Raw genomic sequence first — 56,166 nt, forward strand, 5'->3', positions numbered from 1 at the left:
GAACGTGATGTCGGCCGCATCGGATGTTTCCGGTGCACTGGTCAGGCGGTCTTCAAACCCCCCGAAATACGCTCGTCTGTGCCCGGAACATCCGATTGAACTTAAACAATGTTCAAGAGGATGTAGTCATGACTTTTTCGTCATTTCGATTGATGCAATATCACCAAAAAATTGATCGCGAACTGCGCGCCGAAATTTCACGGCGTTGGCCAGACGTGTTTCGGATCCAGAAACTGAAACGGTTGAAGCTAGCGATCAAGGATCGGTTGGCGCGCCACGCGCAAACCTCTTTTGGCCGTCGTCTACGCCTTAAAAGGACTTAATATTTGAAAGCTGACGCCGCGCGCATGTAAATCTGCGCGGCGTCGGCACGTACAATATAGGAAATGATTTCATGGAATTTTTGATGATGGACTGGCTGGGCACACCGGTTTGGTTCTGGATGGCCTTTATCGGCATCGTAATCACGCTCACCGCGTTTGACCTTGGCATTTTGCACAAGGAAGACAAAGAAATGGGCATCGCCGAAAGCCTGAAGCTCTCGGCCTTTTACATCACTATTGCGATGCTGTTCGGCCTTTGGGTCTGGTTCCAAAAGGGGGCAGACATGGGCATGAAATACTACACCGGCTTTTTCATCGAAAAGGCGCTGTCGATTGACAATGTCTTTGTCATCAGCCTGATTTTCACCTTCTTCGCGATTCCACGGAAATACCAATACCGCGCATTGCTATGGGGCATTATCGCCGTCATCGTCTTGCGTGGCCTGATGATTGCCGCTGGCGCTGCCATTGTGCAGGAATATTATTGGACGTTGTATATCTTCGCGGCTTTCCTGATTGGCACCGGCATCAAGATGCTGTTCTCTGGTGATGAGGAAATGGACGTCGCCAAGAACCCGGTGGTCAAGTTTATTTCACGGCATATGCGCGTGACCAAAGAGCTTCATGACGAGAAGTTCTTTGTGAAGGTACAAGATGACAAAACCGGAAAGATGGTGCGCGCTGCGACGCCATTGTTCCTTGCGCTTGTCGTCATCAACCTCGCTGACCTTGTGTTCGCAGTGGACTCGGTACCGGCGATCTTTGCCATCACCACCGACACGTTCATCGTCTACACGTCAAACATCATGGCGATTTTGGGCCTGCGTGCCTTGTATTTCGCACTCGCCGCGATGGTCCATCGTTTCCATTATCTTAAGTATGCGCTGGCATTGGTTCTGGTCTTCATCGGTTCGAAGATCTTCGTTTCAGACTTTGTGATGGACGGCGACAAGTTTCCGCCCGTCCTAAGTCTGGGCGTCACCTTTGGGCTGATTTTAGGAGGTATATTCTTTTCGCTCTGGAAAACGCGCGGACAGGATCAATCCCATCACACGCTTTAGTGTTTACTTTAACGACCAACAGGAGAAAACTGAGATGAATAAATTTATGTTAAGTGCTGTTGCAGTTGCATCGGTAATCGCCATTCCGGCTCAAGCTAAAACCGCAACATCCATGCAGTGCGCGGTCGTCAACCAGGCGCAAGTCGAATCGCTGTTCAGCGATTTCAACAATGCTTGGGCATCCAAAAATCCGGACACGGTCACCAGCTTATTCACAAAGGACGCAGTCCTGCTGGCGACGGTTTCCAACACGCCACGCACCGACCATGCGAGTATTCGTGACTATTTCGTCGGCTTCCTAAAACCCAGCCCAGTGGGAACCATCAACAGCAGCACGGTCAAGATCGGTTGCAACATGGCAGCACGGCTCGGCACATGGACGGTAACCGTAACAGACCCTTCAACGGGTGCGAAAACGGACATCAAGGCCCGTTATTCGTTCATCTATCGTATTGAAGATGGAAAGTGGAAAATCGACCATCTGCACTCGTCGATGATGCCTGAAAAAGCTGGCTAACGCCGGTCCTTTGTCGGCGCATTAAAGTCGGACGGTTTGTTGGCAATCCATGCCACGAACCGTCCGATTTCTTCATGCGCCAACAACGCATCAACGGTTGCAAAACGCTTTTCGAGATCGCTGTTGGTGAAATTGGCATGAATGGTCCGATGGCAAATCGGATGCACCGGCTGCCGTTCTTTGCCACCCCGGCTTTTGGGCACGGGATGATGCCATTCGGTGACCGCACCCATCGGGCGCGAACACAGCCAGCAGGTTACTTCGGGCGCAATGGACTCTTCGTCAGAGTCATAAAAATCGCGATTTTTTCGCGCCATTGTCGCCGCTCCGTAACCTGCCAGATATCCGAAATCAGTTCTTGCCTGTTCCAAGCAAATCCAACGCGGCGGCTGTCATCGCCTCAATGCCCAAGCGGACCGATGGTTCGGGATCGATCTTGAACAAGGGCGAATGGTGACCGGCCACGGCTGGTCCGCCATTTTTCGCCGCAGCAATCCATTCGGGCTTTGTCCCGCCGACCGCGAAATAATATCCCGGGATGCCAAATTGTTGATCGACGAAGAATGCGAAATCCTCCGCGCCCATATTCGTCTGGCGGAATGGCACAACAACCTCGCTACCCAATGCGGTTGCAATTGCGCCATTCAAGCGGCGGGCAAGCGCAGCGTCATTGACGGTGACGGGCGTGCTTTCGCTTACCTTTACGATCGGCAATTTATCCGCAGGCAAGCCGTTGGCCGCGCCAATACCCTTTGCCACACGTTCGATGGAGGCAATCAGCTGATCGCGAACCGCTTGGCTGTTGGCACGCACGGTCACCTGTAAATCGGCATATTCCGAAATGATGTTATGCTTGGTGCCAGCGTGGAATGCGCCAACGGTAATCACGCCAGCGTCCAAGGGGCCTTTTTCGCGGCTGATGACCGATTGCAGACCCACGACGATCTGCGACGCGATGTAGACGGGGTCACGGCCAAGATGCGGCGCAGCGCCGTGCGTGGCGATACCGGGAACGCGGATGTCGACGCTGTCAGCGGACGAATATTGGATGCCTTCCGATGCGGCGATTTTACCGGTTTCCAATTCTGCTGCTACGTGGAATGCAAGCGCATAATCGGGCTTGGGGAAACGGGTATATAGACCATCCTGCACCATGGCCTTGGCACCGCCAACGCGCTCTTCAGCGGGTTGGACGATGAACAGGATTGTGCCTTTCCACCGGTCTTTCATGCGCGCCATTTGCCGCGCCGTGCCGACCAAAGAGGTAATGTGCACATCATGACCACAGGCATGCATGACCGGCATTTCAAGGCCATCCACACCGACCTGCCTGACGGTGGAGCTATTGGCGAGGCCCGAACGTTCCTGCACGGGCAATCCGTCCATGTCCGCACGGACCAGCACAACGGGACCATCGCCATTTTTCAGCATGCCGACAACGCCGGTTCCGCCAACCTTTTCCGTCACGATCATGCCAGGCACGGCGCGCAGTTCCTGTGCCATACGGGCGGCAGTCTTATATTCGCGGAACGACAGTTCAGGATTGCGGTGGAAATGATCCCACAGGCTGGCGAGCGACTTATCATAGTCTGCTTTGACGGCATCCGCATAATCCGGGCGGGCCGCAGCTGGCGTGGCGATCAGTGCACTTGTCAAAAGCGCGCCCAATAAAGTTTTTTTCATCATAAACACTGTCCCCCATTGTATCTGTTATGCGGCGGCTCAAATTTTCACTGCCGGGTGAGGCCGCCTTGGTTTGAATGCTACGCTATCACGGGCACCGGTCAAAGCAATGCCCAACGGGTGAAAATTCATCGACCATCGTCACGTAGCGGTAAAATCCCTTGCCTTCTGCGGGGTTAATCCAAAACCCGGCACGTAGCGAATATGCCTCACCGACATGGCCAAACCATCGATTGCCCGCATTGTCCTCCAACCAATGCACGCCAAGGCCATATGCCGTGAAATAGCCTTTGTCGTCATCGCCATTTGAGCCATTGAAGGTCCATACTGGCACGGTCATTTCGGCGAAGCTTTTTTTCGACAATAATGGCGCGCCCTGCCGCAAAAGCAATTGGCCCACTTTGACAAGATCGCGCGCGGAAATACGCAGGCCGCCTTGCGGGCTGAATGCCGAACCATTGCGGCCAAGCACGTATAGCGCATCAACATCACAGCTACCGTTCGTTGCCGGATACACCGCGCAAGGGTCAGGCCCCTTCATGGCGGCATCCCGCGCCAAATCGCCATTTGGGCGCAACAAAGTGACCGCTTGCGCGCGCCGTCCGTCGCTGCACCCCGCGCCCCAATTGTAGCAGGCATCAAGCCCAAGCGGCGCCAGCACCAGCCGCGCCATCAACCGGTCAAACCGTTCGCCCGTGGCGCTTTCCAGCACCGCCGCAATCACGGGCGAATTGATATTGGCATAGGAAAAATATCGTCCCGGTGGATGGGCCGCATCCCACGCTTTTGGGTTGGCAATAACGTCGGACAACTTGCCATCCAGTGGCACGATATAATCGACAGAATCGCGCAGCCCGCTTTGGTGGGACAGCAAGGCCCGCATGGTCACCGGCGCATCGGGGAAGGCCGGATTGCGTACCGGCCAGCCGAGATAAAGACCGACATCACGGTCAAGATCGAGCACACCCTGCTCCGCCAGCCGCATCGCCCCAATGGCCACCACCAGTTTCGAAATGGAAGCGACGCGGGCAGGAACATCCAGCGTTACGGGACGGCCAGCAACACCCGCATCGCCGTGCGCAACCGCGTGCGTGATGCCGTCAACGGTAAAATCAACCCGGACCTCCGCCGCCCCAGGAAGCGCATGTTGAGCCGAGGCAGGCATTGTTGCACAGCCCCCAAGCGCCGCCATACTCAAAGACAAACCGGCGATGAGGGGCGCGATCCGCGTCCTATTCCAAGACAGCCGCATCCTCTGCATCATGCCGCCGGACAGGGGCCTGTATATGTGCCGGTTGCTTTGCCCTGCATCTTCACCTTGCCAATCATCGGCAGACGGACATCGAACTTGCTGTCATAATTGAATGCGGTTTCGCCCATGACGCCCGCCAGCTCGATATCGACGCTGCCCATGCCTTCCATTCCGCATGACAGTTTCATCCGGATATTTTGGCCCGAGACGTCAAATGCCTTATACACGCATTTCTCCGCGCCATTGCCGCCAAAGAAATCCGCCGCTGGTTTTTTGGCTTCTGCTTCAGTCAGGCAGCTGCGGCTCGACGCGCTTTTTGCAACCTCATCCATGATCTGCTGCTTTTCCGCTTTGCCCAGCGTCGGCACGTCAATGTCGGTGAAGACAAACTTGGTTTCCCACTGCCCGGCCTTCATCGGGATAAAGGCATCATAACCCATTTCGGCAGCGCGCTCTTTACTGTCCGTTTCAGCGCCTTTGTCCGAACAGGCTGTAATCGCCAACGCCGCAACGCCCAATAAAAGGAACTTGTGCATGGGTTGTCTTTCTCGCTCGGTTGTCATGTCCGTCTTGTGTCCCTGACTTATCAAAAAGGCAACAGGCGATCAAAAGGGTTCGGAACGTTCCGTGGCGCACGTGATACCTTAGCGGACGTTTTTCACATAAAGCCGCCGCACACTCTTGCCCTTGCACCGGCAAAAGCACATAAAGCGAACATGGCTGAATTGATTATCCGCCGTGGGCTGGAAGAACCGGACACGGTTGGCAGCTTCACCCCGCACAGGCCGGAACGCCCGTCAAAGCTTGAAGGGGGTCGCCCTTTCAAAATCGTTTCCGATTATGAACCAGCGGGCGACCAGCCAACCGCAATCAAAGAATTGGTGAGCACGGCGCTGACGGGCGAAAAGAATCAGGTCCTTTTGGGCGTCACGGGTTCCGGTAAAACCTTTACCGTCGCCAAAGTCATTGAGGCGTTGCAACGGCCCGCACTGATCCTTGCACCCAACAAGATTTTGGCCGCGCAGCTGTATGGCGAGTTTAAAAGCTTCTTCCCCAACAATGCGGTCGAATATTTCGTCAGCTATTATGACTATTACCAACCCGAAGCCTATGTCCCGCGCAGCGACACCTATATTGAGAAGGAATCGAGCGTAAACGAGGCCATTGACCGTATGCGCCATTCGGCGACGCGGTCGTTACTTGAGCGTGATGATGTTATCATCGTTGCCTCTGTGTCGTGTATTTACGGCATCGGTTCGGTGGAAACCTATTCGGCGATGATATTCGACCTGAAAGCAGGCGAAAGCGTTGATCAGCGCGAATTGATCCGCAAGCTCGTCGCGTTGCAGTATAAACGCAACGACACCGGCTTTGCCCGCGGCAATTTCCGCGTGCGGGGCGACAATCTGGAAATCTTCCCGTCGCATTATGAAGACATGGCATGGCGCGTCAGTTTCTTTGGCGACGAGATTGAGGAAATCGCCGAGTTTGATCCGCTGACGGGCACGACAGGCGCCAAGCTGAAAAGTGTGCGCGTGTACGCGAACAGCCATTATGTGACGCCCGGCCCAACGATGAAGCAAGCGAGCGAGGCCATTCGGTTCGAACTTACGGAGCGGCTGAAAGAACTGGTGTCCGAAGGCAAATTGCTGGAAGCGCAGCGGCTTGAGGAGCGGACGAACTTCGATCTGGAAATGATTGCGGCGACCGGCAGTTGCGCAGGCATCGAAAATTACTCGCGCTTTTTGACGGGCCGCCTGCCGGGTGAACCGCCCCCCACTTTGTTTGAATATCTGCCCGAAAATGCACTGCTGTTTGTTGACGAAAGCCACCAGACCGTGCCGCAAATCGGCGCGATGGCCAAGGGTGACCATAGGCGCAAGCTGACGCTCGCCGAATATGGTTTCCGCCTGCCCTCCTGCATTGACAACCGGCCGCTGCGTTTCAACGAATGGGACATTATGCGCCCGCAAACGGTGTGCGTTTCTGCAACACCGGGCGGTTGGGAGATGGAACAATCGGGCGGCGTGTTTGCCGAACAGGTTATCCGGCCGACGGGGCTCATCGACCCGCCGGTCGAGATTAAACCCGTTGAGGATCAGGTGCAGGATTGCATCAATGAATGCCGCAAGACAGCAGAGGCTGGGTTCCGGACATTGGTCACCACGCTGACCAAGCGCATGGCCGAAGACCTGACCGAGTTCATGCATGAAGCAGGCTTGCGCGTGCGCTATATGCATAGCGATGTTGAGACGTTGGAACGCATCGAGCTGATCCGTGACTTACGGCGCGGCGTGTATGACGTGCTTGTCGGCATCAACTTGCTGCGCGAGGGTCTGGATATTCCGGAGTGCGGCCTCGTCGCAATCTTGGATGCGGATAAGGAAGGTTTCCTGCGTAGCGAAACGTCGCTCATTCAAACCATTGGCCGCGCTGCACGTAACGTCGAAGGCCGCGTGATCCTATATGCCGACCGAATGACGGGAAGCATGGAGCGTGCAATTCGCGAAACCGACCGCCGCCGCGAAAAACAACATGCCTATAATATCGAACATGGCATCACGCCGGCCACCATCAAGCGCGACATCCACGATATTGTTGCCGATACCGCCAGCCGCGATTCGGTGCTGGTCGAAATTGACGCTGACGGCGCCAATAACCTCGTCGGCCATAATCTGCGCGCCTATATCGACGAGCTTGAAAAGAAGATGCGCGCCGCCGCTGCGGATCTTGAGTTTGAGGAAGCTGGACGTCTGCGCGATGAAATTCGCTCATTAGAAGCAACCGAGCTTGGCCTGCCGCACCAGCAACATGTCGCCGCCCCGCGCGGCCGATCGACGGAAGGTCAGCCCGGCACACGCAAGATGCGGTACGGAAAGACGCAACGGAAATTCGGCAAATAAGCCTTAGCTTTTAGGCAGCTTTGCCATCAGCGTTTTCAGTTGAAGAGCCGGATGAGCGCCGAAATTCCCGCAAGGCCAAGGATGCCGGCGACAAAACTGCGCCACAGACTGGGCGGTACTTTGCCGAAGGATTTTGCGCCCAGCCAATTGCCCGCCAACACAGACGGAAACAGCAACAGCGACAGCCACAATAAGCGTCCGTTTGCCAAGCCCAAGGCAAAGGCCGAAATCGTGCCCGCAATGGCCGTGGCGAAGAAAACCAACATCATAGATGCGCGTGCTTCCTTGGGCGGAATTGGCTGACGCAGGTAAAAGGGTACGACAGGCGGGCCGGGCATCGCGGCAAAGCCGGTCAGGATGCCCGATGCAATCCCGGTCGCTGCGGTCTCTTTTGGTCCCGGGCGCAGTTCGCCGCGTTGTGGAAGCAAGACAAGCGCGAATGCACCAATGGCAATTGCGGCAATCATCAACCGTGCAACGTCAGGCGTTGTGACCTTCAGCAACAATATACCAACCGGTGTTGCAAGCATGGCAAAGGCGGCAATCATCAACGCGCTCTGCCGATGCGCGTCGGCAAATATGACCTTTATCCCAACCGGTCCAATCAGCACCTGCAGCAATATGGCAATGACGACCGCTTGGCCCGGGGTGACGATCATCCCGAACAACGGCACCAGAATGATCGCCATGCCAAAACCCGTCAGCCCACGGATATACGCAGCGCCAAAGGTCATTGCAGACAACAGCAGCAATTGCGCGGTGGCGAGGCCTGTCAGGTCGTGAATGTTCAGTGCCCCATGGCCGCATGGTCAGCGGCGGTGAGCGGCTTTTCCGCCTTCACGCCTTTTTTATCGAGCCACGCCTGCATCTCTTTGATTTCGGCTTCCTGCGCCGCAATCACCTTTTCGGCGAGTGCGCGGACTTCGGGATCCTTGCCATGTTCCAACGCAACTTTGGCCATTTCGACCGCGCCGAGATGATGGGGAATCATGCCCTGCATAAACGCAACGTCCGCATCTTCGGGGATATTGCCCATGCCGGCATGCATTTTGTCATTGGCCGCAGCATAGCCCTTTTGCGCGGCGTTGTAGCTTGCGGTGGCGTCGGCTTGCGCTTCAGTTGTTGTGGCAGCATCATCTGCGGCCGGTTTTTGGCATGCCGACAACAGCAACACAACTGCGAGCGTTAAAGGAAGCGTCTTCATCACAATCTCCTTATCTAACCGAAATTTGGTTTAACGAATATCGGGCGGGGTCGCTTCATGCGACAGCATCGCAATGGCTTCATCTAGCGTCATGATACGCTGACCATCGGAACCAAGGCTGCGGATGGCGACCTTGCCTTCTTCTGCCTCACGCATGCCAACGACGAGGAGATGCGGCACCTTCGCGACGCTGTGTTCGCGCACCTTATAATTGATCTTCTCGTTCCGCGTGTCGGACTCAACCCGAATGCCAGCCGCTTTCAGCTTGGCCGTAACATCATGCGCATAGCCGTCTGCTTCCGACGTAATCGTCGCCACGACGGCTTGCACAGGCGCCAACCAGACAGGGAAGCGACCGGCATAATGCTCAATCAATATGCCAATGAAACGTTCATAGCTGCCAAAGATCGCGCGGTGCAACATGACGGGACGGTGGCGTGCGCCATCTTCACCGACATAGCTTGCGTCGAGACGTTCGGGCAGGACGCGGTCGGACTGGATCGTTCCAACCTGCCATGTGCGGCCAATTGCGTCGGTCAAATGCCACTCAAGCTTTGGCGCGTAGAATGCGCCTTCGCCGGGCAATTCTTCCCACCCAAATTCCGGCGTCGCAAGGCCAGCGCGCACGACGGCATCACGCAGTTCATTTTCCGCCTTGTCCCAATCCGCATCCGATCCGAACCGTTGGTCAGGACGCAGCGCGAGCTTGATCGAATAAGTGAAACCAAATTCTTTGTAGACGCGGTCGGCAAGCGCACAAAATGCCTGCACTTCTTCGACAATCTGGTCTTCGCGGCAGAAGATATGCGCGTCATCTTGCGTGAACTGACGCACCCGCATCAGGCCATGCAATGCACCATGCGGTTCATTACGGTGGCAACAGCCGTTTTCGTATATGCGCAGCGGCAGGTCGCGATAGGATTTGATACCCTGACGGAAAATCAGAACGTGCGCCGGGCAGTTCATGGGCTTCAACGCCATCCAGTCGGCCTCGCCCGAAATCACGGGACCCTCATCATCGACATTCGGCACTTCGTCCGGGATCACGAACATGTTGGCGCGATATTTGCCCCAATGCCCCGATTGCTCCCATTGCCGCGCGTCCATGACCTGCGGGGTTTTGACTTCCTTATAGCCAGCGCCATCGATCGCGCGGCGCATATAGGCTTCGAGCTCGCGCCAGATCAGATAGCCATTGGGATGCCAGAAGACTGAGCCATGTGCCTCTTGCTGTAAATGGAACAGGTCCATGTCCTGCCCTAGACGGCGATGGTCGCGCTTTGCGGCTTCCTCAAGACGAAGCAGATGGGCGTCCAGCTGCTTTTTGTTCAACCAGCCGGTGCCGTAAATGCGGCTAAGCTGTGGGTTGTTCTGGTCACCGCGCCAATAGGCACCGGCAACGCGCGTCAGCTTAAACGCGGCAGGATCCAGCTTACCCGTCGACGCCAAATGCGGGCCGCGGCACATGTCCATCCAGTCATTGCCCGACCAATAAACCGATAGCTCTTCGCCTTCGGGCAGTTCAGCCGCCCATTCCGCCTTGAAGCTTTCGCCTGCATTCTGCCATGTCGCAATCAACGCATCACGCGCCATGACTTCGCGGCGCAGCGGCTTATCGGCAGCGATGATGGCACGCATCTTTTCTTCAATCGCGGGCAGGTCGTCCATCGTGAATGGGCCGCGCGAGGCAGGCGCCATCACGTCATAATAAAATCCGTCATCGGTCGACGGGCCAAATGTGATTTGCGTTCCGGGAAACAGGCCCTGCACCGCTTCGGCAAGAATATGCGCAAAGTCATGGCGGGCAAGTTCAAGCGCGTCGGCCTCATCGCGACTGGTCACCAGCGCGAGCTGCGCATCGGCTTCCAACGGGCGTGTGATATCACGCAATTCGCCATCCACCCGCGCGGCGATCGCGGCCTTCGCAAGGCCGGGGCCAATGGCGGCGGCAATATCCGCCGGGGTAGTGCCGCGCGCGACTTCACGGGCAGTGCCATCGGGAAGGGTAATGCGGATCATCTCGGACATGGATTTACTTGCTTTCAACTTCGGTTTGGAACCGCCCCTTTGCCAGTCCAAACGCGAAGTCGCAACCCTGCAGCTTTGCCCTTATGCGCTACACCCTTTTCATGCCGTGCAGCACCCAATTGCATCCTAGCCCGCAGTCTTCTCGGCGCGATAGGGCACGAAATCGCCAAGGCTACAAATGCCGCCGGTCATGCCGCTGGTACGGTCCACCAAGCGGAGAATATCGCCGCGACATTTCTGGCTGCCAAATTGTTCGGAGACGACGATATCACTGTCGCGCGCAAGGCCCGGACAAGGTGACCGCAAAACATTCTTGTACACAAGACGGCCTGACACGCGGTAGAGCACGATATTGTCGCTGACGCGGATCATATTATCGGCATTGAAATCACTGATGCAGGTTAACGGTTTCCCCGCGACCTTGCCGCCAATTTCCTTCATTAAGACAGCAGACTGTTTCTCGGTCAGTGGCGCAGGCGTGCGGTCCACTTGTCCGCATGCCGCAACAACCGTCAAAGGCAAAATAAGACCGGCCAGTTTGAGGACATGCATCACTCTATCTCCTGAATTCACAAGGCCGCATGATAGCCGCTGCGTGATGAACGGCAGATTATCATAAAATCGCCGCCATGTGGCGTTTTTCGCCCGACGTGACGTCAACGATCCTATGGCCAAGGTCGCCATCGGGCGCGCCATCCAGCACCGCCATGGCACGGGCGCCATTTTCCATTTCGAGAATGAGCGTGGCCGGACCAAAACCGTCCTTGCCCGCTGACCGAACAAAGCTGAGTACACGGCCTTTGCCGTGCGGGGCGTCATCCAGCGCGATCTGTTTCGGCACATAGCCCTTTGCCGCCGCACCCGACCAAGCAATTTCGGGCTGTGATGCGGTGTAAATGCCGACGGCCTGTTTTGACATCACGCCGCCATTTGCAGTGACCAAAGCGGGCTTTGATCCATCGTGGCGCAGGGCATCGACCATCGCGGCGATATTATACATGCTATAGCCATTGCCGGGCCCACCGAAAAAGCTGAGGCCACCGGTCAGCGTATAATCGCCAAGCGCACGCCCGGCGTCATTCATGGTGTCAACGGCGGCGAATACCGCGCACGGGAAGCAACTGTAAATGTCGACGGGTCCAAGGTCACTGGCCGCAATTCCGGCCTGCCCAAGTGCCGCCGGAATGGCAAAATCAAGCGCCGCCGACCGGTGAATGACACCGCGCTCTGCCAATGGTGGTTCAGCGGCTTCGGCCGCGCCGGCCAACCAGACCCATTTGTCTTGCGGCACACCCAGATCGCGTGCCTTACCTGCACTTGTCAGGATAATCGCGCCGCCCAGATCGACCGCATCCTGCGCCACATGCCAGCGACGGTAAATATCCGTGAGCGGGTAATTGGCATTGTCGTCGCTCAGCATCGCTTCGGGCGTGCGATAGCCGGGGAATTGCGCGTGGGTCCGCGCTTGGGCTTTTGCTGAAAAGGCCGACCACAACGCCGCCAATTCCTGCGCATACGCATCATCGCTTAATCCCAGCTCCATCCGCCGGGCGTTCTCAATCAGACTATACGCCAGCTGCATGGAAATGATGCCATGGCGGATTTCAGTTCGGCTCAAAATCGGGAAGGAGGAAAGGCGATTGTCGAACGGTGTGTCCGAAGGCAAGCGCCAGTCCAAAGTCACACCCGCCTTACGCGCGCGCTTTGCGGTCCCGGTCGCTTCTGCGGCCACGAGCACCGCGACCGCACAGGTCCCGCGGCGGATATCACCCGCCAGTTCGTTCAGCATCGCCTGCGGGCTTTGGCCACCAACATCGGCGTAAATCAACCGCGCCGCGCTGATGCCGCCGGCTGCTCCAAAGGCTTCGGGCGTATTGTCGGGCGACCCGGTGCCTAGGCTGACGCCGCTGTCCTCGAATGTGCGGATCGCGGCAATAGTGTCAATCGCTGCCGCAACCGACGGAGACTGGCCCGTATCGGCCAGTGCAACCTTGATAGCTGCGCCAGCCAATTCGCGCGGGCTTGGCCATTCGCCGGAAACTGTCTTTCGGCTGGCTTCGCCCACGCCAATAATGACCGGCGCGCTTGCATCAAAATTGCTCATCATTCACTCCCGATTATCTCTTAACTGCACGCTTAAATATGCTAGCAGTTGATGCAAGTTTAAAGGCACGGGCAAAGGAGAGCGCACATGGCGAAATGGCCGAAATTGACGTGGGACAAAGAACCAACCGGTCCGTTGAAGGGGATTAAGGTTGTCGACATGGCCACGGTTGTTCTTGGGCCTTATGCCACCGTGCAATTGGCCGACCTTGGCGCGGAGGTCATTAAAATCGAAAATAGCGAGGGCAACACACCGGGCGACCTGATGCGCCATGGCGGTGATTCGCCCAGCAAGCAGCATGGCCCGATCTTCACAGCGCTCAACCGCAACAAAAAAGCCATCAACCTCAATATCAAAAAACCGGAAGATAAAGCCGTCCTCGAAGCGTTGCTGGAGGAGGCCGATGTCTTCATCCATAATGTCCGCATGGCAGGCGTTGAACGGTTGGGTTTTGGTTATGAGGCGGTCAAGGCGATCAACCCCAATATCGTCTATGTCCACTGCGCCGGATTTGGATCGGGTGGAGCCTATGGCGAGCGTCAGGCTTATGACGACCTGATTCAAGCGGCGTCGGGCTTTGCGGCCTTAAGCGAGCAGCGCGATGGTGGCCGCCCGACCTATTCGCCCAGCCTTGTCGCGGATAAAGTCAGCGGTCTGTTCGCGGCCAATGCAACCATGGCGGCATTGCTTGCGCGTGCAGGCGGGCAAGGCGGACAATTTGTGCAGGTGCCCATGTTCGAATGCTTCACCTGGTTCAACATGGTCGAAAATCTGTGGGGCGAAACCTTCATCCCCGGCAATGGCCGCATGGGCTATACGCGTTCGGTGAACCCGCGTCGGCGACCTTATCCGACCAAGGACAGCTTCATCGCGATCGTCCCTTATAATGACCGGCAATGGGCGAAGTTTTTTGAACTGGGCGGCAGGCCGAACGTCTTCGACGATCCGCGCTTTTCGACCTATCAAGAGCGCACAAAGCACACGGGCGACTTATACGCGCTCATTGAAGAAGTCAGCGCGCTGCGCACCACCGCCGAATGGCTGGACCTGTTGGCCGAGCATGACATTCCAGCGATGAAATATAACCGCATGGCGGATGTGCTCACCGATCCGCATCTGGCCGACGTCGGCTTTTTCGAAGAGATGGAGTCGCCCGACATCGGCACATATCGATCGATGAAACATCCGGTGCATTATGCCGGAACGCCCGCGTCAAACTATGCGCACCCGCCGATGCTGGATGCCGATGGGGATGAGATTAGGGCCGCGTTGGGGATGTGAAGGGTTGGCCCCTGGTGCTTTGCCCACCACGTTTCGTCATCCTGAACTTGTTTCAGGATAACAGGCGGCGGTCGTGCGTTATCCTGAAACAAGTTCAGGATGACGAGAGCTAGCCTTATACCACCGTTGCCCAGCCCTAAACCAACAGCCCCCGCATAATCAGGTCGATGCTATGCTCGCGATAAGCGTCGCGCATATTTTCGTTAAAATCGTCCTGATTATAACAGTGGCGCAACACCAACCGTGACGAATAAAATCGGTCAGCCGCGCCGGTTACGGTGAAGTAGAAAAACTGCGGATCAAGCTTGCGGAATTTGCCCGCCTTTACGCCTTCGGCGATGAGCGCGTCATACACCTTCGAAATAGGCTTCAAATAGAGATCCGCGATACGGGCCGCTTCAACCGGCGCGCTGTCGCGCACCATGCGCATCAGCAGACGATTGAGATAGGGGAAAGCATAATATGTGTCGATGACGGCACCGATGTGGATGCGCAATTTGTCTTCCGGCGGCATGTCCTTTGCCAGCAACGCGCCAAGGCTGAAAACAATATTGCCCATGTCGCGATCAAGCAGCGCCAGCATCAAGCCGTTTTTGTTGCCGAAATAATATTTGACCAATGCACTGTTCAGGCCCGCGCGAAGCGACAATTCGGATAGCGAAAGGTCGATGGTATCGCCCTCACGCATGATCTGGCTTGCCGCTTCGATAAGCTGGTCGCGCGCTTTTGCATTATCGCCCGCTTCACTCACCAGCCTTGGTCCCGTCGTGGCCATTGGTGCCTTACTCCCCCGTTTACGTAGGGTTACTTATAAACAGGTTCATCCCACCATGGGAAGAAGTCAGGCATATCTGCGGAAACTTTATCGGGATAAACGGGTGCGCGCTTTTCAAGGAAGCTTGATATGCCTTCCTTTGCGTCGCCTGAACGTGACCGGCGGTAAATCGCACGGCTGTCAATCTGGTGTGCTGCCATGGGATGTTCCGCAGCGGACAGCCGCCACAACATGGCCCGCGTGAGTGCAATCGACACTGGCGCCGTGTTGTCGGCGATTTCGCGTGCCAATGCCCGCGCGGCCTCCATCAAGTCTGCAGGCGCATGAATGGAACGCACCAAGCCGCCCTGTAGTGCTTCATCGGCATTGAAAACCCGGCCCGTCATGCACCATTCCAGCGCCTGTTGCATGCCCACCAGTCGCGGCAGGAACCAGCTGGAGGCAGCCTCTGGCACAATCCCGCGCCGCGCAAAAACAAAGCCGAAGCGCGCCGTGTCACTGGCCAACCGGAAGTCCATGGGCAGTTGCATGGTCGCGCCAATTCCGACCGCAGCGCCGTTGATGGCGCCAATGACAGGCTTTTTGCATTGGAAAATCCGCAGCGTTAACCGGCCACCGGAATCGCGTACACGTTCGTCAGACAGCGTTTCGACGTCGGACCTGCTCGCAAACACGTCGCCGCCACCCTCGGGTGTCAGATCGGCCCCTGCACAAAATGCACGGTCACCCGAACCCGTTACGATGACGGCGCGCACCGCATCATCCGCATCCACCAAATCAAATGCCGCGCACATTTCGCGCATCATCACATTTGTAAACGCATTCATCTTTTCAGGACGATGCATCGTGATGGTCGCGATGCCATCTGCGACATCATACAGGATTTGGGTGAACGCGGTCATGCGATCAACGCGGGGCCATACGGATGGCACCGTCGATGCGGACGTCTTCGCCGTTGAAATATCCGCACTCGATCATGGTCATCGCAACCTGCGCGAACTCATGCGGATGGCCGAGGCGCTTCGGGAATGGAACGGACGCAGCAAGCGCATCCTTCACCGCTTGCGGCGCGCCGTTCATCAATGGCGTGTTAAAGATGCCTGGCAGAATCGTGTTGACGCGAATGCCTTCGCTCATGAGGTCGCGTGCGATTGGCAAGGTCATGCCGACAACGCCGCCCTTTGATGCGGAATAGGCTGCTTGGCCCATCTGGCCGTCTTCAGCAGCGACTGAAGCGGTGTTCACCATCGCGCCGCGTTCGCCATCTTCCATGGGCTCAAGCGTCAACATGCCAGCCGCCGACTTGGCGATGCAGCGGAACGTGCCGACCAAGTTGATTTGGATGATGCGGTCAAAGGCATCGAGCGGGAAATGCTTGATCGATCCGTCTTCCTTCGAACGGCTTGCGGTCTTCGCCGCGTTGCCTGTGCCAGCACAGTTGACCAAAATGCGTTCCTGACCATGCGCAGCACGCGCCTTGGCGAACCCTGCATCGACGCTTTCATCGCTGGTGACGTTCACGTTGCAAAATACACCGCCGATTTCGGCTGCAAGTGCCTCGCCCTTGTCAGCCTGCAAATCAAAGATGGCGACCTTCACACCCTTTGCGGCCAACGCGCGGGCGGTTGCCTCACCAAGGCCAGATGCGCCGCCGGTGACGACTGCTGCGACTGTTGAATCCAGTTTCATGTAAATTCCCTTTTCAAATACCGTAATGTGGTTGCGGACTATACCCGCTCGATGATCGTGACGTTGGCCTGACCGCCGCCTTCGCACATCGTCTGCAAACCATATTTGCCACCACGTGCTTCAAGCGCGTTCAGCAATGTCGCCATCAGCTTCGTGCCAGATGCGCCGAGCGGATGGCCCAATGCGATCGCGCCGCCATGGACGTTGATTTTCGAACGGTCGCCGCCGGTATGCTTCAACCAAGCCAATGGCACAGGTGCGAACGCTTCGTTCACTTCATACAGGTCAATGTCTGACATTTTCATGCCCGAACGCTGGAACGCACGGTCGGTTGCGAACAACGGCTCTTCCAACATGATCACCGGATCGCCAGCGGTCACGGTCAAATTGACGATGCGCGCGCGCGGGGTGAGGCCATGTTCTTTCAGCGCCTTTTCCGACACGATCAGAACCGCCGAAGCGCCATCACAAATCTGGCTAGCATTCGCAGCCGTGATAGATCCACCTTCTTGAAGCAGCTTGACGCCCGACAGGCTTTCAAAGCTTGCATCATAGCGGATGCCTTCGTCGCTATTGTGGACGATCTTGCCTTCTGGCGTATCGACTTCGATACCGACGATTTCATTGGCAAAGAGGCCGCCTTGCGTCGCGGCGATAGCTTTCTGGTGCGATTCCAGCGCAAACTGGTCCAAGTCTTCGCGGGTAAAGCCATGTTTCTTGACGAGCATTTCAGCGCCCATGAACTGGCTGAACATGATGCCGGGATAGGCTTCTTCGAGCCGCGGGCTCTTGTAGGTGCCCATGCCTTCTTTCTTGAACAACATCGACGTCGAACCCATGGGGACACGCGTCATGCTTTCGATACCGGCCGCCAAAACAATGTCCTGTGTGCCCGACATAACGCCTTGCGCTGCGAACATCATCGATTGCTGCGATGATCCGCACTGGCGGTCGATGCTGACCGAGGGAATAGAATTGGGCAGGCGTGACGCCAGAACGATATTGCGGCCGACATCGCCCGCTTGCTCGCCCCCTTGCATGACGCAGCCCATGATGACGTCTTCAATCGCCGCAGGATCAAAGTCATTACGGTCGGCAATGGAATCGAGCACGGCAGCGCCCAAATCGACGGGGTGAACGCCCGCAAGCTTACCACCGCGGCGGCCACCGGCGGTACGAACCGCATCGACAATATAAGCGTCTGCCATTTTCTCTCTCCTGTTGTTCAAATTTAATCAGACGATTAAACTTTGAAAGGGGAGAGTCAAGTGCGATTGGCTGTGTCTTCAGCAATCGTCATCCTGAACTTGTTTCAGGATAAAGGGTCACCCTTTTTGTTATCCCGAAACAAGTTCGGGATGACGAGAAAAGGGTGACACCAATCGTGCGACGTCAGGACACCTTAAGCCGCTTCGCGGGCGATCGTGATCACCTGCGGATAGGTGAACTCGAGCAAGCCTTCTTCACCCAACTCCGCGCCAAAGCCGGACTGCTTATGTCCGGCAAATGGTGCGTTGGGGGCAAGGTGCATGGATTCGTTGATCCACACCGTTCCGGTTTCCAATTGCTCGGCCACTTCGACCGCAGCTTCCGGATTGCTGGTCCAGATCGAACCGGCAAGGCCGTAATCAGACGCATTGGCGCGGCTGATAACTTCGTTGATGGTCGAAAACTTCATCAATGGCATCACGGGGCCAAACTGTTCTTCGGCCACAATCCGCGCATCTTCTGGCGGATTGTCGAGAACGGTTACAGGCACGAAATAGCCGGGGATTGATGCATCATGATCGCCGCCGGCGAGGAACTTATAGCCCTTGTCCTTGGCATCCTGAATCAGTTCAAGCACGCGCTTATACTGCGGCTTGTTCTGAATGGGGCCAATCGCCGTGCCCTGTTCGGCGCCATCGCCAACCTTGACCGCTTTGGCATAAGCCGCAATCGCGCCCGACAATTCGTCGTAAATATCTTCGTGAATGTAGATACGCTTGGCCGCGATGCAGACTTGGCCCGCATTGTAGAAGCTTGCCCAAAACAGCTTTTCAGCCACCTTGCCAACGTCGGCATCCGGCAGAACAATCGCCGCGTCATTGCCACCCAGCTCAAGCGTGATGCGCTTAAGGTCCTTCGATGCCGATTCCATCACGCGCTTGCCTGTCGCAGTCGAACCCGTGAAGGTAATCTTGTCGATATCAGGATGCGACGTCAGCAATGGGCCCAACGCATCGCCACCGGTGATGATGTTCAAAACGCCGGGTGGGAATACGCCCGCAACCAGTTCAGCGAGGCGCAAGGTCGCCAGCGGGGTGAATGGCGAAGGCTTCAGCACCATGGTGCAGCCCGACAATAGCGCTGGAACAATTTTCTGGATCGCCATCAACACCGGGAAATTCCATGGCACGATGCCACCGACAACGCCAACGGGAACGCGGCGTGTGCGGCTAAGGCGCTTGTCGCTGTCTTCCGTGATTTTTTCTTCAAGGTTCAGCATCGGCAATGCGCGCGTCATGCCAACGCAACCTGCAATCTCGCTGCCCGCTTGCATGTGCGGTTTGCCCTGTTCAGATGTGAGCAAACGCATCAGCTCGTCGCTATTGGCTTTGATGACATCGGCCATTTTGGCAAACAAAGCGCGGCGTTCTTCAACGCTGGTTTTCTTCCAAGTCTGGAATGCGGCGCGTGCTGCGGCAACGGCCTTGTCGAGATCTGCCTGACCGCAATCAGGCACCTGGCCAATGACCTGCTCCGTCGCGGGGTTTACGACATCAATCCATTTGCCGTTATCAACCAGTTCGCCGTTGATCAGGTTTTTATATTGCGTGGTCATTAGAGTATCCTCTTTCGTTCAAGCTGCCACAAATCGCAGCGGTAAAGTTTTGGGGCCGCCAACAAACGTCGATTGCGATCGTTTTGGTTCGCCAGCCAGCTCAACCGAATCTAAACGGTCAAGCAGTTCCTCGAATAATATCTTCATCTCTAGCCGCGCCAGATGCAAGCCCAGACATTGATGCGCGCCGGATCCAAAGGAAATATGCCGGTTGGGACTGCGCCCCGCATCAAACCGTTCCGGGTCAGGGAACACGGACTCATCATAATTGCCGGAGATATAGCACAGCATCAGCCAATCGCCCGCTTTCATCGGTACGCCGCCCACTTCCGTATCGACGCCTACCGTGCGCATGAAGTGCTGAACCGGTGTGGTCCAGCGTATTGCTTCTTCAATCAGACCGGGAAGTAAGGAGCGATCTGCCTTCACTTTCGCAAACTGCGCCGGGTCTTGCGCCAAGGCCCACATCGCGCCAGCCGTCGACGCAGAGGTCGTATCATGCCCTGCAGTCGCAACGATCGTGTAATAGCCCGCGCTTTCATAGTCAGGGATAGGCATGCCATCGATGGTTCCGGTGGCGATAATCGTTGCCAGATCGTTGCGCGGATTATCGCGGCGGTCTTTTGCCAATGCTTCAAAATAGGCGTTAAAATCGGCGACCGTCTGCGCCATCAGCTCGGTCGCTTCTTGCGGCGAGATATTGGCCGCGCGCATCCGGTTCAGATCCGGATCCTGCCCGCCGAACAGTTCCTGCGTCAGCTTCAGCATCAACGGCTCGTCACTCTCTGGAACGCCAAGCAATTCCATCACGACATGCAAGGGATACATGGCCGCCACGTCGCGCGCAAAATCACATGTTCCGTCCATAGACAGCATCTTGTCGACGGCAGATTTCGCGATCGCCCGAATATTGCCTTCTATGGTCTTGAGGTTTGCCGGCATGAACCAATCCTGCGTCAGCCGTCGGTATTTGGGATGCTCAGGCGCGTCCATTTGTACCAGCGACTTCACCAGATGCGGGCTGCCGTTCATCAGATGCGCCACAAACATTTCCGCCATCAAAGGCGCAACGACGACGGTCGCCGGGTTATTCAAAAAGGTCGCATTATCCTTGCTGATCTTCAATATGTCCGCATGGCGCGTGATGACCCAAAATGGGCGATAGCCCGGTATTTCAGCAACTGCGACCGGGGAATCCCGGCGCAGTGTGGCGAACGTATCCAACAACGGACGCCAGTTCCCATATACAACCGGGTCGACGATATGCGCCGCAAGCTCCGGAGCAATCTTGGGAATGGCGGTCATGCTTTTTGCTTTGCCCAATATTCATCGCGCAGCAGGCGCTTGTATAATTTTCCGGTATCGTGGCGGGGAAGCTCCTCGCGAAAATCGATACGGCGCGGAATTTTGATACCCGACAGCTTTTCACGCGCATAAGCGGTGAGTTCGTCACGCAAGTCATCACCGGCGTCCGCCATATCGAGCGGCTGCACCACGGCGATAACCTCTTCGCCCATTTCGTCGTGCGGGCCACCGATGACAGCCACGTCGCGGACGCGCGGGTGGGTCACCAGATGGTTCTCAATCTCCTGCGGGTAGATGTTCACCCCGCCCGAAATGATCATGAAACTTTTGCGGTCTGTCAGGTAAAGATAGCCCTCTTCGTCCAGCCGACCGACGTCGCCAAGCGTTGTCCAACCATGCTTGTTGGTCGCGCTTTTGGTTTTTTCGGGATCATTATGATAGCTGAAAGATGCAGCGCTTTCGAAGAACACAGTGCCTTCTTCGCCCACGGGAACATCATCCCCATCTTCGTCGCATATATGCATGACGGCGTTCAATGGCCGTCCAACCGAACCCTTGTGCGTCATCCATTCTTCGCTGGAGATAAAGGTAATCCCCTGGCCTTCCGTCCCCGCATAATATTCGCGGATGACGGGGCCCCACCAATTAATCATCGCTTCCTTGATAGGAACGGGGCACGGCGCGGCAGCGTGCACCGCGCTATCAAGGCTCGACACATCATAAGCGTTGCGGACTTCTTCGGGCAGCTTCAACATGCGCGCAAAATGCGTTGGCACCCATTGGCTGGCGCTGATCTTATATTTTTGAATGGCCGCCAGCGCCGCTTCGGGATCAAATTTCTCCATGACCACCACGGTGCCACCCAGCCGGTGGACCGCCGCACACCACCGCAGCGGTGCCGCATGATATAGCGGCGCTGGTGACAAATAGATGCTGTCGCCCGAAAATTTGAACGCCATCGCGGCAAGGCCTGACAATGCATTTGGTCCCGCAATGTCCGGATCATCGGGCAAGGGGAAACGTACGCCCTTGGGCTGACCAGTCGTCCCTGAACTGTACAACATGTCGGTGCCCGCACGTTCATCGGCGATAGGCGAAGTCGGCATATCCGCAACTGCGGCGGCATAATTTTCCCAGCCGGCATGCGCGCCGCCAAGAATGAACCGCTTCACAGGACTTTGCAGCTGATCCAGCGTCGTACCCAAATAAGGTGACGCAAACAGCGCCTTTGACCCGCTATCGTTCAGGATATAGTCGATTTCCGATGCCGTCAGACGGCAACTGATCGCGACATAAATCAGCCCTGCGCGCTGCGCACCCCAGACAAGGTCGAAAAACTCCGCACGGTTTTCCAAACAGAACGCAACGGTGTCGCCATGTTGCAGCCCCAAGCTGCGGAACAGATGCGCGCACTGGTTGGAACGTTCATCAAGCTGCTTATACGTTATCGTCTCACCCGATCCCGCCATGATGACTGCAGGTTTATCGGGGAAAGCCTGTGCGTGAACGGCGGGGTGGCCCATATTATTCGCCTTGCCAGTTAGGTTTGCGTTTTTCGGCAAAGGCGAGTGCGCCCTCACGCGAGTCCTTCGAGGCGAAGACGGGGCCGCAGATTTCATTCTGCTTCTTCCACATCTCCGTCGAATTCCAATCCGGCCGCTCATTGATCACGCGCTTGGTCGCAATCAGCGCGAGCGGACCGTTCGCTGCAACCTTTGCCGCAAGCTCAAGCGCAGCATCAATCGCGGCGCCGTCGGTGATGCGATTGACAAAGCCAATCTCATAGGCGCGCTGTGCCGAGATAAAATCACCCGTCAGCGCAAGCTCCATCGCCATGCGCTTGCCGATAATCGATGGCAAAGTGAGCAAGCCGCCGGCCGCCGCAACCAGGCTGCGTTTGACCTCCGGTATACCGAACTGCGCCTTGTCATTCGCCACCAACAAATCGCACGCGATGGCAATTTCCATACCGCCGGCCAGCGCATAGCCCTCAACCGCGCCAATCAATGGCTTTGCAGGCGGGGATTCAATGAAGCCCGCAAACCCCTTGCCTTTGATGCTGGGCAATTCGCCGCGCAGAAAGGCCTTCAGATCCATGCCAGAGCAAAATGTGCCACCAGCGCCCGTGATGATACCCGCGTTCAGGCTCTTGTCGTTGTCGAGCTGCTCCATGGCCGCAGCGACGCCTTGCGCGACCGCTTGGTTGACGGCGTTCTTGGCCTCAGGCCGATTGATGGTGATGATCAGGACGCCGTCCTGCGCTTGGGTTAGGACTTCAGACATTGCACTCTCCTAAACAAAAACCGTGCCCGCCGTAGAAGCGCCCTTCGGCAGGCTCAGGACTACGCTATTCAATATCGCTCACCGCCCCTTGGGCAAACCAAGCACATGTTCGCCGATGATATTTTTTTGAATCTGGCTGGTGCCCCCGCCGATGGTGGCGGAAAAGCTGTTCAGGTACGACCGGTGCCAATAGCCGTCATCGACCGCGTTCTCGTCACCGACATAATAGCCCGCACGCGTTCCTTGAAACTGGAGCGAGAATTCGGTGAGCTCGCGCACCAACTCGGTACGCGCCAGCTTGTTCATGAGCGCAAGGCCCATTGGACGGTCACTGGTCAGCGGCGCCATACGGCGGCGTTGGTTGTTGAGGTTCAGCGCCTGAATTTCGATCATATAATCGACCAGCCTGTCGCGCATGACGGGATCGTCGAGCACGGGCTTGCCGCCGCGCTTGGCCGACCGCGCCATATCGATGACGCCCATGACGTCCATTTCCTTGACGAAATAACCGCCGACCGGATTGACCTTCGCGCCGCGCTCATACTCAAGCGTCTTCATCGCGACCATCCAGCCCTGCCCTTCTTCGCCGACGAGGCCTGACGCAGGAATGCGGGCATCGGTGAAGAAACATTGGGTGAAACCATATTCGCCCGTCAATTTCTTCAGGCGGCGGGTTTCAACGCCGGGAATCTTCATCGGCGCGAGGAAGAACGATAGCCCTGCATATTTGCTTGGCCCGTCATTCGATGTGCGCGCGAGCAGGATCATATAATCGGCGCGGTCGCCCAATGATGTCCAGATCTTCGAGCCATTGATGACATATTCATCGCCATCGCGCACCGCTTTGGTCTGCGCACTGCCAAGGTCGGAACCATGCTCTGGCTCCGAAAAGCCCTGACACCAGATTTCTTCCGCCGAAAGCATCGGCTTAATGAAACGGCGCTTGTCCTCTTCCCGGCCGATGTCGAGCAGCAATGGCCCCGTCCAACCGTTCGCAATTGCGTTCAGCATAATCGGCGCGTCATGCGTTTTCATGACGCGTGTGGCGATCCGTTGATATTCGGGGTGCATACCATAGCCACCATATTCGGTGGGCCAGGACATGCCGAAATAGCCCGCCTCATAAACCTTGCGCTGCCAGTCGCGCAGGAAATCGAACTGCTGATCGGTGGAAACTTCCATGAAGGTCAGCGGCAACATAAAGCCCGGGTCGCGCACCGTGTTTTCGGCGAACCACGCATCGCACTGCTTTTCGAAATCCGCTAATTCTTGGGGACTTGGTTTGCTCATGGCTGATTCCTCTCTCGGCTTTTTAATTGCGCGATTAAAGAGGCGATTGCAACACCGAAATCCGTTCGGTGCAGGGTGGCGTTAGCCCTTCTTGAACGGCGCCATTTCGCCCAGAAACTCTATCTGGCGTTCCATCGCCTGACTTTCGCGGGCAAGGAAATCGGCAACCGCGGAACGAAAGCCTGCATTGGCGATATAATGCGCTGAATATGTGGGCACAGCTTCATATCCGCGTGCGAGCTTATGCTCACCCTGCGCGCCCGCCTCAACGCGGGGCAAGCCATGCGCGATCGCGTAATCGATGGCCTGATAATAACACAGCTCAAAATGCAGAAACGGTACGTCGCGGGTGCAGCCCCAATAACGACCATAGAGGCAATCCGGGCTGACAAAGTTTAGTGCACCCGCAATCGGCCGGTCACCATCATAAGCGAGGAACAGGACAATGCTGTCCTTCATGCTTTCCCCGATGAGGTCAAAAAACGCACGCGTCAGATAAGGCTGCCCCCATTTGCGCGCACCGGTATCTTGGTAAAATACCCAAAAGGCATCCCAGTCATCAGGCGTGATATCCGCGCCGCTAATTTGCGCAATGCGCACGGCCGATTGTGCAGCAGCCCGCTCCTTGCGAATGGCCTTGCGCTTGCGTGACGACAATGCGGACAAAAAACCGTCAAAGTCGGCATAATCGCGGTTCTGCCAATGAAATTGCGTGCCCATGCGCGTCAGCCATCCCGCCGCACGAAACAACTCCAGCTCGCCCTCTTCAACAAAAGTTGCGTGCGCAGACGATAGGCCATTCTGGTCCACGACCGCTTCGGCGGCGGCCAATATCGCGGGCGCAAGCGCTGGGTCGCGCAACAACAATCGCGGCCCCGGCACTGGCGAGAAGGGCGCGGCAATCTGCAACTTGGGATAATATTGCCCGCCCGCCCGTTCAAACGCATCCGCCCAATGATGGTCGAACACATATTCGCCCCGGCTGTGGCTCTTAAGATAGGCAGGAAGCGCAGCCGCGGGAATGCCGTCCGCATCGCGGATCATGATCGGCGCAGGCGACCAGCCCGTGCCGGGGCCGACGCTACCCGATTCCTCCAACGCCGCCAAAAACGCATGGGCCACAAACGGATTACCCCGCGGGTTCAGCGCATCCCACTGGTCGGCGGGAATATCGCTGACCTTGCTTAAGAGTTCGGCGGTGACGCCGTCGGTCATTAAGCCGCGCGAACCTTTACCACGCAGTCGATTTCGACCGTTGCATCGCGTGGCAATACAGGGACCGAGACAGCCGCACGTGCGTGCTTGCCTGCGTCGCCGAACACAGCTTCCATCAGGTCCGACGCGCCATTGGCGGCTTCGGGTTGGTCGGTAAAGTCAGGGGTCGATGCGACAAAGACGCCAAGCTTGACGATGCGCTCGACGCGGTCGAGGTTGCCGCCAAGCGCGGCCTTCATCTGCGCGATCAGCATGATTCCGCATGCCTTGGCAGCGGCCTTGCCCTCTTCAAGACTGCGCGTATCGCCGACTTTGCCGGTGACAACCTTGCCATCGACAAAGGGCAACTGCCCCGAAATGAACAGCATCCCGTTCGCTTCGACAGCGGGCACATAGGATGCGACCGGCGCGGCGGGTGCAGGGAGGGTAATGCCGAGTTCGGCCAATTTTGCTTCTATCATCATGCTACCTTTTCCAAACTGGGCGCTGGCGCATTCGCAACCAGCCGCTCCCTAATCCAAACTTCCGCGTCGGCCCAACGATCCAGCCGCGCATGCGCTGACTTCGATGGCTTCACGCGGTCCCACAGCAATGGCTCACCAACAAAATGCAGCCGCCAGACGTCGGGATGCTGTTCACCAACCGACTCATGCTGATGCCCAAGATCGTCGACGAAAACGGCAACGCTGGGTTTATATTCGTCCAAAATCCGGCCAAGTGCCTCGCCCTTGCCGCCTTGGTTGCAATAGACGGGCGCGTCGATGCCCACGGCCTTCAACTGCTCGGTCCGTGGCCCAGCGCGGTGGTCGAGCAAATTGGTGAGGATAACGACATCGGCATGTTCGCGCAGCCGGTTAAGGCTTTCGACCGCGCCATCAATCGCTTGCTGCCGATGCATTTCGGTATCGAAGAAGCCGTTCAGCAGGTCCCAGACCATGCCGCGCTCAACCACCGTGCCATCATGCTTGTGGCGCAGCGCCTCGCCCCAATCGCCGTGGACGAGGTCAAAATGAATGTGGTGCGCGTCGTCCAGCCAATCGCGGAAGGGCACGATCATGTGCAACAGCACCTCATCGCAATCGGAAATCAGCAATGGCCTACTCATGCTTCTAACTCCTGCCGTGCCTGTACAAGTAATGCCGGTGACACCCCGATGACCGCAGCGCACGCGATGAGGTCAGGCTCATAAGCCTCAAGAAAGGATAATATCGCCGCTTGTGTGCCGCGTTCCATGATGGAGCTGCGCAACCCTTCGGGTGTCAGGCCGGTCAGCGACAAAAGCCGCTCCGCCCGTGCTTCTTCCATCAACGCCCAAGCCAAAGCCTGAAACGCCATACCCGATGCGTCTAACTTGCCATTTGTTTCATGCATGGCTTTCGCTTAAGCGAAGGCATCCACGAACGCAAAGCGGGAAAAGAGCGGTAATGTCGAAAAAGGTGATGATCGTTGAGGATAATGAACTGAACCTCAAGCTATTCACGGATTTGCTGCGCGCGCACCAGTTTGTTGTCGAGGGCGTGCGCGACGGTCGGCTGGCGCTGGAACAAGCGCGGGCATTCGCGCCGGACCTTATCATCATGGACATTCAACTGCCGCATGTCAGCGGCATCGACCTGATTGAGGCGATGCAAAAGGGCGCGGCGCTGTCGGCGATCCCCGTGCTCGCCGTGACCGCTTATGCCGGCAAGGGTGACGAGGACCGGATCATGGCCGCAGGCGCAAAAGGCTATCTGTCGAAGCCAGTGTCGGTGATGACGTTTCTGGAGGCAGTGCGGGGGATAATTGGTTAGCCTGAGCTTAGTTACACAATAAACTTAGGGAGGTGATGACGATGTTCGTGTCTGCGATAGTGATGGCGTCGCTGTTGGTGGCAGCAGAAGACCGCGATTGTAGTTATGATCGGACGGCAATGATGGCACTAAGCCAAAATGAATTTGATCAAAATATGTCGGGCGGGTGGCGAAAGCTCGCCGATGCGGGGTGCGAGCGTGAAGCCGCCGATCTGATCGCGGACTGGAGAACAACGCACAAAAGCAGATCAACCACTTTATATTGGCACGAAGGCCAAATGAGAGCGTCCATCGGCCAATATGATGCAGCGATTGCACTGTTCGAAAAAGCCCGCAAATCTGAAAGCGAAGATGCGGGTTGGGGTTGGAACCACTATGTGGACGGTACGATCGCATTTTTGAGAGGCGATAAGGCGGCACTCCTTGCTGCACGTACCCGACTATCCCTCATGCCCGAACCAGAAGGTGCAAAAAACGCGATAGACATACACGGCAACCCGGTCGAAACCGTTTGGCCTTTGAACTTAGATGTTCTGGATAGCTTAATCAGTTGCTGGGGGAAGAGCTATAATGAAGCATATGGTTGCTTGGGCGCGTCGAAAGCGGACTGAACCGATCGAATCAAAAAGGGCGCCCGAAGCGCCCTGATCGATAGCTTATTCAAGCAGCGCGTTGGCTTACTTGATTTTGGCTTCCTTGAACTCGACATGCTTGCGCACGACGGGGTCATATTTACGGAACGTCATCTTTTCAGTGATGTTGCGTGGATTTTTCTTGGTCACGTAGAAGAAGCCCGTGTCAGCGGTGCTGAGCAGCTTGATCTTGATCGTGGCTGGCTTCGCCATGGCCCATTCCTTTTGTTCAAATAATGTCGCAAAAAACTGCGCAGGGTTTGGCCGCGCTGTTCACAGACGCGGGCCTTTGCTGGTTTGGCGGGTGAAAGTCAAGCCCGTAACCCCAAATCACGCGTCAAAGCGGGCCAATGGCCCCTGAATCGTCATGCTGGACTGGTTTCCGCCTCTTCGTTTGGCCGGACCGTCGATATTTCGGATACCGGAACGCGTTCAACATGGCCGACTTTGATTGCCAAAACAAAAGCGATTCGCGGCGCAGTTCAGTCTACCCGCCGCACACATCCCATTTTGACCATGATGTGCTAGGGCAGAAAATATGGACACTGCTTTTACGACCTTCCTGTCTGTTTTCCTCGCCGAAATGGGCGACCGGACCCAGATCCTCGCTGCCGTGCTCGCGCTGCGATATCGCAACAACAACGCGATACTTGCCGGGCTCGCCTGTGCCACTTTGCTCAATTGCGGCATTTCGGCAGCCGGCGGCTCGGCGATCGCCCGTTGGATGAGCGCGCAGTCCGTTCAGATGTTCGCTGGCCTGGCTTATATTTTTGCCGGCGCTGGCATGTTGCTGTGGCGGCGCAATGTCGACCCGTTATCGGGGTGGAAAACCCCTGCATTTCTGACCGCATTCTTAGGTCTGTTTATCCTGGAATTTGGCGACAAGAGCCAGTTCATCATCGCCGCGCAAGGCGCCCGCACGCCTGATTGGGGCATGGCTGCGGTTGGCGGGTTCGTCGGCATCATGGCCGCAACGGTGCCTGCGGTCATCCTGCGCGCGCGGCTTGGCCAGATTGTGCCGTTGAAACCCATAAGGTGGGCCTCTGGCGCATTGTTGCTGGGATGGGGCTTTGTACTGGCCACGCAGGCCAATGGCATCAGCTGATTGCCGCTACCGCACGGGCAGGTGCTGTAAATAGCGCGCCTGGTTCCTGGCCGCGACAATCGGCAAGGCATGAAAGACACAAAAAAGGCGGGCGAAGCGTTTTGCTCCACCCGCCTTTTTGAAATTCTAAAGCGCGCTTATTCGGAAAGCGGGCCCAAATTTGTGGCCGAATATTTGCCGCGACGATCGATTTCGATGTCAAACGCCAAACGGTCACCCTGAGTCACTTGGCCCATGCCCGAACGTTCAAGCGCAGAAATGTGCACAAACACATCTTCGCCGCCATCATCACGCTGCACAAAACCAAAACCCTTCATGTCGTTGAAGAATTTGACGGTACCATTGGCACGTTCGCCAGTCGATTCGCGCTGCGGACCACGTGGTGCCGAATCACGGTCACCACCGCGGAAGCCACCACGGTCATCGCCACGCGGGCCGCGGTCACGATCAAATGCTGGACGGTCCGAACGCGGTGCGCGCTCGGTCACTTCCATTGGCTCACCATCGATGACGAGGTCCGTTGCCGAAACCTTGCCGCCACGCTCAACGAGCGAGAATTCGAGCGGCTGGCCTTCAGCAAGACCCGTCAGGCCAGCTTGCTCAACCGCGCTGATGTGCACGAACACATCATCGGGACGACCATCGACCTGAATGAAGCCAAAGCCCTTTTGACCATTGAAAAACTTAACAATTCCTTTGCCGGAACCGATGACTTGCGCTGGCATTGGTGGGCCGCCTGGGCCACGCCGAGGTGCACCGAAGCCACCGCCGCCGCTATTTCCGCCGCCGTAACCGCCACCTGAGCGGCCGCCCCCAAAATCACTTTGATAGGGGGACGGTGCGCGATAACCGTCATAGCTTTCATCACCGAAACCATCTCTTTTGTCCCGGCCTTTGCCAGCACGCTTGCGATCAAAACCCATAACTTCTTACTTGCCTTCTCATCGCCCTGAACCACTATGTTATGCAGTCGAGGGCGACTGTACTGCACGTCACAAGCGCAGCCGTCGGTGATTGCGCAAGCATTTTGTATATCGCAATAAAAGGTTACGCGATAGCTAATATTGCGGCCGAAAATCGCAGGGTGCCAACTGTAGTTTCATTTGCCTTGCACGGTCCGGTGGGGCAAGGGGCTAGCATGAGCGTTTATTTACACGAAGAAGACCTTCCCGCAGGCGTGCTGGCCGATGGCCCCGTCGCCGTAGACACCGAAACCATGGGGCTCATCACCCCGCGTGACAGGCTGTGCTTGCTGCAGATTTCCGACGGGCGCGGCGATGAACATCTTGTGCGTTTTGGCCGCGACAGTGACTTTTCTGCACCAAATTTGCGTGCGGTACTCGCCGATCCCGCCCGTTTGAAGCTGTTCCATTTTGCCCGATTCGATTTGGCGGCGATTTCGTATTATTTGAACGTCGTCGCGACGCCGTTATTCTGCACCAAAATCGCCTCGCGCCTCGTTCGGACCTATACCGACCGCCACGGGCTGAAGGAACTGGTGAAGGAAATGCTGTCGACAGACATTTCCAAGCAGCAACAGTCCAGCGACTGGGGCGGTCCCATATTGTCCGAAGCGCAAAAAGATTATGCCGCCAGCGACGTGCGCTATTTGCACCGCTTACATGCCGAATTTGTCGTGCGTTTGGAACGCGAAGGCCGCACGGAGCTGGCGCAGGCGTGTTTTGACTTTCTGCCGCACCGTGCGAACCTCGATCTGTCTGGCTGGCCAGAGACCGATATATTCGGGCACAGTTAAGGTTTATTCGGGTTAAAGACATAACATGTCCGCACAGGCCGATCTTGAACGCAATTATCGTCAACGCTGGGCATTGCCCGGTGGACGGCATGACCGCCTTATCCGCGCGATGCGGGTTGTCTTGCCGAGCATCATCGGTTTGCTTGTCGCTATATTGGCGTTCAGCCCATTTACCGGGCAGCAGGAACTCAGCTTTGTCCTGAATAAAGACGAAGTAAATCTGTCGCGTGAGCGGTTGCGCGTTGTTGAGGCACTGTATCGCGGCGAAGACAGCAAAGGCCGGCCCTTTTCACTGCGCGCGGGCAGCGCGGTTCAGAAGACATCGGCGCAACCTGTTCTCGACATGACATCATTGTCGGGCCGGATATCGTTGCAGGACGGCCCAGCCTCCATCATCGCACAACGCGGCAGCTATGACCTTGGCAAGGAAACGATGCGCGTCACGGGCCCGTTGGCCGTTGAATCGCCGGGCTATGATATGGTTGTCAGCAATGTGGAGCTGTCATTGAAAGACCGGACGATGCAAAGCTTTGGTCCCGTGAGCGGCCGAACAAAGGTCGGGACCTTCCATGCCGGACGCTTGCGCGCTGACCTCGATACGCGCATCATCCGGCTAGATGGCGGCGTTCGTTTGCGTATCGAGCAGAATGCGATTAAGTGAGGCCAACATGAGCAAAGCTTCTATCTCCTTTGGACTGGCCGCCGCATTTGCGGGCATCATGATGCTGTCTTCGGCGTCGGCGCAAAGCATTCGCAACCATGATAGCAACGCACCGGTCTTTGTCGATGCTGGATCCTCGGAACTGCAAGACCGAGCAGATCGTTTCGTGTTGTCAGACGGAGTAACCGTCACACAGGCCGGGCTCGTGTTGAAAGCAAATCGCGTGACAGGTGCCTATTCCAGCAATGGTGGCGTGGATATCAATCGCCTCGATGCCACCGGCGGCGTGACCATCACCAAAGATGATCTGCGCGCGACCAGCAGCTCGGCCATATATGATCTGGACTCCAGCCTGATCACGCTGATTGGCAATGTGGATCTGGTGCAAGGCAGCAACCGGCTAAACGGCGGCAGGCTTGTCATCGATCTCAATTCAGGCCGCTCAACCCTCAATGGCGGTGGCCCTGCCGGTATAACCAACGCGGGTGGCCGCGTTAAGGGTAGCTTTAGCGTTCCGCAGCGCAAAAATTAGGGGGCAATCCCGAACAGCCCCTAAAACGGGGCAGCATAAATCATGCCAATTGCAAAATGGGTCAGCATTCATTAGCTGTCTGTTGGATATCAACGGCAAAATCGCGGGCGAAATTTGGATATGGATAGCATGACTGCAACTTCTCCCGCTGCGGATGCGACGACGGACGACGGCGTGCAATCCGGACTGGGTGTCGTTTCCATCGCCAAAAGCTATGACAAGCGCGCGGTATTGACCGATGTGTCGCTCTCGGTTGCGAAGGGCGAAGTGGTGGGTCTGCTTGGCCCCAATGGCGCAGGTAAAACCACCTGCTTTTATTCCATCATGGGGCTGGTAAAGCCCGACAGCGGACGCATCACATTGGATGGCGCGGACATCACCAACCTGCCGATGTATCGCCGCGCAATTTTGGGCTTGGGCTATCTGCCGCAAGAAACATCGATTTTCCGCGGCATGACCGTGGAACAAAATATCAGCGCCGTTCTGGAAATGGCAGAACCCGATGCAGACGCGCGCCACGAGCGGTTGGAAAAACTGCTTGGCGAATTTGGCCTCACCCGTTTACGCAGTGCGCCCGCCATGGCGCTTTCGGGTGGCGAGCGGCGGCGCTGTGAAATTGCCCGCGCGCTGGCGGCCAATCCGTCGATCATGTTGCTCGATGAACCTTTCGCCGGCATCGACCCGATATCCATTTCCGATATTCGCGATTTGGTGAAAGAATTGAAAACCCGCGGCATCGGTGTGCTGATTACCGATCATAATGTGCGCGAAACGCTCGATATCGTTGACCGCGCCTGCATCATTTATGGCGGGCAGGTTCTGTTCGCAGGGTCGCCCGAGGCGTTGGTCGCGGATCCCAATGTGCGCCGCCTGTATCTCGGCGAGAGTTTTGCAATGTGATTTGCGGCGATGACGGAACCATAACGTCATGGCATTAGCACCCCGTCTCGATCTTCGCCAAAGCCAGTCGCTGGTGATGACACCGCAACTGCAGCAGGCGATTAAACTGCTGGCATTGTCGTCGCTCGAAATTGAAGCGTTCATCGCGGAAGAGGTCGAACGTAATCCCGTTTTGGAAACAGGCAGCAGCGACGCTGCCCCTGATGTGCCGACCGAGGATTTCGCGCCCGCACTGAACGACAGTGGCGAGCGGGCGAGTGACGACCTGCTCAGCGGCGATGGCCAAGGCACATCGGACGCGCTGGATGTCGATTTCAGCGCAGAAACGTTCCACCATGACACCCCATCCGACAGTGTCGGCGGGGCCGATGGTATGCTTGGGCTTTCGGGCAACACGGCATCCAATGCGTTCGATGCAGACGGACCTGATTTCGACAGCTTTGCCGCGCGCGACATCAGCCTGCGTGAACATTTGATGGCGCAGGCAGGATCAAGCCTGTCCGGACGCCAGCTATTTCTGGTCCAACAGATTATCGAACATATCGAACCCACGGGCTATGTTGGCGAGGACCTGATGGCGACGGCCTACCGGCTTGGCGTTTCCGTGGCCGACATGGAGGCCGCGCTTTCGGAGTTGCAGCGGTTCGACCCCACAGGCGTCGGCGCGCGAAACCTGTCCGAATGCCTTGCCATTCAGGCGCGCGAGGCGGATCGTTATGACCCTTGCATGGCCAAGCTTATCGACAATCTCGACTTGGTTGCAAAGGGCGCGTTTGACCAGCTTAAGCGGATGTGCCGCGTCGACGACGAAGACTTGCGCGATATGCTGGTCGAACTGCGCGGCTATGATCCAAAACCCGGTTGCCGGTTCGAAAGCGAAGATATGCTTGCGGTCACGCCCGACATATTCATCACGCCGCGCGGCGCAGGCTGGGCCATCGAATTGAACAGTGCCAACCTGCCCCGTATCCTCATCAACCGCAGCTATGTTGCCGAGCTTGGGCAAGACAAAGCCACAAAGGCCTGGCTCAGCGACTGCATAGCGGATGCAAATTGGCTCATCAAAGCCATGGATCAAAGACAGCGCACCATCGTCAAGGTCGCCACCGAGATTGTGAAGCAGCAGGACGGCTTTTTTCGCAACGGCGTCGCCCATTTGCGACCACTCACGCTGCGGCAAGTGGCCGATGCCATCGATATGCATGAATCCACCGTCAGCCGGGTCACCAGCAACAAATATCTGCATTGCGGACGCGGCCTGTTTGACCTCAAATATTTCTTCTCATCGGGCGTTCAATCCGCCGACGGTGAGGGCGCGTCGGCGCAAGCCGTCAAAAGCCACATCAAATCCTTGATTGATGCCGAGGGCGAAAAGATTCTGTCCGATGACACGCTGGTCGATTTGTTGACGGCAAAAGGCTTCGACATTGCCCGCCGCACCGTTGCGAAATATCGCGAAGCCATGGGTATCGGATCGTCCGTGCAAAGACGGCGGCAAAAGAAAATGGGCCGCTAATCAAGCCGGCAGATGTGATCGCGCGAATGTCTCGCGGTCGATAAGAATTTTCTCGGCCAATATATGGTCGCTAACCTTATCCACGTCTATTGCAGCGATAGGGTCAGACATCGGCACCAGCGTTGCAACAAGGCCAAGGCGTTTGCCCGCAATCGTCAACGCCTGCCGCAATCCAATCGTGCGGGTCAGCGCGCGCAAGGCCAGCCGCACCCCGAAGTGCATGAACAGGCGCCATGCTTTCTTGCGATCCTGTTCAGCCTCTGCCCATAAATCGAGTGCGAATGCGGACTTGGGGCTCATCAATGCGAAGAGATTTGCGCCCGACCATGCCCCGTCCGAAAAACGCAGCCATGTGCGTTTGGCGTCTGGAAACTGCGCCAACATTGTCTTTCGTTCCACCATCGCAATGGCCACATCGCCATCGGCTTTGCCCAGAAATTCGGCGATCATATCAACGGTTAACAAGGGGTGGTCCGCGGTGGTCACCAATATCGGCGACGAAAATCCTAATACATCCACCTGCCGTTTGATGCTCAGCGATATACTGCTTTGGCTTTCGACCAGCGTTGCGCCGCCTGCGGCATCCACCGCTGAACGCAGCGCGTCGGGTTCCTGACATAGGACAATAATTTCACCGATAAGCGGCGACGCACGCAGCGTGCGCACGACGTGGCTAATCATCGGTTCGCCGCGCACGGGCACCAGAGCTTTCAGCTTAAGCCCAAAATGCTGTGCAAACATATCCGGTCCGGGCCTTTGCCCGGCAAGGACGATGCAGGTCCATTGCGCTTGCAAACAGCTTCTCCTAAACGCATCCAAATCGGGGGTGCGCCAACGCATTTGGCATACCTTGGGGTGGGGCTTGGCGACCAAATATGAATATTGCAATATATGATCTCGACAAGACCATAACCCGTCGCCCGACCTTTACACATTTTCTGCTATTTTATGCCCGGCGGACCGCCCCCATTCGTCTGGCATTACTGCCGGTTTGGATCGCGGCGATGCTGGGATATAAGCTTCGCCTATATGGGCGCAAACCCCTGAAACAATTTGGGATCGCTATGTTCATCGGACGCCAAATCTGTCCGGACGCTTTATCCAATATCGTCGCCCATTTTGCCGAACGGGTTGTGCGCGAAGGCCTTCAACCGGGGGCCGTTGCACGCATAGACGCAGATCGGGCGCGCGGGGCATTGCTGGTGATGGCCACCGCTGCACCCTATTTTTATGCGGGCGACATCGGCGCGAAAATTGGTTTTGATGCTGTCATTGCGACGCGCCATATCAGCCACGAAGACGGCCAACTGATGCACCGCATCGACGGCGAGAATTGCTATGCCGGAGAAAAATTGCGCCGCGTGCAGGAGTGGCTGTCGCAACAGGGCATTAACCGCCAAGATGCGCATATCCGTTTTTATTCGGACGATCTGAGCGATCGGTTCACTTTAGACTTCGCAGACGAAGGCTATGCCGTGAACCCCTCCAAACACTTTATGAAGGCCGCTGCCGAGGCCAATTGGGGCATTCTGGATTTCCGCAGCGCATAGGCGCCCGCTTCAGCTCGCTAAGCTTTCAATATATTGGCGCAACGCCTCCGCGCCACGCTCCGACGCTGGACGCGGATCGCTTTGGTCGGCGGTGTAGGCCATGCGCTGCTCTTGGGCTTTGCGATATTGTGCGGCAATCTGCGCATGATCGGGCAACAATGCTATCAACTGCTTGGCCGTGCGGACAACCGGACCGTTGTTCCAGAAATCATATTCTGGCGCGCTACCTGGCACGGCCGCACTGTGCGTATCGATGAAAAAACAGGCGCGCGGGCGATGCAGAAATTCATACACCTGGCTTGAAACATCGCCAATATAGACGTCGGCGGACAAGGTGTAGCTCATGTCAAACAGGCGCGCACTATCCACATCGATCCGGATATTCGGGGCATCATAATATTTGGGATCAATGTCTGGCCGCGTGCGGGTCACGCGATATTCGGGCGAAATATGCACCTTTTTATAAAAGAGCATCACATGCGGCGCAAAGATCAGATTGTAACGGTCCGCATTCTGGTAAAAAAATTCCAATATGTCTGCCCCGTGATCGAACCAGCTGGACATATGTGGATCGAAATGCGGGTTGTATAAAAATGTCGGCTTTTTGTTGTCGAAAAATGTTTCGGGGGCGCGTCCCCGCAAAATGTCGAACTTTGGGTAACCGATAATCCGGCAGCGTTCGGGCGTCGAAACGCCAGCATCTACCATTTGGTCCACGACCTTTTGTCCGCTGACCATCAACAGGTCAAAGTCTCGGAATGCAGGGTGAAAAGATACATTCCGGTCCCCCGCCCCATGCGGCACACAGACAAAGACTGGGCGATGTGCGCGACGGCGAAATTTGGCCCAATGGCGTTTCAGGGTAAGGCATGTGCGTTCGGTCGACACGATGGCGACGGATTTCCGCAAGAACGCATTATGCCAGTATAAACGCAATATCCGGTGAACAGGCACAAGCCTGTTCAGACCGTTTGTGAGCGTCTTGAGCCATTCGGGGAGCGCGAGAGATCGCCAATGCAAGGCGGCAATCTGTTCGGGCGTCAGCAGTCTTTCGACCTCTTTGCGCGTCACATCACTGCCAAAGGCGACGATTGCCCGGTAGGCTTTTTCACGTAAAGCGAATGCGCCAGCTATCCCCGCCAAATGCGCCACTTGGTGGCCGGCATCATGGTTGAACAGGAAAATGACGTCCGATTTGACGGACGCCGCAGCCTTCTTGTGTCGTGGATTATTCATACAATGGGGCATCTATCGCCATTGATCAATTTTTGCGACCAGTTTGCAGTGCGTTCAATTTTTTACCTGCACATCATGACATGGCTTTGATTAACGGCGGAAGTGCACTAGTCCCGCAGACTGATTGGGGGTCTGGCGTAATGGCTGAACAAAAACAGGGGAGTGGGCGGCGCATTTTGCAATCGGGCGCTTGGCTGTTCTTGCCAAAGACCACCTCTGCGGTGCTCAGCCTTATCTACCTTGCCGTTTCTACCCAAAGCTTGGGTGCGGCAGAATTTGGCAAATTCATGCTGATCTTCAGCTTTGCCCAGACGATAGCCAGCTTCACATCATTCCAGACATGGCAAATTCTGATCCGCTATGGCACGACCTTGGTGCACACAAAGTCCGATCACAAGCTGGCCGAACTCACATGGTTTTGCCTTATCCTTGATTTAATCGGGGCATTGCTGGCGTTCCTGGTCGCGATGGTCGGCGCATGGGCGCTTGCATATAACCAAGGCTGGAGTGATTCAGAGGCAATCGCCGTGGTCGGCTTCACGGTGCTTTTGGTGCTGTCCGCACGCTCCACACCGACAGGACTGCTGCGCATCAACGACCGCTTTGGCGACGCCGCCATTCCCGACATGCTGGTGCCTATCATCCGCCTTGTCGGCACCGGCATATTGGTGCTGACACAGCCTACGGCATGGGGGTTCCTCGCGGTGTGGCTCGTGTCCGAAATGGTGCCAACGCTATGGGTGTGGGGCAATGTTTTGCGCCGGCTCAAATTGCCGCTGCGGCTCAGCACTATGCCAAGCCTGCGCGGCTTTCAGGAAAGCTTCCCCGGCATTACCAAATTCGCCTTATGGTCCAATGTGGGTTCCAGCTTTAAGCTGACGAGCCAGCAAATGGTCGCGGTTGTGGTCGGCTTTTCCGTCGGTGCAGCAGCGGCTGGATTTTTCCGGCTGGGCTATCAATTGGGTCAGGTCTTTGCGCGCGTCGGCGATGCCATATCGATGGCGCTATTCACCGAATATGCCCGCGTTGCGCACACCGTCGACGCCAAAGATGCGAGCAATTTGCTCAGCCGCATGATTAAAGTGTCCGGCGTTGCGGCGGTGCTCGTATTGGCGATTGTCGGCTTCGCCGGAAAACCCGCCTTGATGTGGATATTTGGCGCAGAGTTTGTCGCCGCCTATCCTTTGGTCATGATCTTGGGCACAGCCACCGCCGTCCAATTTGCCACATTAGGGCTGGAGCCTGCGCTGCTCACCGCGGGCAAGGCTGGGCGCGTGATGCTGTGCAGCCTTGCCGGCGCTATTGTCGTGGTGCTGATGATGATCTGGCTTATGCCAAGTTATGGCGAGGTTGGTGCAGCATTTGCGATGTTAGGCGCAGCATTGGTCAACGCCGCGCTGCTGGTCATTTCCTATCGGCAAAAGATCGTTGCGCCAAAACCCGCAGACGCGGCTTAACGCGGCTCATGCGCCTTTATGAAGGTCGTAACATCGGTAATGACAGACGCCTTGTTCCGGAAGGGACGCGCGACCGCCATGATGATGTCGGAATGGCCAACATCGGGATAAATTTTCAGCTGCTGTTTCCCACCCAGCGCGGCGATCCGTTCCGACAGGACCTTGCTGTTGCGCGGCTTGACCACGCTATCCTTGTCCCCTGTCAGCAACAACAATGGCGGCGCATCGGCGCGCGCGTATGTGATCGGCTGGGTCTCGGTTAAGTCGGGCCATTGGCCAAAGGCAATTTTCGATGAATCGGTCGTGAGCGGCAAGAAATCATAAGGGCCTGCCAAACCGATGACGCCTTTAATAACGTCCGTCGCAAGGCCCTGCGCCTTCAAATAGCGCGGATCAAGCGCTGTCATCATCGCGATATGCGCGCCGGCGCTGTGTCCCATCAGGAAGATTTGGTCTTTGTTGCCCTGATGCTTGGCAATATTTGCGTGCACCCACGCAATGGCCGCCGCTGTATCGTCCACAAATGCCGGAAAGCGGACCTTTGGCGATTTGCGATAATCGGCAATGACGGTGACATATCCGCGCGATGCAAATGCACGACCCAAAAAGCCATAACCTTCCCGCTCACCATCGCGCCACGCACCACCATGAAAGAAGATAAGGACGGGGTAAGGCGCGGACGCCGCGCCTTCAGGTGCGTAGATATCCAGCTTCTGCCGCGCGTCGGTGCCATAAGCGATCGCCGTCACAGGCGTTCCATCAAACTCCGCCGCGCCCGGCGCCCACCGGTCCGCAAAATCGAGCTTTTGTGGATCGCTCTTGTTCCAAAGCCAAAGGCCGGAACCAACAAGCGCAAGGAGCAAAGCGATAAGGATATATTTGATCATGCGCGGTATGTGCCGTTTAACCATTGGAAACACAATGACAAACGGGCACAGAAGCTTTCGCCCCTTGCCTAACGTCTTGGTTCAACGCATTGTCATTCAAGGGCAGATAATGGGGGTGGAATGTGTCCGAGATAGTCACAGCTGTCCAAAGAGGCAGTCAAGTTTATGTCTATGGCACCGGACAGCGTCAGCTATGCTCCGTGTTTGCCGGCACTGGACCGAATGACGGACTGAAAGGATATACATCCAGCACAGTCAGTGTGCGTAGAGGCAGTCAAATCTACGTTTACGATCATAAGGGTCGCCAAATTTCCAGCATATTTGCGGGGAAGTGATGGACGCATTTATTCTGGGGGAAGTTGATTGAAACGACGTCGTCTTAGGGCGCTGGCGGCATGCGTACTGCTTTCCGCTTGTGGAGGCGGTGGCAGCACATCGCCCAGTTCGCCGATCATCACGATACCCTCGAACGCCACAACACCAACGCCGCCAACGCCGATCACTTACACGCGCGCGGCGCTCAGCAAATCTTACCAAATCCACACAATATCCTCATCCGACGTGGTCCCCGAATATGTTTATGGCGGTGTGACGAACCCCAGAGGCATTGCGGACATTTTCCCGCAAGGGAGCATATCTGCAGATTTCCAGAAGGATCGGTTCCCTGAACTGATCATTCCGCTGAACAAGGCATATGGCACGCCGGTTTTTGCGCGCTTACCATATATCTACCTTTCCAATGATAACGGTAGATTAGAGTTTCGGCAGGCCGTTAACGAGCAATTTCCGTCCGTTTTTGGCGCACGTCGATCTGCGTCTTTAACCGTCAACGGAACGCCCGCAGCATTCTTCGTCGCGCACAACGTGTCTGGGGTATATAATGACCCCACGGCATATGGCACGGCCATATTGGCCCTAGGCGGTGCAACTGGGACGAGGGTACGGGCAGACCTTATTCCCCGCCTGACGACACAATCGGGTCTTGCGGCCAATGGAACCGATGCCCACGCAATGGCGACAGGGGACATTAACGGTGACGGAAAGCATGATATCCTGATTGCCAACTGGCGCCACAGGGAGGGGTTTGAACCCTTGTTCTTGTTTCAAAATGCCGAAGGTTCATTCACCGCCAGGTCGAGCAGCTTTCTGGATCAACTGAACGCCCTTCCGCTGCTGAACCCAACCCAAATCCCCAACGGGCAGAATAATTTGTGGTTGGATGCGCACCTCGCTGATCTCAACACTGACGGCTATGATGACATTGTTGCCGGGTTTGGGCACGGGTCGGCGCACAGCTATGTGTTCTGGAACAATAAGGGCAACTTCAGTTTCGATGATAAGACGCCGCTTCCCGCAACGGTGTATGGTACAGAAAACACGCTCCATATGGAGACCCGAACCACGGATATGGATAAGGATGGGGATCTCGACCTCATAATCTCCCACTCAAGATATTCCCCTTACTATGGCGGGGACTATCTCCAGATCATCAGAAACGACGCCGGTAAGTTCGTCGATATTTCCAGTACGGCCATCCGGCAGGACAATTCTGATGTTTACGCAGGGTTCTTACAATGGTCTCCAGCGCTCTATGTCAAAGACGTCAGCAAAGACGGAAAAGACGATATCGTCTTTGCCCGGCAGGACGGCACTCTCAGGATTTTCATAAATGAGAATGGTGCATCATTCCGTAATTTCAACGTGTCCCTTCCGCCGTCTGAAGGTAGCGGGAAATTGATCGGTTTCGATGATTTCGACGGCGATGGGAATTTTGAAGCCGTGTATTGGCAATATGGCGGCACTGCCGACCGAAAAGATTATTTTGTCAACCTCTACAAACTCATATTCGCGTAAAGTTCCATGGCACTATGCGGTGGTCGTTAGTGCACGCGATTTAAGGAGTATATCGAGGCGGCCGCTTTCAGCACGCACCCGGGCCAATAATGTAACAACAAAAAAGGGCTCGCGATTTCTCACAAGCCCTTGAATTTGTTCGGAAAAACCGAGTTTTCGGTTTAGCGCTTCGAGAACTGGAAGCTCTTACGCGCCTTGGCCTTGCCGTATTTCTTACGCTCGACAACGCGGCTGTCGCGGGTCAGGAAGCCTTCCGACTTCACAGCGCTGCGCAGCAGTGGCTCATACTTCGACAGTGCTTGCGCGATGCCATGCTTGACCGCGCCAGCCTGACCCGAAAGACCACCGCCCTTGACGGTTGCGATGACGTCATATTGGCCCGTACGCTCGGTGACACCGAACGGCTGGTTGATGACGAGACGCAGCGAAGGACGTGCGAAGTAAATTTCCTGATCACGGCCATTGACGACAATCTTGCCGGTGCCTGGCTTCAACCAAACGCGGGCAACTGCGTCCTTACGACGGCCAGTTGCATAAGCGCGACCTTGCGCATCAATTTCCTGTTCGCGAACGACAGCAGCAATCTGTGCTGGTGCCTGAACGTCGGCGCCCAAGGTTTCGAGATCAGCGAGCGAATTTGCAGTTTCAGACATTATGCACCCACCTTGTTCTTGCGGTTCATGGAAGCGACGTCGAGCGTCTTTGGCTGTTGGCCGGCATGCGGATGCTCGGTACCATTATATAGATGCAGCGCGCGCATTTGGGCACGACCCAAAGGACCGCGTGGAACCATGCGCTCAACGGCCTTTTCAAGGACGCGCTCAGGGAACTTGCTATCAAGTACCTTACCAGCAGTGATGCCCTTGATACCACCGATGTAACCGGTGTGGCGATAGTAAACCTTGTCGGTCAACTTCTTGCCGGTGAACTTCACCTTGTCGGCATTGATGACGACAACATGGTCGCCGCAATCAACGTGCGGGGTGTAGCTTGGCTTGGTCTTACCACGCAGGATGTTGGCGATAAGGCTGGCAACACGGCCAACAACCAAACCTTCTGCGTCAATGAGGATCCACGATTTCTCGACGTCCTGTGGACGGATCGATTTCGTAACTCTGGATAGCGTTTTCATCGCTAATCGCACCTTTCGAAATTTTAGTGTTGCACAGAATCGCAAAGGATCCTGCACGCGAAGCGGTGCCAATGGCGATGAACCGGCCAATAGTCAAGCAAAAGCAAGGGTTTTACGACGGGTATAATAATACCCGTCGGCGTTTAGGCCGTATCACGTCCCAAGACATGCGCGCCCCAGACCGTTGCCGCGACCAAAAGGGCGCCGACCGCCTGATGCGATACGGCAAGGACGATGTTGACCCCCGTCATCACGGTTGCAATGCCGAGCAGCATCTGGACGCCGAACGCGCTATGAATAGCGACCGATGCCGCACGAACGCCTGCTTTCTTGACCCGCCGTGCCATCAGGATCAGCGCAATCACCGCGACCCACGCCCACCAGCGATGGACGAAATGGGTGAGATAGGGGTCATTCACCAAAGCATAAAACGCACCCTTGGCGGTATCCACGCCATCGGGATAGAAGCGGTCGTTCATCAATGGCCATGTGTTGGCGACATATCCGGCATTCAGTCCGGCAACCCATGCACCGAAGAGCAGCTGAATAAATAATATCGCCAAGATGCTGCCCGTAAAGCCCGTGATGCGCGCGGGCCTTGCCGATGGATTTTTCGTCAGTTCCTTTAGATCCAGCGCAGTCCAAACAAGACCACCCAAGATAATCAGCGCTGTCAAAAGATGGACCGCAAGCCGGTAATGGCTGACATCGGTGCGCGCGGACAGGCCAGATGACACCATCCACCAGCCAATGGTCCCTTGCAGACCGCCCAGCGCAAGCAACGCAAGCAAACGCGGCTTATAGCCGCTCGGGATCGCCTGCTTGATCCAAAACCACGCCAGCGGCAACGCAAATGCCAATCCGATGACGCGTCCCAACAAGCGGTGGACCCATTCCCAGAAATAGATGAATTTGAACTCCGCCAGCGTCATGCCCGCCGGACCGTTAATCTCGGTATATTCCGGGATCTGTTTGTATTTTTCGAATTCGGAGAGCCAGCTGGCCTCGTTCAACGGGGGCAAAGTGCCCGTGATCGGTTTCCATTCGGTAATCGACAGGCCCGATTCGGTCAGACGCGTGATGCCGCCGACAATCACCATCGCCAAGACGAGAACCGCGACGCCCATAAGCCATGTAATCAACGCCTGAGGGTGTGACGCGCGCGCGCTGGCTGCGGCGCCAGAATGAGGAGCTTTATTCATAAGCCGCGATATGCCCCTGATTTCAGCAAGCTGCAAGCGGACAGAGGTTGCAAAAATGGTCATAATGGCTGCAATTTATGCGATGTAATGTTGTAACGTCTAACGAATCGGTGTAGGGCGGCCGCAATGACGCAGGCATGGAAAAAATGGCGGTGGGACGGGCTTGGCTTAAGCATTGCTGGCCTGTGCCTTGTGCATTGCCTGGTCACCACGCTTTTGCTGGCGTTTCTGGCATCGGCGAGCGGTTTTTTGCTCAACTCGATCATTCATGAAACCGGCCTGTTGCTGGCCATTCTCTTCGGCGTATTGGCGCTTGGTAAGGGATTTTGGGATCATGGACTGTTTACGCCAGCGATCGTTGGCGCAGCGGGCATTGGCATGATGGCGGGCGCATTGACACTGCCACATGGCCTGATGGAGATTGTCTGGACCGTCATGGGCGTCATCTGCCTCGCATTAGGACATTTCCTGAACCACCGCGCATCTGCCTGACGGGCAATTGACCGACTGGCTGTCACGGCCTACATCATCAATATGGCAGTTCATCATCATCACGAGCATGCAGGCGCGTCGCTTGCCCATGCCGCCGAATCGGCGTTGGTCGAGGCGGGCGAGCAGTGGACCGATATGCGTGCGGATATCTTCGCCGTGCTCGCCACATTTGAAAAACCCGCATCGGCTTATGATATTGCAGATCTGGTTTCACAAAAACGCGGCAAGCGCGTTGCACCCAACAGCGTGTACCGGATACTCGATCTGTTCGTGACCACCAACCTTGCGCGCCGCGTTGAAAGCGCGAACGCCTATCTCGCCAACTCACACCCCGGCTGTCTGCACGACTGCATTTTCCTGATCTGCGACAGCTGCGGCACCGCCACGCATATTGATGACGATACGCTGACCATGAATGTTCGCGCAGCGGCCGAACATGCCGGTTTTGCAGAGGTTCGCCCCGTCATCGAAGTCCGCGGAAAATGCGCCGATTGCGGATAACGCAGGCGCAATTACCCGTTCGACAGCCTGATAAAAGGTGGCTAAGCTGACGTCATGACACATTCCCCAGACACGCCGTTACTCGACACGGTTAAAGTGCCCTCGGACCTTCGCAAACTTGCCGCGTCGCAGCTTCGCCAGCTCGCGGATGAATTGCGCGCTGAAACCATATCTGCAGTTTCGGTAACGGGCGGCCATCTGGGCGCTGGCTTGGGCGTCGTCGAACTGACGACCGCGATCCATTATGTCTTCAACACGCCCGATGACCGTTTGGTCTGGGACGTTGGCCACCAATGCTATCCGCACAAAATCCTGACGGGTCGCCGCGACCGCATTCGCACCTTGCGCACAGGCGGGGGCCTTTCGGGCTTCACCAAGCGCAGCGAAAGCGAATATGATCCGTTCGGCGCGGCACATAGCTCAACCTCCATTTCAGCCGCTTTGGGTTTCGCGGTCGCCAACAAGATTGCGGGCAAACCCGGTAAAGCGATAGCCGTCATCGGTGATGGTTCGATGTCCGCCGGCATGGCCTATGAGGCGATGAACAACGCCCAAGCTGCGGGCAACCGTCTGGTCGTCATCCTCAACGACAATGACATGTCGATCGCGCCGCCCGTTGGCGGTCTGTCAGCTTATTTGTCGCGTCTGGTGTCCTCGAGCGAATATCTCGGCCTGCGCAGCCTCGCGAGCAAAGTCGCCAAAAAGCTATCGCGCCGCATCTATTCAGCCGCATCAAAGGCGGAAGAGTTCGCGCGCGGCATGGCGATGGGCGGTACCTTGTTCGAAGAACTTGGATTTTATTATGTTGGCCCCATCGACGGCCACAATCTCGACCAGCTGATCCCCGTCCTCGAAAATGTCCGCGACAATGCCGAAGGCCCCGTGCTGATCCATGTGGTCACGCAAAAGGGCAAGGGTTACGCCCCTGCCGAAGCGTCGGCTGACAAATATCATGGCGTCGTCAAATTCGACGTGGTCACAGGTAAGCAGGATAAGGGCCCCGGTGGCGGTCCGCCCGCCTATCAAAACGTCTTCGGTGAAACGCTCGCCAAGCTGGCCGAAACTGACCCCAAGATTTGCGCGATAACCGCCGCAATGCCCGGCGGCACCGGCGTCGACAAATTCTCTGCCGCGCATCCCGAACGGTCGTTCGATGTCGGCATCGCTGAACAGCATGCCGTCACCTTTGCGGCTGGACTTGCGGCACAGGGGATGCGTCCCTTCTGCGCGATTTACTCGACCTTCCTGCAACGCGCTTATGACCAGGTCGTGCACGACGTCGCGATCCAGAATTTGCCTGTGCGCTTCGCCATTGACCGCGCGGGCCTCGTCGGCGCCGATGGCAGCACGCATGCCGGTTCGTTCGACATTACCTATTTGGCAACCTTGCCCAATATGGTCGTCATGTCGCCAGCAGATGAAGCGGAACTGGTCCACATGACCTATACCGCCGTCCTGCACGACAGCGGGCCAATCGCGTTCCGTTACCCACGCGGCAATGGCACGGGCGTTACGATGCCTGACGTGCCGCAGCAGTTGGAAATCGGCAAAGGCCGGATCATGCGCGAAGGCAAGAAGGTTGCGATTCTCTCGCTCGGCACGCGTTTGGCCGAAGCGATGAAGGCGGCAGAAACGCTGGATGCCAAGGGCCTGAGCACCACCGTCGCCGACTTGCGCTTTGCAAAGCCGCTTGACGAAAAAATGATCCGCCACCTGATCGCCACGCATGAGGTTGTCGTGACGGTCGAAGAAGCATCCGTGGGCGGCCTTGGCGCGCATGTGCTGACACTCGCCAGCGACGCTGGCCTGATGGACGCTGGCTTGAAAATCCGCACGATGCGCCTGCCCGACATGTTCCAAGAACATGACAGCCCGCAAAAGCAATATGACGAAGCTGGCCTGAATGCCCCGCAGATCGTTGAAACAGTGCTAAAGGCGCTGCGCCACAACAGCGCCGGCGTGGAGGAAGCGAGCGCCAGCGCTTAACCCGCGCGGCGCTCTCAACGCTTAACCCGGGATAACAGCCTGCGCGGTTTGGCCATCGCCTTCGGGCGCGGCGATGATGTCGCGGGTGATGCTGCCTTTGTTGACCGTATTGGTCTGCGGATCGCCAACCGAAGAACGAATACCCATTTCGGCATTGCCCGAACTCGTTGAGATCGCGCGTTCAGCGGCAGAACGCGGCGCGATACCGCCAAACAAAGCGTCCAAAACCTGTTCCTGACCGCCATCAGCCGGACGGATTGCCGTTGCCGCAGTTGGCTCCAGCGCGAAATCGGGTGGAACCACCAAAGGCGCAGCGCGGCCAATGGATGGCGCTGCTTCTTTGCCCGCCGAGGAACAACCCGACAACAATGGCAGGGTCGCGATCGCCATAGCGAGTAGGGCTGATTTCGTTTTCATATGCATATCCATTTACTGGGCAGATTGCGGACGGGGCGCAGGTGCTGCGCTACCGAACATGGCGTCCAAAACCTGTTGCTTCGTATCGTCTTCTTGCGGGCGCGGCGCATCGGGTGTCGGCGCGGCCAACTTAAACTCGGTTGGAACCTGAAGTGGCTTTGACCGGCTTACGGCAAATTCGTCTGGCCGGTCACGGTCAAACACGCTGGTGGTGCCGCAGCCCGAAAGCGCGAGCAAAGCAACTGACGCCGCTGCAAACATATTGATCCGCTTCATGATTTCTCCACTATGTCAGCGCTGCTTTCGGGTTGCTGAACGTCAGCCCCGTCACCGGTTTGCTTGTCGCTTATCAGGAAGGCGCGGGCAAGCAATATCAGCACGCCAATGCTGATGCAGGCATCGGCCAGGTTGAATATGTAAAAGGGCCGGAATGCGCCAATGTGCAAATCGGCATAATCGACGACATAGCCATAGCGCACGCGGTCCACGATATTGCCAAGCGCGCCGCCCAAAACGAGCGACAAAGCCAGCACATCACCGCGCAGTTTCTCCCGCCACATCCACACCGCGACACCCGCGGCAATCACGGTTGTCAGCGCCACCAACGCCCAGCGTTCGCCATCGCTATCGGCGGTCAGAAAGCTCATCGAAACGCCGCGATTTTCGGCATAGCGCAGGTCGAAGAACGAAATGATGTGAATGACACCGCGGCTTTGCAACTGAAGCGGGCCAAGCATCGTATATTTCACAATCTGGTCCGCGATGAACACAAGGCTGGCCAGCATGATGCCCTGAAGGCGGAATTTAGGATTGGGGTTCATGAGCGATCCTCCCCGTTTACGGGGAGGGGGACCACGCAACGCGTGGTGGAGGGGGATGTAGGTGCACGCATGTCCCCTCGTGTAAACTGCCAGCCCCCTCCGTCAACCCCATGGGTTGCCACCTCCCCACAGGTGGGGAGGATTTGGGAAGGCTTACCCACCAAAGCGGCATCGTCACCCTGAACTTGTTTCAGGGTCTTAATATTGCTCCGCCCAAAGGTAGATGCGGAAACGCGTCCAGCATGGCGGGCTTTAGCCGATCTTTGTGCCTTCGTGGCTTTGTGCGAACCCTTCATGCTTTTTGGTTCGCACAAAGGCACAAAGGCACGAAGAAGATCATTACCCACCAACAACATCCGTACAGCGACCACACAACGCGCCATCGTCCACAACCTCGGGAAGATGCCGCCAGCAACGACCGCATTTGTGGTTGGTGGTTTTGACTGCGCCAGCGCTGTCGCCCTGATGGACAGCCGAGACGATGAATATTTCAGCGAGATCTACATCGCCGAACGCACCATTGTGGGTGTATTCAACTTCAAGGCTGGAACCGACAATCTTCTCACGGCGCATGGGTTCGATTTGTTCGGTTGCGACCATACGCGCCGCACGGATGCTCGACCATTTTTCAGCCAAGGCCGCGTCAAGAACGGCGGGAACCTCCGGCCAATCCGAAAAATGCACGCTGTCGGCATCGGGGAAGCGCGTTTGCCACACCTCTTCGCTGGTGAAGACCAACACCGGCGCGGCATAACGCACGAGGGCGTGGAACAAGGTGTCGAGTACCGTGCGATACGCCATCCGCTTGGGATCGGTCGGTGCGTCGCAATAGAGGCAATCTTTGCGGATATCGAAGAAGAATGCCGACAGGTCTTCGTTGCAAAACTCGGTTAGCAAACGGACATAAGTGTTAAAGTCAAAATCATTGACCGCCGCCTTCAACTTCGCGTCCATATCCGCGAGCAGATGGAGCATATAACGCTCCAGCTCGGGCATATCGGCGACCGCGACCTTTTCCGCGTCCGAAAAGCCGTCGAGCGCGCCCAATAGATAGCGGAAGGTGTTACGCAATTTGCGATATTGGTCGGAAACGCCCTGCAGGATTTCCTTGCCGATCCGGTGGTCTTCGGTGAAGTCCACGGTCAACGCCCACAGCCGCAAAATATCCGCGCCGCTGTCGCGCATCAGGTCGAGCGGGTTGATCGTGTTGCCCAGCGACTTGGACATTTTCATGCCCTTTTGATCCATCGTAAAGCCGTGGGTCAGCACCGCGTTATAGGGCGCACGGCCCCGCGTGCCGCAGCTTTGCAACAGGCTTGACTGGAACCAGCCGCGATGCTGGTCGCTGCCTTCAAGATAGAGGTCCGCTGGCCATTGCAGGTCGGGCCAACGTCCGCTTTCAAGGACGAAAGCATGCGTGCAGCCTGAATCGAACCAGACGTCGAGAATGTCGGTAACGCGTTCATAATCGGCAAGCGCATAGTCGCTGCCCAGATATGCCTGTGCGCGTTCGTCGCTCCAGCCATCGACGCCATTTTCGCGAATGCCCGCGATGATGCGTGCGTTCACGCCCGCGTCGCAGAGATATTGGCCGGACTTGCGATCCACAAAAAGTGTAATCGGCACGCCCCATGCGCGCTGGCGGGACAGCACCCAGTCGGGGCGACCTTCGACCATTGCGGTGATGCGGTTCTGGCCCTTTTCCGGAACCCAGCGGGTTTCCGAGATCGCGGTCATTGCGGTTTCCCTCAAAGACCGAAGCCCTGAGCCTGTCGAAGGGCGGCTCTCGTCCGATACGCGTGCTTCGACAAGCTCAGCACTACGGTTTAGGTCGAGCGGCTTATCCATCGGCACGAACCATTGCGGGGTGCAGCGATAGATAACTTTCGCCTTTGACCGCCAGCTGTGCGGATAGCTGTGCTTATAATCCGCCGATGCCGCGAGCAACCCGCCAGCCGCGTGCAACGCACTGCAGATGGGGCCGTCAGGCGCGTTGAATTTGGGGTTAATGACGCTGCCCTCACCGCCGAGCCAGAGCCAATCGGCGCGATATTTGCCATCGCCTTCGACAGCAAAAACAGGCTCGATGCCGTTCGCCTTGCACAGGTCAAAGTCATCCTCGCCATGGTCAGGCGCCATATGGACAAGGCCCGTACCGCTGTCGGTGGTGACGAAATCGCCCGCGAGCATCGGACGCGGCTTGGCAAAGAAACCGCCCAGTTCGTGCATCGGGTGGCGGACCATTGTTCCGGCGAGAGCTGAACCCTGAAAAAACTGCCTGTCCGTTCCGGGGATGTCGAGAACTTTTACTTCGTGGTTATCGTTCAAGTCTCGACCAACGAACTTACTCAGGCGGTCCACAAATGCAGTATTCTGTACAGCCGCAACAAGGTAGCGACGACCATCATATTCGAGCAAGTTGTATCCTACTGTCGGCCCGTAAGCCAAAGCCTGATTGACCGGAATCGTCCAAGGCGTCGTTGTCCAGATCACCGCATGTGCGCCAACCAATTCCGCAATCGGCGATTCCACAATCTCAAACGCCACATCGATCTGCGTCGAAACGATGTCCTCATATTCGACTTCAGCTTCGGCCAAGGCGGTCTTTTCCACCGGCGACCACATGACAGGCTTTGCACCGCGATACAACTGGCCGCTCTCTGCGAACTTCAACAGCTCCGAAACAATGGTCGCCTCGGCTTGGAAATCCATCGTCAGATAGGGATTGTCCCAATCGGCATTGATGCCCAGCCGCTTCAATTGTTCGCGCTGCGTGTCGACCCAATGCTGCGCATAAGCGCGGCATTCGGCGCGGAACTCTTGCGCAGGAACTTCGTCCTTGTTGAGCTTTTTCTTGCGATATTGCTCTTCAACCTTCCACTCGATGGGCAGGCCGTGGCAATCCCAACCGGGCACATAAGGCGCATCTTTGCCCAACAATGTCTGTGTGCGGACGACCATGTCCTTCAGGATATGGTTCAGCGCGTGGCCGATATGCATGTCGCCATTGGCGTAAGGCGGGCCGTCATGCAGAATGAACTTCTCACGACCGCGGCGGCGATTGCGCAACTCCGCATAAAAATCCTGCGCCTGCCAACGCGCCAGAATGCCCGGCTCCTTCTGCGGAAGGCCGGCCTTCATAGGGAAATCTGTTTTCGGCAGGAAAACGGTGTCGCGATAGTCGATAGGGTCAGTCATGTTGTGCGGGTGCCTAAAGGATATGGCGCTGCAAATAAAGCCTGTATCCGCGCTGTTGCACGCGCCGCATCATGTGGAGATGGTTCACGCAGAGGCGCAGAGGGCGCAGAGGTGGCGACGCCACATCCCCGCACCGTCATCCTGAACTTGTTTCAGGATAACATCAGGCGGTGGTTTGTTATCCCGAAACAAGTTCGGGATGACGAAACCGGGGGGCGTTGTTCGGGGCTTCTCCCCCCACTCCACCCACTACGCGCGCAATATCCGGCGGGCTTCGTCGCAATCCTGCGCCATTTGCGCCATCAGTGCGTCCAGACTGTCAAACTTTGCCTCTCCGCGAATGAAGGCGTGGAATTCGATTTCGATATTCTGCCCATAGAGGTCTTCGGCAAAGTCGAAGAAATGCGGCTCAAGCAACTCCTTGGGCGGATCGAACGTTGGGCGAATGCCAAGGTTCGCGGCACCATTTAGCACGCGGCCATCGGGCAAGCGGCCCTTCACCGCATAAATGCCGTACCGCGGGCGCAGATAATGGCCCATGTCGATATTGGCGGTGGGGAAACCCAATAGCCGCCCGTTTTTATCGCCATGCTGCACGATGCCCGCAACCGTGAACGGCCGGGTGAGCAAAGCGGTGGCCGTGGCGCAGTCGCCATCCTTAAGCGCATTGCGGATACGGCTGGACGATATCACGCCGCCATCATCGACCACTGGCCCCATGGCGGTCGACGTCAGGCCATGCGCAGCGCCCAGGTCGCGCATCACGTCAATATTGCCGCCGCGTTTATGCCCAAAGGTAAAGTCTTCGCCCGTGACCACAGCCGATATGCCCAAACGTTCCATCAGCAATGTGACGATGAAATCTTCGGCGCTGGTCGCAGCCAGCTCTGCATCGAAATCAAACACCAGCATTGCGTCGGCACCGGCTTCAGCAAAAAGCCGCTGGCGTTGATCGAGCGTCGTTAGCCGGAACCAGGGCGATTCCGGCGCAAAAAAGCGCACGGGGTGCGGATCAAATGTCGCGATAATCGCTGGCTTTCCCGCCGCCTTTGCCTGTTGTATCGCTGCGCCAGAAACGGCCTGATGCCCCAAATGAAAGCCATCAAAATTGCCCAAGGCAACAACACCGCCACGCAATGCGTCAGGCGTTCGGTCTTTGGCAGAAAGGCGGGGAATGGTCATTGCGCGGTGGCAGCCTTTTCCATCGGGACCAAGCCAGCACGGATGACGCGCAATGCGTTTTCACCCATGACGGCGCGAATTTCGTCGGGCGTGAAACCTTCGTCCATCAACGCTTGGGTGACTTGCGCGAGTTGCGAGGTATCGAAACGCACCGTGGTCGCGCCATCATAGTCCGATCCCAAAGCAACGTGCTGAATGCCCACGAGATCGCGCACATGCTTCATCGCCTTGGCCGCGGCACGCGGATCGGTGGAGCATATTGCGCCTTCCCAATAGCCGATGCCAATGATGCCGCCGGTTTTGGCGACGCCGCGCACTTCGTCATCGGTCAGGTTGCGGTTGACCTTGCACGTCGCTTGCACGCCGCCATGGCTGGAGACCACGGGACGTTTCGCCATGGCCAAAACCTCGGCAACGCCAGCATGGCTGAGATGCGCGATGTCGACGATCATGCCCTTTGCCTCCATCCGGCGCAATATGTCGCGACCGAACGGCGTCAGTCCGCCTTTTTTGAGGCCGTGCATCGACCCGCCCAATTCATTGTCAAAGAAATGCGTGAACCCCGCCATGCGGAACCCGGCGTCGTACAACCGGTCGAGATTCTCGGCCTTGCCTTCAAGATTATGGAGGCCTTCAATGGTCAGCATGGCGCCGACAGTGCTCCGGTCCTTTTGACGTGCGGCCAGCAAGGCATCGAGCTGCTGCGCCTTGTCCACCGCTTGCAATTTCCCGTCCGACCCGCTGACCGCACTATCGCGCTTCGACGCGTGATATAGCGACCGCTCGACCAATGAGCGCCATGTCTTGACCGGCTGCAACTGCGCAAAGGTCAGCAGCGTGATATTGTCCGTGTCCGCACCATTGCCATCATAATTCTGGCCTTTGGGCGTTTTGGTGACCGACGAGAAAAGCTGAAGCGCGACATTGCCCTCTTGCAAGCGCGGCAAATCCATATGGCCACGATCCGCACGATCGCCCAAATCGCGGTTCCACATCAACGTGTCGCTGTGCAGGTCTACGATGTTCAATGTCTTGTGCAACGCCTTGGCCTCATCGCTGACCTTGATCAGCGGCTGGCCGTCCACCGCGTTCATCGAATCTTCGACATAGCCGGGTAAAAATCCGAAAAAGCCAATCGCAGCAGCGCCAATCAGCGTCAGTGGAATCCAGAATTTCTTACGCATCATTTCCCCCCATATACCGCGTGTTTAGTTCTTTGCCCGCCGGACAAGCGTTACAAAATCAAACGCTGGTGCGCCGTTCAACGCGGCATGGCTTTCGCGGGACAGCTCGTCCCACTCCGCCATATCGAAATCCGGGACCGACGTGTCGCCCTCGGGCTGCGCCGCAATCTGCGTCAATTCAATGCGGTCCGCGAGCGGCAGAAACAGATTATAGATTTCCGCGCCGCCAATAACGCACACATGTGGGCCATTGGCGCGCTTCAACGCGTCGGCAACCGAATGCGCGATTTCGGCGCCCTCTTCTTCCCACGCGGTATCGCGGGTCAAAACAATGTGGCGTCGGCCATCCAGGAGGCCGGGCAGGCTGTCAAAGGTCTTGCGCCCCATAATCATGGGCCGGCCCTTGGTTATTTGTTTGAAATGCCGCAGGTCCGCAGGGAGATGCCACGGCATGCCGCCATCTTTCCCGATGACTCCATTGGCGGCGCGGGCGAGGACAAGGATAATTTCGGGATGATTCATAACCCCGCTTTGCCTTGAAAAACTTAGCGATACAAGCGGGTGACGTGGCCTATTTTTCGGCCCGGGCGCGCTTGTGCCTTTCCATAGAGATGCAGATGCGCCGCAGGGTCGGCCAAAATCTGTTCAAAGGCGTCGCCATCATCCCCGATCAGGTTCTGCATTTCGACACGGGCCGCCACCGTTTCAGTGCTGCCAAGCGGCAGTCCACAAATCGCGCGGATGTGGTTTTCAAACTGGCTGGTGGCCGCGCCTTCAATCGTCCAGTGGCCGCTATTGTGCACGCGCGGTGCGATTTCATTGAACAACGGGCCGGCGCTGCTGGCAAAAAATTCGGCGGTAAATACGCCGACATAATCAAGCTTGGTCGCAACCGCCGCCGCCATATCGCGCGCCGCCTGTTGCTGGCTTTCCACGAGCGCGCCAGCGGGCAGTGTCGATGTTGCCAAAATACCGCCGACATGCACATTGTGCGAACTGTCCCAAAAGCGGATCTCGCCATCTTGGCCGCGCACCAATATCACCGAAAATTCCGCATCGAACTGCACCATGGCTTCCGCGATCAGCGGCTGCACACCCGTCTGCGCCCATGCATCGGCGAGATCGTCCTGCGACGTGACGCGAAGCTGCCCCTTGCCGTCATAGCCCATGCGGATCGTCTTCAGGATGCACGGGATACCCACCGCATCAACCGCCGCCTGCACGTCGCCTTGCACATTTGCGATCGCGAAGTTGGCTGTCTGTCCGCCAAGGCTGCGCACAAAGCGCTTTTCGGCATCGCGATCCTGCGCAACTTCCAACGCCTTGACCGGCGGATAAATGGGGACAAGGCCGGCAATTGTTTCAAGCGGTGCAACGGGCACATTTTCAAATTCGAAGGTCACGACATCGCATTGCTGCGCGAATTCTTTCAACGCGGCATGGTCGTCATAAGCGCCGATGCTGCTGTGCGCGGCGACGTCGAACGCCACATTGTCCCCCGCTGGCGCGTAAATATGGCAGCGATAGCCAAGCTGGGCCGCCGCAACCGCCAGCATCCGGCCAAGCTGGCCGCCACCCAAAATCCCAATGGTCGAACCAGGAGGCAACGCAGTCATCGGCTTGCTCTCACTCCGGCGTTTCGGCGACCGACGCGGTCTGGGCCGCGCGCCATGCATCCAGCCGTGACGCGAGCGCTGCATCATTATTGGCCAGCATCGCCGCGGCCAAAAGCGCGGCGTTCGTTGCGCCCGCCTTGCCAATTGCGAGTGTGCCGACCGGAATGCCTGCAGGCATTTGGACGATCGACAACAGGCTGTCCATGCCGTCCAGCGCCTTTGACTGCACCGGCACGCCAAGCACCGGAAGCCGCGTCATCGACGCCGCCATACCGGGCAAATGCGCCGCGCCACCCGCGCCAGCAATAATGCATTGCAGGCCCCTATCGGCCGCGCTCTTTGCATATGCATACAGACGTTCAGGCGTACGGTGCGCGGACACCACTTTGCATTCATGGGGAATGTCGAGCGCGGTCAGCGTGGCTGACGCTTCGCGCATCGTGTCCCAGTCCGAACGGCTTCCCATGATGATGCCAATAAGCGGCGCTGAGTCAGTCATGTGTCACTCCCCTGACAACTTCGATGGCATGGCCTTAGCCGCGTGGTGCAAAAGGCGCAATCCAGCAACAATAGGATAATCACTGACCCGCGCACGCACGCGGCACGACAATGTTACCGCGCGGATAGATAGTGATATGCACCGTTCAAATTGTCGTCGAGTTCATAGACAATCGGTTGGCCGGTCGGGATTTCAAGGCCATTGATATCCGCATCCGAAATGCCCGAAATATGCTTCACCAGCGCGCGCAAGCTGTTGCCATGCGCAGAGATTAGAACGGTTTTACCCGCCTTTAGCTCAGGGACAATGGCACTCTCCCAATA

59 protein-coding genes (1 of these 59 only partly in view) are annotated in these 56,166 nt (G+C 56.9%); 19 read left to right on the forward strand and 40 right to left on the reverse strand.

What is annotated here, in order from left to right:
* Window positions 1–152 precede the first annotated feature (152 nt).
* The 3 genes from ACIQZK_RS01990 to ACIQZK_RS02000 all read left to right on the forward strand — a co-directional run bounded on the left by ACIQZK_RS01990 (window position 153) and on the right by ACIQZK_RS02000 (window position 1,901).
* Window positions 153–323: a DUF465 domain-containing protein gene (locus ACIQZK_RS01990; RefSeq protein ID WP_395634807.1), complete on the forward strand. Its 171-nt coding sequence runs from the start codon at window positions 153–155 to the stop codon at window positions 321–323.
* Between the two features lie 71 nt (window positions 324–394).
* Complete coding sequence (locus ACIQZK_RS01995) at window positions 395–1,384, forward strand: TerC family protein (protein WP_397574682.1); 990 nt, start codon at window positions 395–397, stop codon at window positions 1,382–1,384.
* 34 nt (window positions 1,385–1,418) lie between these two features.
* Complete coding sequence (locus ACIQZK_RS02000) at window positions 1,419–1,901, forward strand: SgcJ/EcaC family oxidoreductase (RefSeq protein WP_395634710.1); 483 nt, start codon at window positions 1,419–1,421, stop codon at window positions 1,899–1,901.
* Here ACIQZK_RS02000 and ACIQZK_RS02005 read toward each other — a convergent pair.
* The 4 genes from ACIQZK_RS02005 to ACIQZK_RS02020 all read right to left on the reverse strand — a co-directional run bounded on the left by ACIQZK_RS02005 (window position 1,898) and on the right by ACIQZK_RS02020 (window position 5,399).
* Window positions 1,898–2,218 carry an HNH endonuclease gene (locus ACIQZK_RS02005; protein WP_395634711.1) on the reverse strand — a complete coding sequence of 107 codons (321 nt, stop codon included), beginning with the start codon at window positions 2,216–2,218 and terminating at the stop codon, window positions 1,898–1,900. The genes ACIQZK_RS02000 and ACIQZK_RS02005 overlap by 4 nt on opposite strands.
* Window positions 2,219–2,252: 34 nt before the next feature.
* Window positions 2,253–3,587, reverse strand: coding sequence for an amidohydrolase (locus ACIQZK_RS02010; RefSeq protein ID WP_397574683.1), 1,335 nt, complete (start codon window positions 3,585–3,587; stop codon window positions 2,253–2,255).
* An 85-nt stretch (window positions 3,588–3,672) separates the two neighbouring features.
* Window positions 3,673–4,749, reverse strand: coding sequence for a serine hydrolase domain-containing protein (locus ACIQZK_RS02015; RefSeq protein WP_397574684.1), 1,077 nt, complete (start codon window positions 4,747–4,749; stop codon window positions 3,673–3,675).
* Window positions 4,750–4,844: 95 nt separating this feature from the next.
* Window positions 4,845–5,399, reverse strand: coding sequence for a DUF3617 domain-containing protein (locus ACIQZK_RS02020; protein WP_397574685.1), 555 nt, complete (start codon window positions 5,397–5,399; stop codon window positions 4,845–4,847).
* A 153-nt stretch (window positions 5,400–5,552) separates the two neighbouring features.
* On the opposite strand from ACIQZK_RS02020, the gene uvrB reads away from it, so the two are divergent.
* Entirely contained in the window at window positions 5,553–7,739 is a 2,187-nt protein-coding gene (gene uvrB / locus ACIQZK_RS02025) for an excinuclease ABC subunit UvrB (RefSeq protein ID WP_397574686.1), read from the forward strand.
* 35 nt (window positions 7,740–7,774) lie between these two features.
* On the opposite strand, the gene ACIQZK_RS02030 is transcribed toward uvrB, so the two are convergent.
* The 5 genes from ACIQZK_RS02030 to ACIQZK_RS02050 form a co-directional block, all read right to left on the reverse strand.
* Window positions 7,775–8,473, reverse strand: coding sequence for a TSUP family transporter (locus ACIQZK_RS02030; protein WP_397574687.1), 699 nt, complete (start codon window positions 8,471–8,473; stop codon window positions 7,775–7,777).
* Window positions 8,474–8,526: 53 nt separating this feature from the next.
* Window positions 8,527–8,943, reverse strand: a complete 417-nt coding sequence (locus ACIQZK_RS02035) for a DUF305 domain-containing protein (RefSeq protein WP_397574688.1) — start codon at window positions 8,941–8,943, stop codon at window positions 8,527–8,529.
* Between the two features lie 30 nt (window positions 8,944–8,973).
* Window positions 8,974–10,971 carry a threonine--tRNA ligase gene (gene thrS / locus ACIQZK_RS02040; RefSeq protein ID WP_397574689.1) on the reverse strand — a complete coding sequence of 666 codons (1,998 nt, stop codon included), beginning with the start codon at window positions 10,969–10,971 and terminating at the stop codon, window positions 8,974–8,976.
* 126 nt (window positions 10,972–11,097) lie between these two features.
* Window positions 11,098–11,526 (reverse strand): hypothetical protein, encoded by a 429-nt coding sequence (locus tag ACIQZK_RS02045; RefSeq protein ID WP_397574690.1) that lies wholly within the window; start codon window positions 11,524–11,526, stop codon window positions 11,098–11,100.
* 58 nt (window positions 11,527–11,584) lie between these two features.
* Entirely contained in the window at window positions 11,585–13,078 is a 1,494-nt protein-coding gene (locus ACIQZK_RS02050) for a hypothetical protein (protein WP_397574691.1), read from the reverse strand.
* Window positions 13,079–13,162: 84 nt separating this feature from the next.
* Here ACIQZK_RS02050 and ACIQZK_RS02055 point away from each other — a divergent pair, with 84 nt between their 5' ends.
* Window positions 13,163–14,356, forward strand: a complete 1,194-nt coding sequence (locus ACIQZK_RS02055; protein WP_397574692.1) for a CaiB/BaiF CoA transferase family protein — start codon at window positions 13,163–13,165, stop codon at window positions 14,354–14,356.
* Between the two features lie 136 nt (window positions 14,357–14,492).
* Here the strand turns inward: ACIQZK_RS02055 and ACIQZK_RS02060 are convergent, their stop codons facing one another.
* From ACIQZK_RS02060 to ACIQZK_RS02120, 13 genes are all read right to left on the reverse strand, one after another.
* Window positions 14,493–15,131: a TetR family transcriptional regulator gene (locus ACIQZK_RS02060; protein WP_397574693.1), complete on the reverse strand. Its 639-nt coding sequence runs from the start codon at window positions 15,129–15,131 to the stop codon at window positions 14,493–14,495.
* A gap of 29 nt (window positions 15,132–15,160) precedes the next feature.
* Window positions 15,161–16,033, reverse strand: coding sequence for a crotonase/enoyl-CoA hydratase family protein (locus ACIQZK_RS02065; protein ID WP_395634721.1), 873 nt, complete (start codon window positions 16,031–16,033; stop codon window positions 15,161–15,163).
* Between the two features lie 4 nt (window positions 16,034–16,037).
* Window positions 16,038–16,820, reverse strand: coding sequence for an SDR family NAD(P)-dependent oxidoreductase (locus ACIQZK_RS02070; protein ID WP_183939022.1), 783 nt, complete (start codon window positions 16,818–16,820; stop codon window positions 16,038–16,040).
* Window positions 16,821–16,858: 38 nt separating this feature from the next.
* Window positions 16,859–18,028 (reverse strand): acetyl-CoA C-acetyltransferase, encoded by a 1,170-nt coding sequence (locus ACIQZK_RS02075; protein WP_397574694.1) that lies wholly within the window; start codon window positions 18,026–18,028, stop codon window positions 16,859–16,861.
* Between the two features lie 194 nt (window positions 18,029–18,222).
* On the reverse strand, window positions 18,223–19,644 hold the full coding sequence (locus ACIQZK_RS02080) for an aldehyde dehydrogenase family protein (protein ID WP_397574695.1): 1,422 nt from the start codon (window positions 19,642–19,644) through the stop codon (window positions 18,223–18,225).
* Window positions 19,645–19,662: 18 nt separating this feature from the next.
* The gene (locus ACIQZK_RS02085; protein ID WP_397574696.1) at window positions 19,663–20,949 is read right to left on the reverse strand and encodes a cytochrome P450; all 1,287 of its coding nucleotides are present in this window, start codon (window positions 20,947–20,949) and stop codon (window positions 19,663–19,665) included.
* Window positions 20,946–22,472: an acyl-CoA synthetase gene (locus ACIQZK_RS02090; RefSeq protein WP_397574697.1), complete on the reverse strand. Its 1,527-nt coding sequence runs from the start codon at window positions 22,470–22,472 to the stop codon at window positions 20,946–20,948. The genes ACIQZK_RS02085 and ACIQZK_RS02090 overlap by 4 nt, the downstream gene beginning before the upstream one ends.
* Window position 22,473: 1 nt before the next feature.
* Window positions 22,474–23,232, reverse strand: a complete 759-nt coding sequence (locus ACIQZK_RS02095; protein WP_397574698.1) for a crotonase/enoyl-CoA hydratase family protein — start codon at window positions 23,230–23,232, stop codon at window positions 22,474–22,476.
* A 78-nt stretch (window positions 23,233–23,310) separates the two neighbouring features.
* The gene (locus ACIQZK_RS02100; RefSeq protein WP_397574699.1) at window positions 23,311–24,522 is read right to left on the reverse strand and encodes an acyl-CoA dehydrogenase family protein; all 1,212 of its coding nucleotides are present in this window, start codon (window positions 24,520–24,522) and stop codon (window positions 23,311–23,313) included.
* An 81-nt stretch (window positions 24,523–24,603) separates the two neighbouring features.
* A complete protein-coding gene (locus ACIQZK_RS02105) occupies window positions 24,604–25,737 on the reverse strand; it encodes a GNAT family N-acetyltransferase (protein ID WP_397574700.1) in 1,134 nt (377 codons plus the stop codon).
* Window positions 25,737–26,201, reverse strand: coding sequence for a RidA family protein (locus tag ACIQZK_RS02110; protein ID WP_397574701.1), 465 nt, complete (start codon window positions 26,199–26,201; stop codon window positions 25,737–25,739). Before ACIQZK_RS02110 ends, ACIQZK_RS02105 begins: the two co-directional genes overlap by 1 nt.
* Window positions 26,198–26,842: an HAD family hydrolase gene (locus ACIQZK_RS02115; RefSeq protein WP_397574702.1), complete on the reverse strand. Its 645-nt coding sequence runs from the start codon at window positions 26,840–26,842 to the stop codon at window positions 26,198–26,200. The genes ACIQZK_RS02110 and ACIQZK_RS02115 overlap by 4 nt, the downstream gene beginning before the upstream one ends.
* Entirely contained in the window at window positions 26,839–27,108 is a 270-nt protein-coding gene (locus ACIQZK_RS02120) for a DUF3572 family protein (protein ID WP_397574703.1), read from the reverse strand. The genes ACIQZK_RS02115 and ACIQZK_RS02120 overlap by 4 nt, the downstream gene beginning before the upstream one ends.
* A 53-nt stretch (window positions 27,109–27,161) precedes the next feature.
* Between ACIQZK_RS02120 and ACIQZK_RS02125 the strand changes: the two genes are divergently transcribed.
* On the forward strand, window positions 27,162–27,527 hold the full coding sequence (locus ACIQZK_RS02125) for a response regulator (protein WP_397574704.1): 366 nt from the start codon (window positions 27,162–27,164) through the stop codon (window positions 27,525–27,527).
* Window positions 27,528–27,562: 35 nt separating this feature from the next.
* The gene (locus ACIQZK_RS02130; RefSeq protein WP_397574705.1) at window positions 27,563–28,138 is read left to right on the forward strand and encodes a hypothetical protein; all 576 of its coding nucleotides are present in this window, start codon (window positions 27,563–27,565) and stop codon (window positions 28,136–28,138) included.
* Between the two features lie 66 nt (window positions 28,139–28,204).
* On the opposite strand, the gene rpmG is transcribed toward ACIQZK_RS02130, so the two are convergent.
* A complete protein-coding gene (gene rpmG / locus ACIQZK_RS02135; protein ID WP_125229418.1) occupies window positions 28,205–28,372 on the reverse strand; it encodes a 50S ribosomal protein L33 in 168 nt (55 codons plus the stop codon).
* 325 nt (window positions 28,373–28,697) lie between these two features.
* On the opposite strand from rpmG, the gene ACIQZK_RS02140 reads away from it, so the two are divergent.
* Entirely contained in the window at window positions 28,698–29,264 is a 567-nt protein-coding gene (locus tag ACIQZK_RS02140) for a TMEM165/GDT1 family protein (RefSeq protein WP_397574706.1), read from the forward strand.
* 137 nt (window positions 29,265–29,401) lie between these two features.
* On the opposite strand, the gene ACIQZK_RS02145 is transcribed toward ACIQZK_RS02140, so the two are convergent.
* Window positions 29,402–30,187, reverse strand: a complete 786-nt coding sequence (locus ACIQZK_RS02145; protein WP_395634731.1) for a cold-shock protein — start codon at window positions 30,185–30,187, stop codon at window positions 29,402–29,404.
* A 215-nt stretch (window positions 30,188–30,402) separates the two neighbouring features.
* Here ACIQZK_RS02145 and ACIQZK_RS02150 point away from each other — a divergent pair, with 215 nt between their 5' ends.
* The 5 genes from ACIQZK_RS02150 (at window position 30,403) to rpoN (ending at window position 34,629) form a co-directional block, all read left to right on the forward strand.
* Window positions 30,403–31,020 carry a ribonuclease D gene (locus tag ACIQZK_RS02150; RefSeq protein WP_397574707.1) on the forward strand — a complete coding sequence of 206 codons (618 nt, stop codon included), beginning with the start codon at window positions 30,403–30,405 and terminating at the stop codon, window positions 31,018–31,020.
* Between the two features lie 25 nt (window positions 31,021–31,045).
* A complete protein-coding gene (locus ACIQZK_RS02155) occupies window positions 31,046–31,681 on the forward strand; it encodes an LPS export ABC transporter periplasmic protein LptC (RefSeq protein ID WP_397574708.1) in 636 nt (211 codons plus the stop codon).
* Between the two features lie 7 nt (window positions 31,682–31,688).
* Window positions 31,689–32,213 (forward strand): LptA/OstA family protein, encoded by a 525-nt coding sequence (locus ACIQZK_RS02160; RefSeq protein WP_397574709.1) that lies wholly within the window; start codon window positions 31,689–31,691, stop codon window positions 32,211–32,213.
* A 129-nt stretch (window positions 32,214–32,342) separates the two neighbouring features.
* Window positions 32,343–33,113, forward strand: coding sequence for an LPS export ABC transporter ATP-binding protein (gene lptB, locus ACIQZK_RS02165; RefSeq protein WP_397574710.1), 771 nt, complete (start codon window positions 32,343–32,345; stop codon window positions 33,111–33,113).
* Between the two features lie 28 nt (window positions 33,114–33,141).
* On the forward strand, window positions 33,142–34,629 hold the full coding sequence (rpoN, locus tag ACIQZK_RS02170; protein WP_397574711.1) for an RNA polymerase factor sigma-54: 1,488 nt from the start codon (window positions 33,142–33,144) through the stop codon (window positions 34,627–34,629).
* On the opposite strand, the gene ACIQZK_RS02175 is transcribed toward rpoN, so the two are convergent.
* Window positions 34,630–35,469 (reverse strand): nucleotidyltransferase family protein, encoded by an 840-nt coding sequence (locus tag ACIQZK_RS02175; protein WP_397574712.1) that lies wholly within the window; start codon window positions 35,467–35,469, stop codon window positions 34,630–34,632.
* A gap of 35 nt (window positions 35,470–35,504) precedes the next feature.
* On the opposite strand from ACIQZK_RS02175, the gene ACIQZK_RS02180 reads away from it, so the two are divergent.
* Window positions 35,505–36,179 (forward strand): HAD family hydrolase, encoded by a 675-nt coding sequence (locus tag ACIQZK_RS02180; protein ID WP_397574713.1) that lies wholly within the window; start codon window positions 35,505–35,507, stop codon window positions 36,177–36,179.
* A 9-nt stretch (window positions 36,180–36,188) separates the two neighbouring features.
* On the opposite strand, the gene ACIQZK_RS02185 is transcribed toward ACIQZK_RS02180, so the two are convergent.
* Window positions 36,189–37,415, reverse strand: a complete 1,227-nt coding sequence (locus ACIQZK_RS02185; protein WP_397574714.1) for a hypothetical protein — start codon at window positions 37,413–37,415, stop codon at window positions 36,189–36,191.
* Window positions 37,416–37,555: 140 nt separating this feature from the next.
* Here ACIQZK_RS02185 and ACIQZK_RS02190 point away from each other — a divergent pair, with 140 nt between their 5' ends.
* Window positions 37,556–38,872 (forward strand): lipopolysaccharide biosynthesis protein, encoded by a 1,317-nt coding sequence (locus ACIQZK_RS02190; RefSeq protein ID WP_397574715.1) that lies wholly within the window; start codon window positions 37,556–37,558, stop codon window positions 38,870–38,872.
* Here ACIQZK_RS02190 and ACIQZK_RS02195 read toward each other — a convergent pair.
* The gene (locus ACIQZK_RS02195) at window positions 38,869–39,759 is read right to left on the reverse strand and encodes an alpha/beta hydrolase (RefSeq protein ID WP_397574716.1); all 891 of its coding nucleotides are present in this window, start codon (window positions 39,757–39,759) and stop codon (window positions 38,869–38,871) included. The genes ACIQZK_RS02190 and ACIQZK_RS02195 overlap by 4 nt on opposite strands.
* 363 nt (window positions 39,760–40,122) lie before the next feature.
* Between ACIQZK_RS02195 and ACIQZK_RS02200 the strand changes: the two genes are divergently transcribed.
* On the forward strand, window positions 40,123–41,613 hold the full coding sequence (locus tag ACIQZK_RS02200; protein ID WP_397574717.1) for an FG-GAP repeat domain-containing protein: 1,491 nt from the start codon (window positions 40,123–40,125) through the stop codon (window positions 41,611–41,613).
* A 161-nt stretch (window positions 41,614–41,774) separates the two neighbouring features.
* Here the strand turns inward: ACIQZK_RS02200 and rpsI are convergent, their stop codons facing one another.
* The 3 genes from rpsI to ACIQZK_RS02215 form a co-directional block, all read right to left on the reverse strand.
* Window positions 41,775–42,266, reverse strand: coding sequence for a 30S ribosomal protein S9 (gene rpsI / locus ACIQZK_RS02205; RefSeq protein ID WP_183938969.1), 492 nt, complete (start codon window positions 42,264–42,266; stop codon window positions 41,775–41,777).
* Window positions 42,266–42,745 (reverse strand): 50S ribosomal protein L13, encoded by a 480-nt coding sequence (gene rplM / locus ACIQZK_RS02210; RefSeq protein ID WP_125229402.1) that lies wholly within the window; start codon window positions 42,743–42,745, stop codon window positions 42,266–42,268. The genes rpsI and rplM overlap by 1 nt, the downstream gene beginning before the upstream one ends.
* Before the next feature lie 143 nt (window positions 42,746–42,888).
* Entirely contained in the window at window positions 42,889–43,947 is a 1,059-nt protein-coding gene (locus tag ACIQZK_RS02215; protein WP_397574718.1) for a COX15/CtaA family protein, read from the reverse strand.
* Between the two features lie 126 nt (window positions 43,948–44,073).
* Between ACIQZK_RS02215 and ACIQZK_RS02220 the strand changes: the two genes are divergently transcribed.
* The 3 genes from ACIQZK_RS02220 to dxs are packed head-to-tail and all read left to right on the forward strand — an operon-like array spanning window position 44,074 to window position 46,926.
* The gene (locus tag ACIQZK_RS02220) at window positions 44,074–44,439 is read left to right on the forward strand and encodes a MerC domain-containing protein (RefSeq protein ID WP_395634744.1); all 366 of its coding nucleotides are present in this window, start codon (window positions 44,074–44,076) and stop codon (window positions 44,437–44,439) included.
* A 42-nt stretch (window positions 44,440–44,481) separates the two neighbouring features.
* Window positions 44,482–44,940, forward strand: coding sequence for a Fur family transcriptional regulator (locus ACIQZK_RS02225; protein WP_292928664.1), 459 nt, complete (start codon window positions 44,482–44,484; stop codon window positions 44,938–44,940).
* A 54-nt stretch (window positions 44,941–44,994) separates the two neighbouring features.
* Complete coding sequence (gene dxs, locus ACIQZK_RS02230) at window positions 44,995–46,926, forward strand: 1-deoxy-D-xylulose-5-phosphate synthase (protein WP_397574719.1); 1,932 nt, start codon at window positions 44,995–44,997, stop codon at window positions 46,924–46,926.
* A gap of 21 nt (window positions 46,927–46,947) precedes the next feature.
* Here the strand turns inward: dxs and ACIQZK_RS02235 are convergent, their stop codons facing one another.
* The 10 genes from ACIQZK_RS02235 to gpmA all read right to left on the reverse strand — a co-directional run.
* Window positions 46,948–47,343 (reverse strand): DUF3035 domain-containing protein, encoded by a 396-nt coding sequence (locus tag ACIQZK_RS02235; protein ID WP_397574720.1) that lies wholly within the window; start codon window positions 47,341–47,343, stop codon window positions 46,948–46,950.
* 12 nt (window positions 47,344–47,355) lie between these two features.
* The gene (locus ACIQZK_RS02240; RefSeq protein WP_397574721.1) at window positions 47,356–47,619 is read right to left on the reverse strand and encodes a DUF3035 domain-containing protein; all 264 of its coding nucleotides are present in this window, start codon (window positions 47,617–47,619) and stop codon (window positions 47,356–47,358) included.
* Entirely contained in the window at window positions 47,616–48,164 is a 549-nt protein-coding gene (lspA, locus tag ACIQZK_RS02245; RefSeq protein WP_397574722.1) for a signal peptidase II, read from the reverse strand. The genes ACIQZK_RS02240 and lspA overlap by 4 nt, the downstream gene beginning before the upstream one ends.
* A 339-nt stretch (window positions 48,165–48,503) precedes the next feature.
* Complete coding sequence (ileS, locus tag ACIQZK_RS02250; RefSeq protein ID WP_397574723.1) at window positions 48,504–51,362, reverse strand: isoleucine--tRNA ligase; 2,859 nt, start codon at window positions 51,360–51,362, stop codon at window positions 48,504–48,506.
* 249 nt (window positions 51,363–51,611) lie between these two features.
* Complete coding sequence (locus tag ACIQZK_RS02255) at window positions 51,612–52,538, reverse strand: bifunctional riboflavin kinase/FAD synthetase (protein WP_397574765.1); 927 nt, start codon at window positions 52,536–52,538, stop codon at window positions 51,612–51,614.
* 2 nt (window positions 52,539–52,540) lie between these two features.
* The gene (locus ACIQZK_RS02260) at window positions 52,541–53,728 is read right to left on the reverse strand and encodes a dipeptidase (RefSeq protein WP_397574766.1); all 1,188 of its coding nucleotides are present in this window, start codon (window positions 53,726–53,728) and stop codon (window positions 52,541–52,543) included.
* Window positions 53,729–53,752: 24 nt separating this feature from the next.
* Entirely contained in the window at window positions 53,753–54,250 is a 498-nt protein-coding gene (locus tag ACIQZK_RS02265) for a dihydrofolate reductase (RefSeq protein ID WP_397574724.1), read from the reverse strand.
* A gap of 23 nt (window positions 54,251–54,273) precedes the next feature.
* Complete coding sequence (locus ACIQZK_RS02270) at window positions 54,274–55,344, reverse strand: 5-(carboxyamino)imidazole ribonucleotide synthase (protein WP_397574725.1); 1,071 nt, start codon at window positions 55,342–55,344, stop codon at window positions 54,274–54,276.
* 10 nt (window positions 55,345–55,354) lie between these two features.
* Window positions 55,355–55,843, reverse strand: a complete 489-nt coding sequence (gene purE, locus ACIQZK_RS02275; RefSeq protein WP_395634754.1) for a 5-(carboxyamino)imidazole ribonucleotide mutase — start codon at window positions 55,841–55,843, stop codon at window positions 55,355–55,357.
* 113 nt (window positions 55,844–55,956) lie between these two features.
* Window positions 55,957–56,166, reverse strand: partial view of a 2,3-diphosphoglycerate-dependent phosphoglycerate mutase gene (gene gpmA, locus ACIQZK_RS02280; protein ID WP_397574726.1) — the 3' portion only. 474 nt of this gene lie beyond the right edge of the window; the window shows 210 of its 684 coding nt (coding positions 475–684); its start codon lies beyond the right edge, outside the window — the gene reads right to left on this strand; it ends in the stop codon at window positions 55,957–55,959.

Source organism: Sphingorhabdus sp. (genome assembly GCF_044338195.1).
Taxonomy (GTDB): domain Bacteria; phylum Pseudomonadota; class Alphaproteobacteria; order Sphingomonadales; family Sphingomonadaceae; genus Sphingorhabdus_B.

Coding starts and splice junctions, on each gene's coding strand:
- ACIQZK_RS01990 (WP_395634807.1), top strand. CDS start 153: ATGCAATATCACCAAAAAATTGATCGCGAACTGCGCGCCGAAATTTCA.
- ACIQZK_RS01995 (WP_397574682.1), top strand. CDS start 395: ATGGAATTTTTGATGATGGACTGGCTGGGCACACCGGTTTGGTTCTGG.
- ACIQZK_RS02000 (WP_395634710.1), top strand. CDS start 1,419: ATGAATAAATTTATGTTAAGTGCTGTTGCAGTTGCATCGGTAATCGCC.
- ACIQZK_RS02005 (WP_395634711.1), bottom strand. CDS start 2,218: ATGGCGCGAAAAAATCGCGATTTTTATGACTCTGACGAAGAGTCCATT.
- ACIQZK_RS02010 (WP_397574683.1), bottom strand. CDS start 3,587: ATGATGAAAAAAACTTTATTGGGCGCGCTTTTGACAAGTGCACTGATC.
- ACIQZK_RS02015 (WP_397574684.1), bottom strand. CDS start 4,749: ATGCCTGCCTCGGCTCAACATGCGCTTCCTGGGGCGGCGGAGGTCCGG.
- ACIQZK_RS02020 (WP_397574685.1), bottom strand. CDS start 5,399: ATGACAACCGAGCGAGAAAGACAACCCATGCACAAGTTCCTTTTATTG.
- uvrB (WP_397574686.1), top strand. CDS start 5,553: ATGGCTGAATTGATTATCCGCCGTGGGCTGGAAGAACCGGACACGGTT.
- ACIQZK_RS02030 (WP_397574687.1), bottom strand. CDS start 8,473: ATGACCTTTGGCGCTGCGTATATCCGTGGGCTGACGGGTTTTGGCATG.
- ACIQZK_RS02035 (WP_397574688.1), bottom strand. CDS start 8,943: ATGAAGACGCTTCCTTTAACGCTCGCAGTTGTGTTGCTGTTGTCGGCA.
- thrS (WP_397574689.1), bottom strand. CDS start 10,971: ATGTCCGAGATGATCCGCATTACCCTTCCCGATGGCACTGCCCGTGAA.
- ACIQZK_RS02050 (WP_397574691.1), bottom strand. CDS start 13,078: ATGATGAGCAATTTTGATGCAAGCGCGCCGGTCATTATTGGCGTGGGC.
- ACIQZK_RS02055 (WP_397574692.1), top strand. CDS start 13,163: ATGGCGAAATGGCCGAAATTGACGTGGGACAAAGAACCAACCGGTCCG.
- ACIQZK_RS02060 (WP_397574693.1), bottom strand. CDS start 15,131: ATGGCCACGACGGGACCAAGGCTGGTGAGTGAAGCGGGCGATAATGCA.
- ACIQZK_RS02065 (WP_395634721.1), bottom strand. CDS start 16,033: ATGACCGCGTTCACCCAAATCCTGTATGATGTCGCAGATGGCATCGCG.
- ACIQZK_RS02070 (WP_183939022.1), bottom strand. CDS start 16,820: ATGAAACTGGATTCAACAGTCGCAGCAGTCGTCACCGGCGGCGCATCT.
- ACIQZK_RS02075 (WP_397574694.1), bottom strand. CDS start 18,028: ATGGCAGACGCTTATATTGTCGATGCGGTTCGTACCGCCGGTGGCCGC.
- ACIQZK_RS02080 (WP_397574695.1), bottom strand. CDS start 19,644: ATGACCACGCAATATAAAAACCTGATCAACGGCGAACTGGTTGATAAC.
- ACIQZK_RS02085 (WP_397574696.1), bottom strand. CDS start 20,949: ATGACCGCCATTCCCAAGATTGCTCCGGAGCTTGCGGCGCATATCGTC.
- ACIQZK_RS02090 (WP_397574697.1), bottom strand. CDS start 22,472: ATGGGCCACCCCGCCGTTCACGCACAGGCTTTCCCCGATAAACCTGCA.
- ACIQZK_RS02095 (WP_397574698.1), bottom strand. CDS start 23,232: ATGTCTGAAGTCCTAACCCAAGCGCAGGACGGCGTCCTGATCATCACC.
- ACIQZK_RS02100 (WP_397574699.1), bottom strand. CDS start 24,522: ATGAGCAAACCAAGTCCCCAAGAATTAGCGGATTTCGAAAAGCAGTGC.
- ACIQZK_RS02105 (WP_397574700.1), bottom strand. CDS start 25,737: ATGACCGACGGCGTCACCGCCGAACTCTTAAGCAAGGTCAGCGATATT.
- ACIQZK_RS02110 (WP_397574701.1), bottom strand. CDS start 26,201: ATGATGATAGAAGCAAAATTGGCCGAACTCGGCATTACCCTCCCTGCA.
- ACIQZK_RS02115 (WP_397574702.1), bottom strand. CDS start 26,842: ATGAGTAGGCCATTGCTGATTTCCGATTGCGATGAGGTGCTGTTGCAC.
- ACIQZK_RS02120 (WP_397574703.1), bottom strand. CDS start 27,108: ATGCATGAAACAAATGGCAAGTTAGACGCATCGGGTATGGCGTTTCAG.
- ACIQZK_RS02125 (WP_397574704.1), top strand. CDS start 27,162: ATGTCGAAAAAGGTGATGATCGTTGAGGATAATGAACTGAACCTCAAG.
- ACIQZK_RS02130 (WP_397574705.1), top strand. CDS start 27,563: ATGACGATGTTCGTGTCTGCGATAGTGATGGCGTCGCTGTTGGTGGCA.
- rpmG (WP_125229418.1), bottom strand. CDS start 28,372: ATGGCGAAGCCAGCCACGATCAAGATCAAGCTGCTCAGCACCGCTGAC.
- ACIQZK_RS02140 (WP_397574706.1), top strand. CDS start 28,698: ATGGACACTGCTTTTACGACCTTCCTGTCTGTTTTCCTCGCCGAAATG.
- ACIQZK_RS02145 (WP_395634731.1), bottom strand. CDS start 30,187: ATGGGTTTTGATCGCAAGCGTGCTGGCAAAGGCCGGGACAAAAGAGAT.
- ACIQZK_RS02150 (WP_397574707.1), top strand. CDS start 30,403: ATGAGCGTTTATTTACACGAAGAAGACCTTCCCGCAGGCGTGCTGGCC.
- ACIQZK_RS02155 (WP_397574708.1), top strand. CDS start 31,046: ATGTCCGCACAGGCCGATCTTGAACGCAATTATCGTCAACGCTGGGCA.
- ACIQZK_RS02160 (WP_397574709.1), top strand. CDS start 31,689: ATGAGCAAAGCTTCTATCTCCTTTGGACTGGCCGCCGCATTTGCGGGC.
- lptB (WP_397574710.1), top strand. CDS start 32,343: ATGACTGCAACTTCTCCCGCTGCGGATGCGACGACGGACGACGGCGTG.
- rpoN (WP_397574711.1), top strand. CDS start 33,142: ATGGCATTAGCACCCCGTCTCGATCTTCGCCAAAGCCAGTCGCTGGTG.
- ACIQZK_RS02175 (WP_397574712.1), bottom strand. CDS start 35,469: ATGCGTTGGCGCACCCCCGATTTGGATGCGTTTAGGAGAAGCTGTTTG.
- ACIQZK_RS02180 (WP_397574713.1), top strand. CDS start 35,505: ATGAATATTGCAATATATGATCTCGACAAGACCATAACCCGTCGCCCG.
- ACIQZK_RS02185 (WP_397574714.1), bottom strand. CDS start 37,415: ATGAATAATCCACGACACAAGAAGGCTGCGGCGTCCGTCAAATCGGAC.
- ACIQZK_RS02190 (WP_397574715.1), top strand. CDS start 37,556: ATGGCTGAACAAAAACAGGGGAGTGGGCGGCGCATTTTGCAATCGGGC.
- ACIQZK_RS02195 (WP_397574716.1), bottom strand. CDS start 39,759: ATGATCAAATATATCCTTATCGCTTTGCTCCTTGCGCTTGTTGGTTCC.
- rpsI (WP_183938969.1), bottom strand. CDS start 42,266: ATGTCTGAAACTGCAAATTCGCTCGCTGATCTCGAAACCTTGGGCGCC.
- rplM (WP_125229402.1), bottom strand. CDS start 42,745: ATGAAAACGCTATCCAGAGTTACGAAATCGATCCGTCCACAGGACGTC.
- ACIQZK_RS02215 (WP_397574718.1), bottom strand. CDS start 43,947: ATGAATAAAGCTCCTCATTCTGGCGCCGCAGCCAGCGCGCGCGCGTCA.
- ACIQZK_RS02220 (WP_395634744.1), top strand. CDS start 44,074: ATGACGCAGGCATGGAAAAAATGGCGGTGGGACGGGCTTGGCTTAAGC.
- ACIQZK_RS02225 (WP_292928664.1), top strand. CDS start 44,482: ATGGCAGTTCATCATCATCACGAGCATGCAGGCGCGTCGCTTGCCCAT.
- dxs (WP_397574719.1), top strand. CDS start 44,995: ATGACACATTCCCCAGACACGCCGTTACTCGACACGGTTAAAGTGCCC.
- ACIQZK_RS02235 (WP_397574720.1), bottom strand. CDS start 47,343: ATGAAAACGAAATCAGCCCTACTCGCTATGGCGATCGCGACCCTGCCA.
- ACIQZK_RS02240 (WP_397574721.1), bottom strand. CDS start 47,619: ATGAAGCGGATCAATATGTTTGCAGCGGCGTCAGTTGCTTTGCTCGCG.
- lspA (WP_397574722.1), bottom strand. CDS start 48,164: ATGAACCCCAATCCTAAATTCCGCCTTCAGGGCATCATGCTGGCCAGC.
- ileS (WP_397574723.1), bottom strand. CDS start 51,362: ATGACTGACCCTATCGACTATCGCGACACCGTTTTCCTGCCGAAAACA.
- ACIQZK_RS02260 (WP_397574766.1), bottom strand. CDS start 53,728: ATGCGTAAGAAATTCTGGATTCCACTGACGCTGATTGGCGCTGCTGCG.
- ACIQZK_RS02265 (WP_397574724.1), bottom strand. CDS start 54,250: ATGAATCATCCCGAAATTATCCTTGTCCTCGCCCGCGCCGCCAATGGA.
- ACIQZK_RS02270 (WP_397574725.1), bottom strand. CDS start 55,344: ATGACTGCGTTGCCTCCTGGTTCGACCATTGGGATTTTGGGTGGCGGC.
- purE (WP_395634754.1), bottom strand. CDS start 55,843: ATGACTGACTCAGCGCCGCTTATTGGCATCATCATGGGAAGCCGTTCG.